Below are 55,665 nucleotides of genomic sequence, written 5' to 3' on the forward strand. Positions count from 1 at the left end.
ACCGCGGCGCCGGGCACGGGCCCGTAAATATACGGCCCCGGACCCCCCCCCCCGGGCCCCCCGCCCCCCCCCCCCCCCCCCCCCCACCACCGCCCCCCCCCCCCCCCCCCCCCCCCCCCCCCCCCCCGGGGCCCCCCCCCCCCGGGGGGGGGCGGGCCCCCCCCCCCCCCCCCCCCCCCCCCCCCGCCCCCCGCCCCCCCCCCCCCCCCCCCCCCCCCCCCCCCCCCCCCCCCCCCCCCCCCCCCCCCCCGGCCCCGCACGCACCCGGCAACGGCCCCCGGCCCCGCACGCGCCCCGCACCCCGTTCCGGGTCACCCGTACCCTGGTCGGGTGCAGGAACGACACGACGCCCCCCTCGCCCCCCTGACCACCTTCAGGCTCGGCGGCCCCGCCACCCGCCTGATCACGGCCGTCACCGACGCCGAGGTGATCGCCGCCGTCCGCGAGGCCGACGAGACCGCCACCCCGCTGCTGATCATCGGCGGCGGCAGCAACCTCGTCATCTCCGACAAGGGCTTCGACGGCACCGCCCTGCGCATCGCCACCAGCGGCTTCACCCTCGACGGCACCCGCCTCGAACTGGCCGCCGGCGAGAACTGGTCCGACGCCGTCGCCCGCACCGTCGATGCCGGCCTCGCCGGCATCGAGTGCCTCGCCGGCATCCCCGGCTCCGCCGGCGCCACCCCCATCCAGAACGTCGGCGCCTACGGCCAGGACGTCGCCCAGACGATCACCGAAGTGGTCGCCTACGACCGCCGCACCGGCGACACGGTGACCCTCACCAACGCCGACTGCGCCTTCTCCTACCGCCACAGCCGCTTCAAGCAGGACCCGGGCCGCTACGTCGTCCTCCGCGTCCGCTTCGAGCTGGAGGACGCGGACGGGCTCTCCGCCCCCATCCGCTACCCCGAGACCGCCCGCGCCCTCGGCGTCGAGGCCGGCGACCGCGTCCCCGCGGCCCGGGCCCGCGAGACGGTCCTCAAGCTGCGCGCGGGCAAGGGCATGGTGCTCGACCCCGAGGACCACGACACGTGGTCGGCGGGCTCGTTCTTCTGCAACCCGGTCCTGACCGAGGCCGAGCACGCGGCGTTCCTGGCCCGGGTGGCGGAGCGGCTCGGCCCGGACGTGGCGCCGCCCGCCTACCCGGCGGGGGACGGCCTCATGAAGACGTCCGCTGCCTGGCTGATCGACAAGGCGGGCTTCACGAAGGGCTACGGGGCGGGCCCGGCCCGCATCTCCACCAAGCACACGCTCGCCCTCACCAACCGCGGGGAGGCGACCACGGAGGACCTCCTGGCCCTGGCCCGCGAGGTCCGGGCCGGCGTCCACGCGGCGTTCGGCGTGACCCTGGTCAACGAGCCGGTCACCGTCGGGGTGGCGCTGTAGGGAGCCGTTGCCCGGCCCCGCCCGTCCCCGGAGCCGGGGACGGGGACGGGAGCCGGAGCCGCCTCAGGCGGCCAGCCAGGCGTCCACCCCGGCCAGCAGCCGCTCCCGCACCCCGGCCGGCGCCGCCGACCCCCGCACCGACTGCCGCGCCAGCTCGGCCAGCTCCTCGTCCGTGAAGCCGTGGTGCTCCCGCACCAGCTCGTACTGCGCGGCGAGCCGCGAGCCGAAGAGCAGCGGATCGTCCGCGCCGAGAGCTATCGGCACGCCGGCGTCCCACAGCGTCCGCAGCGGCACGTCGCCCGGCTTCTCGTAGACGCCCAGGGCGACGTTCGACGACGGGCAGACCTCGCACGTCACCCCCCGCTCCGCGAGCTTCCGCAGCAGGCGCGGGTCCTCCGCGGCCCGCACCCCGTGCCCGACGCGCGACGCGTGCAGGTCGTCCAGGCAGTCCCGGACGCTGCTGGGCCCGGCCAGCTCGCCGCCGTGCGGCGCGGCCAGCAGGCCGCCCTCCCGCGCGATCTCGAAGGCCCGGTCGAAGTCACGGGCGAGCCCGCGCCGCTCGTCGTTGGAGAGCCCGAACCCCACCACGCCCCGGTCGGCGTACCGCACGGCCAGCCGCGCCAGCGTCCGCGCGTCCAGCGGGTGCTTCATGCGGTTCGCGGCGACGAGCACCCGCATCCCCAGCCCGGTCTCCCGCGACGCGCTCTCGACCGCATCGAGGATGATCTCCAGCGCGGGGATCAGCCCGCCCAGCCGGGGCGCGTAGGACGTCGGGTCGACCTGAATCTCCAGCCACTGGCACCCGTCCCGGACGTCCTCCTCCGCGGCCTCCCGCACGAGCCGCTGAATGTCCTCCGGCGACCGGAGGCAGGACCGCGCGATGTCGTACAGCCGCTGGAACCGGAACCAGCCGCGCTCGTCCGTCGCCCGCAACTTCGGCGGCTCTCCGCTGCTCAGCGCTTCCGGGAGGTGCACCCCGTACTTGTCGGCGAGCTCCAGCAGGGTGGAAGGCCGCATCGACCCGGTGAAGTGCAGGTGCAGATGGGCCTTGGGCAGCAATCGGACGTTACGAACACTCTCCATTCGCAGATCCTGCCGCAACCACCGCACCAACCGGAAGGGACTTTCGCTCAAGGGACGCCAACGAGCGCCGCCCCGAAAACGAATACGGGCCCCCGGCACTCGGCCGGGAGCCCGTACGCGGCGCGCCGCGGGTGACTAGGCCTTCGCCTCACCCAGCAGCTTCTGCATCCGCGACACGCCCTCGACCAGGTCCTCGTCGCCCAGCGCGTAGGACAGCCGCAGGTACCCCGGAGTGCCGAAGGCCTCACCCGGCACCACCGCCACCTCGACCTCCTCGAGGATCAGCGCGGCGAGCTCGACGGACGTGGCCGGCCGCTTGCCGCGGATGTCCTTGCCCAGGAGCTCCTTGACCGACGGGTACACGTAGAACGCGCCCTCCGGCTCGGGGCAGAGGACGCCGTCGATCTCGTTGAGCATGCGCACGATCGTGCGGCGGCGCCGGTCGAAGGCGACCTTCATCTCGTCGACGGCGGTCAGGTCGCCGGAGACGGCGGCGAGGGCCGCCCGCTGTGCGACGTTGGACACATTCGACGTGGCGTGCGACTGCAGGTTGGTCGCGGCCTTGATGACGTCCTGCGGGGCGATGACCCACCCGACGCGCCAGCCGGTCATGGCGTACGTCTTGGCGACGCCGTTGACGACGATGCACTTGTCGCGCAGCTCCGGCACGACCACCGGCAGCGAGGAGAACTCGGCGTCGCCGTACACGAGGTGCTCGTAGATCTCGTCGGTCAGCACCCACAGCCCGTGCTCCGCGGCCCAGCGGCCGACGGCCTCGACCTGCTCGCGCGAGTAGACGGCACCGGTCGGGTTCGACGGCGAGACGAAGAGCAGCACCTTCGTGCGCTCCGTGCGGGCGGCCTCCAGCTGCTCGACCGACACCCGGTATCCGGTGGTCTCGTCGGCCACGACCTCGACCGGGACGCCGCCGGCCAGCCGGATGGACTCGGGGTAGGTGGTCCAGTACGGGGCCGGGACGATGACCTCGTCGCCCGGGTCGAGGATGGCGGCGAAGGCCTCGTAGATGGCCTGCTTGCCGCCGTTGGTGACGAGCACCTGCGAGGCCTCGACCTGGTAGCCGGAGTCGCGCAGGGTCTTGGCGGCGATCGCGGCCTTCAGCTCCGGGAGGCCGCCGGCGGGCGTGTAGCGGTGGTTCTTCGGGTCGCGGCAGGCCTCCACCGCGGCCTCGACGATGTAGCCGGGGGTGGGGAAGTCGGGCTCGCCGGCGCCGAAGCCGATCACCGGGCGCCCGGCGGCCTTGAGGGCCTTGGCCTTGGCGTCGACGGCGAGGGTCGCGGACTCGGAGATCGATCCGATCCGGGTCGACACCCGGCGCTCGGTGGGGGACTGGACGGGGGGCTCGGAAGGAGTCGCAGCGGTCATGGGGGCATCGTTGCAGACGGGGGACGAAGCGGGCACACCCGTTTCACGGACGGCTCACGGGACCTCCGGGGAAGCGCCGGCGAAGCCCTGACGAAGCCCCCCGAAGGCGACTTCCGGACCCGCCCCGGACCCGTCGCGACACAAGCTGTTCGACGCACGCCCCCGGACCACGTACACTCATCCACCGTTGGCCCTCACCGGCCGCGATCCGGCTCCGCACACACCGTGCGCACGCTCGGATGCGGTACGTTGGGGAACCACAAAGGGTCGTAGCTCAATTGGTAGAGCACTGGTCTCCAAAACCAGCGGTTGGGGGTTCAAGTCCCTTCGGCCCTGCTACACGCATCGTCACCAGGGTGCGTGCGTGCGTACGTAGAGAAATGCACCGCCGTGCGGCTCAACCGGGCGCGGCACGGCTCACGACCCGGATTCAGGTGAGGACGTAGTGACGGAAGCCCTTGGCTCCACCGCGACGCCTGAGAGCGGTCGTCCCGAGGACGAGGTGGCCGCCAGGAAGGGCCGCCGTGGCGGGAAGCGCGGGAAGAAGGGCCCCTTCGGCCGCCTCGCGCTCTTCTACCGACAGATCGTCGCAGAGCTCCGCAAGGTCGTCTGGCCCACCCGGGGCCAGCTGTCGACGTACACCACCGTGGTGATCGTCTTTGTCGTCATCGTCATTGGCCTGGTCACCGTGATTGACTATGGGTTCACCAACGCCGTCAAGTACGTCTTCGGCTGAATCCGCGGGTAGGGCGGCTGCCGTGAGGCGAGCCGCCCCTTTCGCACGTTCCACCCCTTGTAGCCAGGAAGAAGCAGCCACGTGTCTGACCCGAACCTGAACGACGCCGCCGAGAAGGCCGCTGAGGCGGCAGAGGCCGACGTGGATGCCACTGTCTCGGCCGAGGTCGAGGGCGACGACACCGCGCAGGAGATCGTCGAGGGCGCCGACGCCGCCGACGAGTTCGACGCCGAGGAAGCCGCCGCCGGCGAGCCCGCCGAGGAGGCCGCCCTCCGCGTCGAGTCCGACGAGGACGCCGCCGCCGAGGACGCCGCGCAGGAGTCCGGCGACGAGGCCGAGGAGGAGGCCGAGGAGGCCGCCGCCGAGGAGCCTGCCGTGGACCCGGTCGCCGCCCTCCGCGAGGAGCTCCGCGGCCTGCCCGGCGAGTGGTACGTCATCCACACCTACGCCGGTTACGAGAACCGCGTGAAGACCAACCTCGAGCAGCGCGCCGTCTCGCTCAACGTCGAGGACTACATCTTCCAGGCCGAGGTGCCGCAGGAGGAGGTCGTCCAGATCAAGAACGGCGACCGCCGCACCGTCCGCCAGAACAAGCTCCCGGGCTACGTCCTGGTGCGCATGGACCTGACGAACGAGTCCTGGGGCGTCGTCCGCAACACCCCGGGCGTCACCGGCTTCGTCGGCAACGCCTACGACCCGTACCCGCTGACGCTGGACGAGATCGTCAAGATGCTCGCCCCGGAGGCCGAGGAGAAGGCCGCCCGCGAGGCCGCCGAGGCCGAGGGCAAGCCGGCGCCGCAGCGCAAGGTCGAGGTCCAGGTGCTGGACTTCGAGGTCGGCGACTCGGTCACCGTCACCGACGGCCCGTTCGCGACCCTGCAGGCCACGATCAACGAGATCAACGCCGACTCGAAGAAGGTCAAGGGCCTCGTCGAGATCTTCGGTCGCGAGACCCCGGTCGAGCTCAGCTTCGACCAGATCCAGAAGAACTAACCCCTTCTGGCACATACGCCTCCGAACAGGTCAGACCGGCTCGTAGAGCTCGTCTGACCTGTCGGTTTTTGGCCCGGCCACGTTACCCGTTATCGTGGTGCGGTATGCCTGCGCGCAGTGTGCGCCGGCAAAAAAACTCTCACTAGGACCCGGAGAGAGCAATGCCTCCCAAGAAGAAGAAGGTCACGGGGCTTATCAAGCTCCAGATCCAGGCCGGTGCCGCGAACCCGGCTCCGCCGGTCGGCCCCGCGCTGGGTCAGCACGGCGTCAACATCATGGAGTTCTGCAAGGCCTACAACGCCGCGACCGAGTCGCAGCGTGGCATGGTCGTGCCGGTGGAGATCACGGTCTACGAGGACCGTTCCTTCACCTTCGTCACCAAGACTCCGCCGGCCGCGAAGCTGATCCTCAAGGCCGCGGGCGTGGACAAGGGCTCCGGCGAGCCGCACAAGACCAAGGTCGCCAAGATCACCGAGGCGCAGGTCCGCGAGATCGCCACCACCAAGATGCCCGACCTGAACGCCAACGACCTGGACGCCGCCGCGAAGATCATCGCCGGCACCGCCCGCTCCATGGGCATCACGGTCGAGGGCTGATTCAGCCGCCCCTGGCAGTACCCCGTGGAAGGACCAGCGCTGGTCCGCACCACGACTCCAATCCTGAGGAGAAGCAGTGAAGCGCAGCAAGACTCTTCGCAACGTGGACGCGAAGATCGACCGGGAGCGTCTGTACGCCCCGCTCGAGGCCGTCCGCCTGGCGAAGGACACGTCCTCCGTGAAGTTCGACGCGACCGTCGAGGTTGCCATGCGTCTGGGTGTCGACCCGCGCAAGGCCGACCAGATGGTCCGCGGCACCGTGAACCTTCCGCACGGCACCGGTAAGACCGCCCGGGTCCTGGTCTTCGCGACCGGCGACCGTGCCGAGGCCGCGCGTGCCGCGGGTGCCGACATCGTCGGCGCCGACGAGCTCATCGACGAGGTCGCGAAGGGCCGTCTGGACTTCGACGCCGTCGTCGCCACCCCGGACCTCATGGGCAAGGTCGGCCGCCTCGGCCGCGTGCTCGGTCCCCGTGGTCTGATGCCGAACCCGAAGACCGGCACCGTCACCCCGGACACGGCCAAGGCCGTGACCGAGATCAAGGGCGGCAAGATCGAGTTCCGCGTCGACAAGCACTCGAACCTGCACTTCATCATCGGCAAGGTCTCCTTCGACGAGGCCAAGCTGGTGGAGAACTACGCCGCGGCGCTCGAGGAGATCACCCGCCTCAAGCCGTCCGCCGCGAAGGGCCGCTACATCAAGAAGGCGACCCTGACCACCACCATGGGCGCCGGCATCCCGCTGGACCCCAACCGCACCCGCAACCTCCTGGTGGAGGACGAGACCGTCTGATCCTGACCGGATCACGACGCCTCGGCGCGTAAGCGAACGAGCAGGCCCCGCACCTCCCGGACTTCCGGCGAGATGCGGGGCCTGTTCGCGTCCCGGGCGCCTGGCCGGTTCTTAACGGCACGTATACGCATCGACGCACCCTCTGCCCCCGTGGTGAACTAACGTTCACATTGATCGCTTTTGAGTAGAGGGGGAGCGGACATGCAGAAGTCCACCTGGAAGCGCCTGAGCGTATCGGTGACCGCCGTGGCCCTGCTGGCGGGCGTCGCGGCCTGCGGCGGTGACAAGAAGGACGACAAGGCCTCCTCGGGGGCCTCCGGCAAGGCGGGGGCGACGACGGCGGCCGGAGCGCCCACGGAGGCCCTCGACGCGGCGTTCAAGAAGACGCAGTCGGCGAAGTCGGCCAAGTTCCGGATGACCATGAAGGTGCCGGGGCTCGGCGATCAGCCGGTGACCCTGCAGTCCTCCGGCGTCGTCGGCTGGGACCCCGCCGTCGTGGACCAGCGCATGACCGGGCTGCCCGGCAAGGACGGCGCCTCCGCCGAGAGCCACGTCATCACGATCGGCACCGTGACGTACACGGACGTGGGCCCCGAGGGCGCCGCCAAGAACGACGGCAAGCGCTGGCTCAAGGTCGACCTCGGCGCCGCGGCCAAGGAGGCCGGCGGCGACTCCAAGGCCCTCCAGCAGCTCATGGGCGGCGGCCAGGGCCAGAACCAGGACCCGGCCAAGCAGATGGCCCTCCTGAAGTCGTCGCCGAACGTCAAGCTGGTCGGCGAGGAGACGGTCGACGGCAAGAAGACCCAGCACTACAAGGGCACGCTCACCGCGGACGAGGCGGTGAGGTCCAACAAGAGCCTCGAAGGGCTCGGCGAGCAGGACCGGCAGCAGCTGCTCGACACCATCAAGCAGGCCGGGATCACGCAGTACGACATGGACGTCTGGGTGGGCGCCGACGACCTCCCCGCGAAGCTCGTCGTGAACACGGACATGGCCGGCGGGCGGATGGAGCTCACCCAGACGCTCTCCGACTACGGCACCAAGGCCGACGTCCAGGCGCCGCCGGCGGACCAGACCACTGATCTGCTGGAGCGGCTCAAGGAGCTGAAGAAGACCGGCGGCACCCCGTCGCTGACCTCCTGACCTGCGGGGACGCATTCGCCCGGGGGTCGATTTGCTTCCGGGCGCCCCGTTCACGTACCTTCTTCCAGAAGCCAAAGACCGCTGGTCGTTGCTGTGCCTCCGCTCCGGAGGTGTGGTGGCCGAAGGATCCGCTAGCTGCGGGCGACCTGCGCAGGTGATTTGAGGAAGCACTCCCGCAACGACTTCGGGTCGAAGCGGTCGAGTTACGCCCCGAGCACCTGTGCCGGGGCGTTTCGTTTTGCCCAGGTCCCTTCGCGTAGCGGTCCGAATCACCCGGAAGGAGGCCGAGGCTCATGGCGACGTCCGCCAAGGCTGCTGCGGTTGCCGAGCTGACGGACAAGTTCCGTAGCTCGAATGCCGCTGTGCTGACTGAGTACCGCGGTCTCACCGTGGCGCAGCTCAAGACGCTGCGCCGTTCGCTCGGTGAGAACGCCCAGTACGCCGTGGTGAAGAACACGCTGACCCAGATCGCGGCTCGTGAGGCCGGGATCACGCTGGAGGACCAGCTCTTCGCTGGCCCGACGGCCGTTGCCTTCGTCACCGGTGACCCGGTGGCGTCGGCGAAGGGTCTTCGTGACTTCGCCAAGGAGAACCCCAACCTGATCATCAAGGGCGGTGTCCTTGATGGCAAGGCGCTGTCCGCCGATGAGATCAAGAAGCTTGCGGACCTCGAGTCCCGCGAGGTTCTGCTCAGCAAGCTGGCCGGTGCCATGAAGGGCAAGCAGTCCCAGGCTGCCTCGCTCTTCCAGGCGCTGCCGACGAAGCTCGTCCGCACTGCGGACGCGCTGCGCGCCAAGCTCGCCGAGCAGGGCGGTGCCGAGTAATTCGGCTCGCGCATTGACCGGCGCCACCCGGCACCGGTCGTAGCGGGCCGTACGCCCGCCGACATGTACATCCGGCACCTGCCGATTTAGTGGAAGGACCGCCATCATGGCGAAGCTCACCCAGGACGAGCTGCTCGCGCAGTTCGAGGAGATGACCCTCATCGAGCTCGCGGGCTTCGTGGCCGCGTTCGAGGAGAAGTTCGACGTCACCGCCGCCGCCGCCGCGCCGGTCATGGTCGCCGGTGCCGCCGGTGGCGCTGCCGCCGAGGCCGTCGAGGAGAAGGACGAGTTCGACGTCATCCTCACCGCCGCCGGTGACAAGAAGATCCAGGTCATCAAGGTCGTGCGTGAGCTGACCTCCCTGGGCCTGAAGGAGGCCAAGGACCTCGTCGACGGCACCCCGAAGCCGGTCCTCGAGAAGGTCGCCAAGGACGCCGCGGAGAAGGCCGCCGAGGCCCTCAAGGGCGCCGGCGCCTCCGTCGAGGTCAAGTGACCTCACGAGTCGTCTGACTCTCTTCGCCGGCGGTAGCCGGCCGCCAAGGGCGATCACCCATGCGGGTGGTCGCCCTTCGGCGTTTCCCGGGACGGCTGCGCGGAGGGGGTCCCGGGGGCGAGTATGGTGATCTTCGTTGCCCTCCCGGACGGGTCGTGGGCCTTGACGAACGCGACGGGGCGCGCAATTCTCAGGACGCGTCGCCACATCGGTCCACCGTCCGAGGCATGGATCGAAGGCGAACTGGGAAGTCTTGCGTCAGGCGATGCCGGCAGGCGTCATCGGCACCGGTGGGTGCAGGGCGTCCTGAAGCGCACGACAGCAGCACGGCAGTGGCGTCGCACAGCGAGGGACAACAGGATCCCGGAGGGAGAGATTGGTATCGCACCGGTCTCCGCACATCCGCTCTGGACATCAGTGGGCCAAGTGGCTACACTGACCCTTTGCGCTGCCTGTTAGCTGCTCCCTGCCCGTCACCAGGGGCATGCCCACTATCGAGCACTGCTGAGGGAAACCCGCTGACCTGGGCTTTCTCTCGTTTGCACGGAGTGGGGCCGGTACGCGCGTAGTGAGTCCGAGCCCTCGGAAGGACCCCCTCTTGGCCGCCTCGCGCAACGCCTCGACTGCCAATACGAACAACGGCGCCAGCACCGCCCCGCTGCGCATCTCTTTTGCGAAGATCAAGGAGCCCCTCGAGGTTCCGAACCTCCTTGCGCTGCAGACCGAGAGCTTCGACTGGCTGCTCGGCAATGCCGCCTGGAAGGCTCGCGTCGAGGCTGCGCTGGAGTCCGGTCAGGACGTCCCCACGAAGTCCGGTCTGGAGGAGATCTTCGAGGAGATCTCCCCGATCGAGGACTTCTCCGGGTCGATGTCGCTGACTTTCCGCGACCACCGTTTCGAGCCCCCGAAGAACTCGATCGACGAGTGCAAGGAGCGCGACTTCACGTACGCGGCCCCGCTCTTCGTCACGGCCGAGTTCACCAACAACGAGACCGGTGAGATCAAGTCTCAGACGGTCTTCATGGGCGACTTCCCGCTCATGACCAACAAGGGCACCTTCTGCATCAACGGCACCGAGCGTGTCGTCGTCTCGCAGCTGGTCCGCTCGCCCGGCGTCTACTTCGACTCCGCCATCGACAAGACGTCCGACAAGGACATCTTCACGGCCAAGATCATCCCGTCCCGGGGTGCCTGGCTGGAGATGGAGGTCGACAAGCGCGACATGGTCGGTGTCCGCATCGACCGCAAGCGCAAGCAGTCCGTCACCGTCCTCCTGAAGGCTCTCGGCTGGACCACCGAGCAGATCCTCGAGGAGTTCGGCGAGTACGAGTCCATGCGCGCCACCCTGGAGAAGGACCACACCCAGGGTCAGGACGACGCGCTGCTCGACATCTACCGCAAGCTGCGCCCGGGCGAGCCCCCGACGCGTGAGGCCGCGCAGACGCTGCTCGAGAACCTCTACTTCAACCCGAAGCGCTACGACCTCGCGAAGGTCGGCCGCTACAAGGTGAACAAGAAGCTCGGCGCGGAGGCCCCCCTCGACGCCGGTGTGCTGACCGTGGACGACGTCATCGCGACGATCAAGTACCTGGTCAAGCTGCACGCCGGTGAGCAGGAGACGGTCGGCGAGAACGGCACCTCGATCGTCGTCGAGACCGACGACATCGACCACTTCGGCAACCGTCGTCTGCGCAACGTCGGCGAGCTCATCCAGAACCAGGTCCGCACGGGTCTGGCTCGTATGGAGCGCGTCGTCCGCGAGCGGATGACCACCCAGGACGTCGAGGCGATCACGCCGCAGACCCTGATCAACATCCGGCCGGTCGTCGCCTCCATCAAGGAGTTCTTCGGCACCAGCCAGCTGTCCCAGTTCATGGACCAGACCAACCCGCTGTCGGGTCTGACCCACAAGCGCCGTCTGTCGGCGCTGGGTCCGGGCGGTCTCTCCCGTGAGCGGGCCGGCTTCGAGGTCCGTGACGTTCACCCGTCGCACTACGGCCGCATGTGCCCGATCGAGACGCCCGAAGGCCCGAACATCGGTCTGATCGGCTCGCTCGCCTCCTACGGCCGCGTCAACGCGTTCGGCTTCGTGGAGACCCCGTACCGCAAGGTCGTCGAGGGCCAGGTCACCGATGAGGTGCACTACCTGACTGCCGACGAGGAGGACCGCTTCGTCATCGCCCAGGCGAACGCCGCCCTGGCCGAGGACATGCGCTTCGCCGAGGCCCGTGTGCTGGTCCGCCGCCGTGGCGGCGAGATCGACTACATCGCGCCCGACGAGGTCGACTACATGGACGTCTCGCCGCGCCAGATGGTGTCGGTCGCGACCGCCATGATCCCGTTCCTCGAGCACGACGACGCCAACCGCGCGCTCATGGGATCGAACATGATGCGCCAGGCCGTTCCGCTGATCAAGGCCGAGGCGCCGCTGGTCGGCACCGGCATGGAGTACCGCTGTGCGGTCGACGCCGGTGACGTCATCAAGGCCGAGAAGGACGGTGTCGTCCAGGAGGTCTCCGCCGACTACGTGACGGTGGCCAACGACGACGGCACGTACAACACCTACCGGGTCGCGAAGTTCTCGCGCTCCAACCAGGGCACGTCCTTCAACCAGAAGGTCGTCGTCGACGAGGGCGCCCGCGTCGTCGCCGGCCAGGTGCTCGCCGACGGCCCGTCCACCGAGAACGGTGAGATGGCGCTCGGCAAGAACCTGCTCGTGGCGTTCATGCCGTGGGAGGGTCACAACTACGAGGACGCGATCATCCTGTCGCAGCGCCTCGTCCAGGACGACGTCCTCTCCTCGATCCACATCGAGGAGCACGAGGTCGACGCCCGTGACACCAAGCTCGGCCCGGAGGAGATCACCCGGGACATCCCGAACGTCTCCGAGGAGGTCCTCGCCGACCTCGACGAGCGCGGCATCATCCGCATCGGTGCCGAGGTCGTCGCCGGCGACATCCTGGTCGGCAAGGTCACCCCGAAGGGTGAGACCGAGCTGACCCCGGAGGAGCGCCTGCTCCGCGCGATCTTCGGTGAGAAGGCCCGTGAGGTCCGTGACACCTCGCTGAAGGTCCCGCACGGCGAGATCGGCAAGGTCATCGGCGTCCGCGTCTTCGACCGCGAGGAGGGCGACGAGCTTCCCCCGGGCGTGAACCAGCTGGTCCGCGTCTACGTCGCCCAGAAGCGCAAGATCACCGACGGTGACAAGCTCGCCGGCCGTCACGGCAACAAGGGTGTCATCTCCAAGATCCTTCCGGTCGAGGACATGCCGTTCCTCGAGGACGGCACCCCGGTCGACATCATCCTCAACCCGCTCGGTGTCCCGTCCCGAATGAACCCGGGACAGGTCCTCGAGATCCACCTCGGCTGGCTCGCCAGCCGCGGCTGGAAGGTCGAGGGCGACGAGGACTGGATGAAGCGCCTGCAGGCCATCGGCGCCGACGAGGTCGCCCCGGGCACCAACGTCGCGACCCCGGTCTTCGACGGCGCCCGCGAGGACGAGATCGCCGGTCTCTTCGAGTCCACGATCCCGAACCGCGACGGCGAGCGCATGGTGCTCCCCTCCGGCAAGGCCCGGATGTTCGACGGCCGCTCCGGCGAGCCGTTCCCGGACCCGATCTCCGTCGGGTACATGTACATCCTCAAGCTGCACCACCTGGTCGACGACAAGCTGCACGCGCGTTCGACCGGCCCGTACTCCATGATCACCCAGCAGCCGCTGGGTGGTAAGGCTCAGTTCGGTGGCCAGCGCTTCGGTGAGATGGAGGTGTGGGCGCTGGAGGCATACGGCGCCGCGTACGCCCTCCAGGAGCTGCTGACCATCAAGTCCGACGACGTCACCGGCCGCGTGAAGGTCTACGAGGCCATCGTCAAGGGCGAGAACATCCCCGAGCCCGGCATTCCCGAGTCCTTCAAGGTGCTCATCAAGGAAATGCAGTCCCTCTGCCTCAACGTGGAGGTGCTGTCCTCGGACGGCATGTCCATCGAGATGCGCGACACGGACGAGGACGTCTTCCGCGCTGCGGAAGAGCTCGGTATCGACCTGTCCCGGCGCGAGCCGAGCAGCGTCGAAGAGGTCTGAGGGGTCTGACCGGGGCCTCCTCGTGAGGCCCCGGTCGTCCCCGGACCCTTCAGACCACTGATGTAGAGCCCGATATCTCGCTGACGCGAGGGGCACGACCCTGAAAGAGGGATTGACGAACAGTGCTCGACGTCAACTTCTTCGACGAGCTGCGGATCGGCCTGGCGACCGCGGACGACATCCGAACCTGGTCCCACGGCGAGGTCAAGAAGCCGGAGACCATCAACTACCGCACCCTCAAGCCCGAAAAGGACGGACTCTTCTGCGAGAAGATCTTCGGTCCGACCCGGGACTGGGAGTGCTACTGCGGCAAGTACAAGCGTGTCCGCTTCAAGGGCATCATCTGTGAGCGCTGTGGCGTCGAGGTCACTCGCGCCAAGGTGCGCCGTGAGCGGATGGGCCACATCGAGCTGGCCGCTCCCGTCACCCACATCTGGTACTTCAAGGGCGTTCCGTCGCGGCTGGGCTACCTGCTCGACCTCGCCCCGAAGGACCTCGAGAAGGTCATCTACTTCGCCGCCTACATGATCACGTGGGTGGACGAGGAGCGCCGCACGCGCGACCTGCCCTCGCTGGAGGCCCACGTCTCCGTCGAGCGCCAGCAGATCGAGCAGCGCCGCGACGCCGACCTGGAGGCCCGCGCCAAGAAGCTCGAGGCCGACCTGGCCGAGCTGGAGGCCGAGGGTGCCAAGGCCGACGTGCGCCGCAAGGTGCGCGAGGGTGCCGAGCGTGAGATGAAGCAGCTGCGCGACCGTGCGCAGCGCGAGATCGACCGTCTCGACGAGGTCTGGAACCGCTTCAAGAACCTCAAGGTCCAGGACCTCGAGGGCGACGAGCTGCTCTACCGCGAGCTGCGCGACCGCTTCGGCACCTACTTCTCGGGTGCGATGGGCGCCGCCGCGCTGCAGAAGCGCCTGGAGTCCTTCGACCTCGACGAGGAGGCCGAGCGCCTCCGCGAGATCATCCGGACCGGCAAGGGCCAGAAGAAGACCCGTGCGCTCAAGCGCCTCAAGGTCGTCTCCGCCTTCCTGCAGACCCGCAACAGCCCCAGCGGCATGGTGCTGGACTGCATCCCCGTGATCCCGCCGGACCTGCGTCCGATGGTGCAGCTGGACGGTGGCCGCTTCGCGACCTCCGACCTGAACGACCTGTACCGCCGTGTGATCAACCGCAACAACCGCCTCAAGCGTCTCCTTGACCTCGGTGCCCCCGAGATCATCGTGAACAACGAGAAGCGGATGCTGCAGGAGGCCGTCGACGCCCTGTTCGACAACGGCCGCCGCGGTCGCCCGGTCACCGGTCCCGGTAACCGCCCGCTGAAGTCCCTCAGCGACATGCTGAAGGGCAAGCAGGGTCGTTTCCGTCAGAACCTGCTCGGTAAGCGAGTCGACTACTCGGCCCGTTCCGTCATCGTCGTCGGTCCGCAGCTGAAGCTGCACCAGTGCGGTCTGCCCAAGGCCATGGCGCTGGAGCTCTTCAAGCCGTTCGTGATGAAGCGCCTGGTCGACCTGAACCACGCGCAGAACATCAAGTCGGCCAAGCGCATGGTCGAGCGCGGCCGCACCGTGGTGTACGACGTCCTCGAAGAGGTCATCGCCGAGCACCCGGTGCTGCTGAACCGTGCGCCCACGCTGCACCGCCTCGGCATCCAGGCCTTCGAGCCGCAGCTGGTCGAGGGCAAGGCCATCCAGATCCACCCGCTCGTCTGCACCGCGTTCAACGCGGACTTCGACGGTGACCAGATGGCCGTCCACCTGCCGCTCTCCGCGGAGGCGCAGGCCGAGGCCCGCATCCTGATGCTGTCCTCGAACAACATCCTCAAGCCGGCCGACGGCCGTCCGGTCACCATGCCGACCCAGGACATGGTGCTCGGTCTGTTCTTCCTCACCACCGACGAGGAGGAGCGCAAGGTCATCGGCGAGGGCCGGTCCTTCGGCTCGGTCGCCGAGGCGATCATGGCGTTCGACGCCCGGGAGCTCTCGCTCCAGGCGAAGGTCGACATCCGCTTCCCGATCGGCACCGTTCCCCCGCGCGGCTGGGTTCCCCCGGTCGCCGAGGAGGGCGAGCCGGAGTGGCAGCAGGGCGACAGCTTCCGCCTGCGCACCACCCTGGGCCGCGCGCTCTTCAACGAGCTGCTGCCCGAGGACTACCCGTTCGTGGACTACTCGGTGGGCAAGAAGCAGCTCTCCGAGATCGTCAACGACCTGGCCGAGCGCTACCCCAAGGTCATCGTGGCGGCGACGCTCGACAACCTGAAGGCGGCCGGCTTCCACTGGGCCACCCGTTCCGGCGTCACCGTCGCCGTCTCCGACATCGTCGTGCCGGAGGCCAAGAAGGCGATCGTCAAGGGCTACGAGGCCCAGGACGAGAAGGTCCAGAAGCAGTACGAGCGCGGTCTGATCACCAAGGACGAGCGCACGCAGGAGCTCATCGCGATCTGGACCAAGGCGACCAACGAGGTTGCCGAGGCGATGAACGCGAACTTCCCCAAGACGAACCCCATCTTCATGATGGTTGACTCGGGTGCCCGAGGAAACATGATGCAGATGCGGCAGATCGCCGGTATGCGTGGTCTGGTGTCGAACGCGAAGAACGAGACCATCCCGCGACCCATCAAGGCGTCGTTCCGTGAGGGTCTCTCCGTGCTGGAGTACTTCATCTCCACCCACGGTGCCCGTAAGGGTCTCGCGGACACCGCCCTGCGTACCGCCGACTCGGGTTACCTGACCCGTCGTCTCGTGGACGTCTCGCAGGACGTGATCATCCGCGAGGAGGACTGCGGCACCGAGCGCGGCCTCAAGCTGCAGATCGCCTCCCGCGGCGCCGACGGCGTGCTGCGCAAGGCCGAGGACGTCGAGACCAGCGTCTACGCCCGCATGCTGGCCGAGGACGTCGTCATCGACGGCAAGGTCATCGCGCCGGCCAACGTCGACCTCGGTGACGTGCTCATCGACCAGCTCGTCGCCAACGGCGTCGAGACGGTCAAGACCCGTTCGGTCCTCACCTGTGAGTCCGCGGTCGGCACCTGTGCCTTCTGCTACGGCCGCTCGCTGGCGACCGGCAAGCTGGTGGACATCGGTGAGGCGGTCGGCATCATCGCCGCCCAGTCCATCGGTGAGCCCGGTACCCAGCTGACGATGCGTACCTTCCACACCGGTGGTGTGGCCGGTGACGACATCACCCAGGGTCTGCCCCGTGTCGTCGAGCTCTTCGAGGCCCGTACGCCCAAGGGTGTCGCCCCGATCTCCGAGGCCGCCGGCCGCGTGCGGATCGAGGAGACCGAGAAGACCAAGAAGATCGTCGTCACTCCGGACGACGGCTCCGAGGAGACCGCCTACGCGATCTCCAAGCGTGCCCGTCTGCTGGTCAGCGAGGGCGAGCACGTCGAGGTGGGCCAGAAGCTCACCGTGGGTGCCACCAACCCGCACGACGTGCTGCGCATCCTGGGTCAGCGCGCCGTCCAGGTCCACCTGGTCGGCGAGGTCCAGAAGGTCTACAACTCGCAGGGTGTGTCGATCCACGACAAGCACATCGAGATCATCATCCGGCAGATGCTGCGCCGCGTGACGATCATCGAGTCCGGCGACGCGGAGCTGCTGCCGGGCGAGCTCGTGGAGCGCACGCGCTTCGAGTCCGAGAACCGTCGTGTGGTCACCGAGGGCGGTCACCCCGCCTCCGGCCGTCCGCAGCTGATGGGTATCACCAAGGCCTCGCTGGCGACGGAGTCCTGGCTGTCGGCCGCCTCCTTCCAGGAGACGACCCGAGTGCTGACGGACGCGGCGATCAACGCCAAGTCCGACTCGCTCATCGGCCTCAAGGAGAACGTCATCATCGGTAAGCTCATCCCGGCCGGTACGGGCCTGTCCCGCTACCGCAACATCCGGGTGGAGCCCACCGAGGAGGCCAAGGCCGCGATGTACTCGGCCGTCGGCTACGACGACATCGACTACTCGCCCTTCGGCACCGGCTCCGGCCAGGCGGTCCCGCTGGAGGACTACGACTACGGTCCGTACAACCAGTAAGTCGCACGTCGCACGACCGCAGGGCGGTCACCCCACCGGGGTGGCCGCCCTGCGGCGTACCCGGGGCGGGGCCGGGCGGGGCGTGGGCAGCGTGATTTCACCCATACGCGCGATGCCGACCTCCCGCAGATCCGGGAAACCACCACATATGCAGCACATCGGGGTGTCCTCCGCGTGTGCATTTGTTTTGACCGCAGCCCATGCGCTAGGTAGGCTCTGACCTTGTGCCTGGGGTGTCCCTGGGCTCTCGTGTGTGCCCACAGTCCGCGCGAGAGACCGGGCCGCTCGGATCTTCTCGGTCCGAAGCGGTCGAAGACACCGAATTCTGCGCCCTTTCCAGCATCGGCAGGGGTCTGCAGCCTTCGACACGCCCGACCGCGTGGGTCGGCGGGTTTCAGGTTAGTTTTATCGAGATCACAGAAACCGGAGAAACGGTGCCTACGATCCAGCAGCTGGTCCGAAAGGGCCGGCAGGACAAGGTCGAGAAGAACAAGACGCCCGCGCTCGAGGGTTCGCCCCAGCGCCGTGGCGTCTGCACGCGTGTTTTCACCACCACCCCGAAGAAGCCGAACTCGGCGCTCCGTAAGGTCGCGCGTGTGCGTCTGACCTCCGGCATCGAGGTCACCGCTTACATTCCGGGTGAGGGCCACAACCTGCAGGAGCACTCCATCGTGCTCGTCCGCGGTGGCCGTGTGAAGGACCTGCCGGGTGTTCGCTACAAGATCATCCGCGGTTCCCTCGACACGCAGGGCGTCAAGAACCGTAAGCAGGCTCGCAGCCGCTACGGCGCCAAGAAGGAGAAGTAAGAATGCCTCGTAAGGGCCCCGCCCCGAAGCGCCCGGTCATCATCGACCCGGTTTACGGCTCCCCTCTGGTGACGTCGCTGATCAACAAGATCCTCCTGCACGGCAAGCGCTCCACCGCCGAGCGCATCGTGTACGGCGCCATGGAGGGTCTGCGCGAGAAGACCGGCAACGACCCGGTCATCACCCTCAAGCGCGCTCTCGAGAACGTGAAGCCGGCTCTCGAGGTCAAGTCCCGCCGTGTCGGTGGCGCCACCTACCAGGTGCCGGTCGAGGTCCGTCCGGGCCGCGCCTCCACCCTGGCGCTGCGCTGGCTGGTCGGTTACTCCCGCGCCCGTCGCGAGAAGACCATGACCGAGCGCCTCATGAACGAGCTGCTGGACGCCTCGAACGGTCTCGGCGCCTCGGTCAAGAAGCGTGAGGACACGCACAAGATGGCCGAGTCCAACAAGGCCTTCGCGCACTACCGCTGGTAGTCGCTACCCCCATCGAGAACCGAGAGAAGACTGAGCCATATGGCCACCACTTCGCTTGACCTGGCCAAGGTCCGCAACATCGGGATCATGGCCCACATCGACGCGGGCAAGACGACCACCACCGAGCGGATCCTGTTCTACACCGGCGTTTCGTACAAGATCGGTGAGGTCCACGACGGCGCTGCCACGATGGACTGGATGGAGCAGGAGCAGGAGCGCGGCATCACCATCACGTCTGCCGCGACGACCTGCCACTGGCCGCTGGACAACGTTGACCACACCATCAACATCATCGACACCCCGGGCCACGTCGACTTCACCGTCGAGGTGGAGCGTTCGCTGCGCGTGCTCGACGGTGCCGTGACGGTGTTCGACGGCGTCGCCGGTGTTGAGCCCCAGTCCGAGACCGTTTGGCGTCAGGCGGACCGCTACGGCGTGCCGCGCATCTGCTTCGTCAACAAGCTGGACCGTACGGGTGCCGAGTTCCACCGTTGCGTCGACATGATCGTCGACCGCCTGGGCGCGGTTCCGCTGGTCATGCAGCTGCCGATCGGCACCGAGGCCGACTTCAAGGGCGTGGTCGACCTCGTCCAGATGAAGGCGCTGGTCTGGTCCGCCGAGGCCGCCAAGGGCGAGATGTACGACGTCGTCGACATCCCGGACACCCACATCGAGGCTGCCGAGGAATGGCGCGGCAAGCTCCTCGAGGGCGTTGCCGAGAACGACGAAGAGATGATGGAGCTCTTCCTGGAGGGCCAGGAGCCCACCCAGGAGCAGCTGATGGCGGCCATCCGCCGCATCACGCTCGCGTCGAAGGGCGGCAGCGACTCGCCGACCGTCACCCCGGTGTTCTGTGGTACCGCGTTCAAGAACAAGGGCGTGCAGCCCCTGCTCGACGCCGTGGTCCGCTACCTGCCGTCGCCGCTGGACATCGAGGCCGTTGAGGGCCACGCGGTCAACAACGCCGACGAGGTCGTCAAGCGCAAGCCGTCCGACGACGAGCCGTTCGCCGGCCTTGCCTTCAAGATCATGAGCGACCCGCACCTCGGCAAGCTCACCTTCGTCCGGGTTTACTCGGGCCGCATGACGGCGGGCACCCAGGTGCAGAACTCCGTCAAGGGCAAGAAGGAGCGCATCGGCAAGATCTACCGGATGCACGCGAACAAGCGTGAGGAGATCGAGTCGGTGGGTGCCGGTGACATCGTCGCCGTCATGGGTCTGAAGCAGACCACCACCGGTGAGACCCTCTGCGACGCGGGCAACCCGGTGATCCTCGAGTCGATGGACTTCCCGGCTCCGGTCATCCAGGTCGCCATTGAGCCCAAGTCCAAGGGCGACCAGGAGAAGCTGGGTGTCGCCATCCAGCGCCTCGCCGAGGAGGACCCGTCCTTCCAGGTCCACACGGACGAGGAGACGGGCCAGACCATCATCGCGGGTATGGGCGAGCTGCACCTCGACGTGCTGGTCGACCGTATGCGCCGTGAGTTCAAGGTCGAGGCCAACGTCGGCAAGCCGCAGGTCGCGTACCGCGAGACGATCCGCAAGGCCGTCGAGCGTATCGACTACACGCACAAGAAGCAGACTGGTGGTTCCGGCCAGTTCGCCAAGGTGCAGATCGCGATCGAGCCCCTCGAGGGCGACGGTTACGAGTTCGAGAACAAGGTCACCGGTGGCCGCATCCCGCGGGAGTACATCCCGTCCGTGGACGCCGGCTGCCAGGAGGCCATGGAGTTCGGCGTGCTGGCCGGCTACCCGCTGACCGGCGTCAAGGTGACGCTGCTCGACGGTGCCTTCCACGACGTCGACTCCTCCGAGCTCGCGTTCAAGATCGCCGGTTCCATGGCGTTCAAGGAGGGTGCTCGCAAGGCGTCCCCGGCTCTGCTCGAGCCGATGATGTCCGTCGAGGTCACCACCCCCGAGGACTACATGGGTGATGTCATCGGTGACATCAACTCCCGCCGTGGCCAGATCCAGGCCATGGAGGACCGTCACGGCGCCAAGCTCGTCAAGGGCCTGGTCCCGCTGTCGGAGATGTTCGGCTACGTCGGAGACCTCCGCAGCAAGACTTCGGGTCGCGCAAGCTACTCGATGCAGTTCGACTCCTACGCCGAGGTTCCGCGGAACGTCGCCGAGGAGATCATCGCGAAGGCCAAGGGCGAGTAACGAGCTCCGTCTCCACAGACGAGGCTCACGCCTTAGGCTTGACACCGGCTGTCGGGGCATACCACCGCAAACCGTGATGGTGTGCCCCGGCGGGCGGCTCCCCAGCAAAGATCCCTGGCGCCGACCGAATCCAGGCGTACAGAACCACTCCCAGGAGGACCCCAGTGGCGAAGGCGAAGTTCGAGCGGACTAAGCCGCACGTCAACATCGGCACCATCGGTCACGTCGACCACGGTAAGACCACTCTTACCGCGGCGATCACCAAGGTGCTGCACGACGCGTACCCGGAGCTGAACCCCTTCACGCCGTTCGACGAGATCGACAAGGCGCCGGAAGAGCGTCAGCGCGGTATCACGATCTCGATCGCTCACGTTGAGTACCAGACCGAGTCGCGTCACTACGCCCACGTCGACTGCCCGGGTCACGCGGACTACATCAAGAACATGATCACCGGTGCCGCCCAGATGGACGGCGCGATCCTCGTGGTCGCCGCGACCGACGGTCCGATGCCGCAGACCAAGGAGCACGTGCTCCTGGCCCGCCAGTCCGGCGTTCCGTACATCGTCGTCGCCCTGAACAAGGCCGACATGGTGGACGACGAGGAGATCCTGGAGCTCGTCGAGCTCGAGGTTCGTGAGCTCCTCAACGAGTACGAGTTCAACGGCGACGACGCTCCGGTCGTCCGCGTCTCCGCGCTGAAGGCGCTGGAGGGCGACAAGGAGTGGGGCGAGAAGCTCCTCGGCCTGATGAAGGCCGTCGACGAGAACATCCCGCAGCCCGAGCGTGACGTCGACAAGCCGTTCCTGATGCCGATCGAGGACGTCTTCACGATCACCGGTCGTGGCACCGTCGTCACCGGTCGTATCGAGCGCGGTGTCCTGAAGGTCAACGAGACCGTCGACATCATCGGCATCAAGACCGAGAAGACCACCACCACGGTCACCGGTATCGAGATGTTCCGCAAGCTGCTCGACGAGGGCCAGGCCGGTGAGAACGTCGGTCTGCTCCTCCGTGGCATCAAGCGCGAGGACGTCGAGCGCGGCCAGTGCATCATCAAGCCGGGTTCGGTCACCCCGCACACCGAGTTCGAGGCCACGGCCTACATCCTGTCGAAGGACGAGGGTGGCCGTCACACCCCGTTCTTCAACAACTACCGTCCGCAGTTCTACTTCCGTACGACTGACGTGACCGGTGTTGTGACCCTCAAGGAGGGCACGGAGATGGTCATGCCCGGCGACAACGCCGAGATGTCCGTTTCCCTCATCCAGCCCGTCGCGATGGAGGAGGGCCTGCGCTTCACCATCCGTGAGGGTGGCCGCACCGTCGGCGCCGGCCAGGTCACCAAGATCAACAAGTAAGTCCCGGCTTGCTTGAAGGTCCGAAAGACCTGAGAAGGCCCGCACATCTTCGGATGTGCGGGCCTTCTCGCGTTCCCGGGGCTTCTCGCGTGGGTGAGCCTTCTCAGGTTTCACCCGGACGGGTGAAGGGCGTACGGGGGAGTACCTCAGGTGTGGGGGAGTTCCGGGCGCCAGATCCACGGCGTCGCGTCCGGGCCCATGCCGGTGACGCACAGCTGGTGGCCGGCGTCGGTGGTCATCGCGGAGGTGCCCACGGGCACGAGGCCGGCGTCGGACCGCACCGGCTCGGAGTCGCCGGAGGCGGCGGTGAGCTGCACTTCGCCGCTGATCGCCCGCCCGAGCACCAGCACGGTGTCCTTGCCGCCCCGGACGGCGAGGGTCTGCGCGGCGAGCGGCCCGTAGCCCGCGAAGTCCTGCAGGTCGGTGCTGTGGACGTCACCCAGGCCCTGGGCGTCCGGCGTGAAGGCGTGCACCGCCGGCTGGACGGCCGCGGGGGAGCGGTAGACGAGGGTCAGGGCGCCCTCCGGGTCGAGTGCCGCACCGGGGAGCCCGCCGGGCTGCGGCAGGCCCTTCAGGGCCGCGTAACGGACCGGCTTGCCGGGCTCCTCCTGCGTCCAGTGGTGGACGGTGTCGCGGCCGGTGCCGAAGACGTGGACGCGCTTGTCCTTGTCGAGGAGGGCGACCAGACCGTCCTGGATCTCCTGGCCGTGCAGGCTCTGCCACTTCCCCCACGTGCCGTCGGCCTCGCGCACCCGGCTGGAGACGCCCTTGCCCGCGTTGCGGACGAAGAGGTGGACGCGCCCGTCGGGGGCGGCGACCGCGGCGGGCATGCCGACGCGGCGGCCGCGGTCGGGCCGGTGCTCGGGGTTGCCGAGGCCCTGCCAGGCCTTGAAGGGGCCGCCGGGGGAGCGCTGCTCCAGGACGACGATCTCGCGGGTGTCGGGGCGGCCCTGGCCGGCGAGGGCGGAGAACCGCAGGGCGAACAGCAGCCGGCGGCCCTCGGAGTCCTGGACGGCCGCCAGGGCGGGCGCGAGCGGGCCGCCGCCGAGGTTCTGCGGGTCGCTCCAGCGGCCGCTGCCGGGCGTCGTCTCCTGCCAGCGCACGGCCTGGGTGCCCAGCACGCCGAAGGCCTCCAGGCGGCCGGACCGGTCGGTGCCGGGGGCCGCGGTGGGGCCCTCGTAGCGGTAGTGGGTGGAGCGGATCCAGCCCTTGCGGTTCTTCATCGGGCGGTCGCCGCCCTGGCCGTAGTCGCCGCAGCCGCCGGGGTTGCCGCAGTCCCAGGACGGGTCGCCGCCGTACGCCTCGACCAGCCGGTGCTTCTGCTCGATCACCTCGGGCGGCAGGTTGTGCGGCCAGCGCTGGTTGTAGTAGCCGCGGAAGGCCGTGGTCACGAAGCGCGGCGGGTGGCCGTCCCGCTTGGTGGTGTCGGCCACCCACTGCGAGAGCGCCTTCCAGGTGAAGAGCGCGGTCGGGGTGTGGTCGCGGTGGTCGGAGCAGGCCCCGTAGTCGTTGTCCTTGGGGTGGGTGGCGTCGTGGACCTGGTAGTCGGGGTCCGGGTCCATGGTGTGGATCACCGTGGGCCGGAACCGGTCCATGATCGTGGCGAGGGTGTCCACCAGCGTGCCGTGCCGGTAGGTGCTGGAGGTGGTGCACGGCGAGCCGGTGGCGACGAGCGACTGCATCTCGCCGTCCGGCCGCTCCCACAGCAGCGGCAGCCGCATGTCGCCGGCCGAGAGCATGGCGATGTTGAGGAAGATCAGCTGGGCCCTGCGGTTGCCGTTGGTGAGCTCGTTGGTCTCGGCCTTGACGCCGTTGCCCAGGTCCAGGACGGACTTCTGCCAGCCCGTGAACTTGTCCAGGCCGATCATCTCCGCGTACGCCTGGCGCAGGCCCTGATGGCGCGCCGAGGAGTAGCCGGGCTTGTCGGGCTTGGCCTTGGGCATGCCCTCGATCCAGTTCTGCCCCACGGCCTCGCCGGCCGTCACGTAGACGGACACGACGGGGACCCCGGCGCGCACGATGTGCTCGGCGTCCGGGTTCATGAAGTAGAGATCGTCGTCGGGGTGCGCCATGACCTGCAGGAGCAGGGATTTCCCGGCGCTGCCGAAGGGCTGCGTGGCGCTGGGGTCCACGGCTCTTATGGGGTGGGGAGAGGCCTTGGGCTTCTTCTTCCCGTCCTCCCCGCTGCACCCCGCCGCGAGGGCCGCGGTGGTGGCGGCCAGGCCGGCGAGGGCCGTCCGGCGGGATATCACCATGTGCTGTGAGATGTTCAACTACATGACTCCGTCCCGTTGTGCAGCACGCAGTTCCCTGCCCCTTGCTGCCCCAGCGTGATAGGGGACGATCGAGGGGGTGCGGCGGTTGCCCGGCGCCTCGGCAAGCCCCGGCAAAGCGCGGGTTTCCCGGCGCCCGGGCCGGTGGAGGCCCAGTGGCCGGGGGGACCGGAGCGGCGGCCGAGGTGTAAGAGCCATAGTGTCCCGTATGTCGGCGGGGTGGTTTGACAACTGAGCCGCCCGGGGTACGGTCTTAGGCTTCGATTGGCGTCCCCTCGGCCGCATATGGCACACTGTTCAGGTTGCTCGGTTGAGTGCCGATGCTGCGCGCCTCCCGCCGGGAGGACTGGAAGCGAGTCCCGCAGTACTCGTCGTCCCTTATGAGGGGCGGAAGTACGGGAATCTTCCGGGAAGTGTCAGCGGGGCCCCAGCCAGGCACTCGGTGGGTGTCTTTCCCCCACAACCCCCTTCACCAGGGATTTTCCTTCGGGAAAGCTGCTGGAAGGGGCGCGACACGCCCGACCGCGTGGGTCGGAGGTGGAGCGGGGAGAGACGGTGTTCGGAAGAAGTTGAAGCCTCTTCTGGGCGCAGCCGGCCGAGTCCCAGAGCGTTACGAGAGACAGGACTACTGAGTAGCCATGGCGGGACAGAAGATCCGCATCCGGCTCAAGGCCTACGACCACGAGGTCATCGACTCCTCGGCGAAGAAGATCGTCGAGACGGTGACCCGCACTGGTGCGTCGGTCGCGGGCCCGGTGCCGCTGCCCACTGAGAAGAACGTGTACTGCGTCATCAAGTCGCCGCACAAGTACAAGGACTCGCGCGAGCACTTCGAGATGCGCACGCACAAGCGCCTCATCGACATCCTCGACCCCACGCCGAAGACGGTTGACTCGCTCATGCGTCTCGACCTGCCGGCGGGCGTCGACATCGAGATCAAGCTCTGAGGTGACGCGCGAGATGGCTAAGAACATTAAGGGCGTCCTGGGCGAGAAGCTCGGCATGACCCAGGTCTGGGACGAGAACAACCGGGTTGTCCCGGTGACCGTCGTCAAGGCCGGGCCCTGCGTCGTCACCCAGGTCCGCACCAACGACAGCGACGGCTACGAGTCGGTCCAGATCGCCTTCGGCGAGATCGACCCGCGCAAGGTGAACAAGCCCCTCAAGGGTCACTTCGCCAAGGCCGACGTCACCCCGCGCCGCCACCTGGTGGAGCTGCGTACCGCTGACGCCAGCGAGTACACGCTCGGCCAGGAGATCACCGCTGCCGTGTTCGAGTCGGGCGTCAAGGTCGACGTCACCGGCAAGAGCAAGGGCAAGGGCTTCGCCGGTGTCATGAAGCGTCACAACTTCCGTGGCCTCGGCGCCGGGCACGGCACCCAGCGCAAGCACCGCTCCCCCGGTTCCATCGGTGGCTGCGCCACCCCGGGCCGTGTGTTCAAGGGCCTCCGCATGGCGGGCCGCATGGGCAACGAGCGGGTCACCACCCAGAACCTGACCGTCCACGCCGTTGACGCGGAGAAGGGCCTGCTCCTGATCAAGGGCGCGGTTCCTGGTCCGAACGGCGGCCTCGTCCTGGTCCGTACCGCGGCCAAGGGGGCCTGAGGTAACCGATGAGCACCATTGACATCCTTTCGCCGGCAGGCGACAAGGCCGGGACCGTCGAGCTCCCCGCGGAGATCTTCGACGCGAAGGTCAGCGTTCCGCTGATCCACCAGGTCGTCGTCGCACAGCTGGCCGCTGCCCGTCAGGGCACGCACAAGACCAAGACCCGTGGCGAGGTCCGCGGCGGTGGCAAGAAGCCGTACCGCCAGAAGGGCACCGGTCGCGCCCGTCAGGGCTCGACCCGCGCGCCGCAGTTCGCCGGTGGTGGCGTCGTGCACGGTCCCGTGCCGCGTGACTACTCCCAGCGGACCCCGAAGAAGATGAAGGCCGCCGCCCTGCGCGGTGCCCTCTCGGACCGCGCGCGTCACTCCCGCATCCACGTCGTCTCCGACGTGGTCGAGGGTGCGGCGTCCACGAAGGCCGCCAAGAGCCTGTTCGGCAAGATCAGCGAGCGGAAGAACCTGCTCCTGGTCGTCGAGCGCTCCAACGAGGCCGCGTGGCTCTCCGCCCGCAACCTGCCCCAGGTTCACATCCTGGAGCCGGGCCAGCTGAACACGTACGACGTGCTCGTCTCCGACGACGTGGTCTTCACCCAGGCCGCCTTCGAGTCCTTCGTGTCTGGCCCCAAGGCCGTTGAGACCGAAGGGAGCGAGGCCTGATGACTGAGGCCGTCGTCACCAGCAAGACGTTCTCGGACCCGCGTGACCTCCTGGTCAAGCCGGTTGTCTCCGAGAAGAGCTACGCGCTGCTGGACGAGAACAAGTACACGTTCATCGTCGACCCGCGCGCCAACAAGACCCAGATCAAGCAGGCCGTCGAGGCGGTCTTCTCGGTCAAGGTCACCGGGGTCAACACGATCAACCGTCAGGGTAAGCGCAAGCGCACCAAGACCGGTTTCGGCAAGCGCGCCAACACCAAGCGCGCCATCGTGACCCTCGCCGAGGGCGACCGTATCGACATCTTCGGCGGCCCGGTCTCCTAACGGAGTCCGAGTCGTCCGGAATCGGACGAGGACTGAGAAATGGGTATCCGCAAGTACAAGCCGACGACCCCGGGCCGTCGTGGCTCCAGCGTCGCCGACTTTGTCGAGATCACGCGGTCCACGCCGGAGAAGTCGCTGGTCCGCCCGCTGCACAGCAAGGGCGGCCGTAACAACGCCGGTCGTGTGACCGTCCGCCACCAGGGCGGTGGCCACAAGCGCGCCTACCGTGTGATCGACTTCCGTCGTCACGACAAGGACGGCGTGCCGGCCAAGGTCGCTCACATTGAGTACGACCCGAACCGCACTGCGCGCATCGCGCTGCTGCACTACGCAGACGGCGAGAAGCGCTACATCATCGCCCCGGCCAAGCTGAGCCAGGGCGACCGGATTGAGAACGGCCCTGGCGCCGACATCAAGCCGGGCAACAACCTCCCGCTCCGCAACATCCCGGTCGGTACCACGATCCACGCGATCGAGCTCCGTCCCGGTGGTGGCGCCAAGTTCGCCCGCTCTGCCGGTTCCTCCGTGCAGCTGCTGGCGAAGGAGGGCCAGTACGCCCACCTGCGTATGCCGTCCGGCGAGGTCCGCCTGGTCGACGTCCGCTGCCGCGCCACGGTCGGCGAGGTCGGCAACGCCGAGCAGTCGAACATCAACTGGGGCAAGGCCGGCCGCATGCGCTGGAAGGGCGTTCGCCCGACCGTCCGCGGTGTCGCGATGAACCCGGTTGACCACCCGCACGGTGGTGGTGAGGGCAAGACCTCCGGTGGTCGCCACCCGGTCTCCCCGTGGGGTCAGAAGGAGGGTCGTACTCGTTCTCCCAAGAAGGCGAGCAACAAGTACATCGTCCGCCGCCGCAAGACGAACAAGAAGCGCTAGGAGCGGGTTTAGATGCCGCGTAGTCTCAAGAAGGGACCCTTCGTCGACGGACACCTCATCAAGAAGGTGGACGCTCAGAACGAGGCTGGTACCAAGAACGTCATCAAGACCTGGTCCCGTCGCTCCATGATCGTGCCGGCCATGCTCGGCCACACGCTCGCGGTGCACAACGGCAAGACGCACGTCCCGGTGTTCGTCACCGAGTCGATGGTCGGCCACAAGCTCGGCGAGTTCTCGCCGACCCGCACCTTCCGCGGCCACGTCAAGGACGACCGCAAGTCGAAGCGCCGCTAAGGCGGGGTGTGAACGACTATGACTGACACCGAAGGGACAACCATGGAAGCCAGGGCCCAGGCGCGGTACATCCGCGTCACGCCCATGAAGGCCCGCCGCGTGGTGGACCTCATCCGTGGCATGGACGCCACGGAGGCTCAGGCGGTCCTGCGTTTCGCCCCGCAGGCCGCGAGCGTGCCGGTGGGCAAGGTGCTGGACAGCGCCATTGCCAACGCCGCGCACAACTACGACCACACGGACGCTTCGTCGCTGTACATCAGCGAGGCGTTCGTGGACGAGGGCCCGACCCTGAAGCGGTTCCGTCCGCGTGCCCAGGGCCGTGCCTACCGGATCCGCAAGCGGACCAGCCACATCACCGTGGTCGTCAGCAGCAAGGAAGGAACCCGGTAATGGGCCAGAAGGTTAACCCGCACGGGTTCCGGCTCGGCATCACCACGGACTTCAAGTCCCGCTGGTACGCCGACAAGCTGTACAAGGACTACGTCAAGGAAGACGTTGCCATTCGTCGCATGATGACGAAGGGCATGGAGCGCGCCGGTATCTCGAAGGTTGAGATCGAGCGCACCCGCGACCGCGTCCGCGTTGACATCCACACCGCCCGCCCGGGCATCGTCATCGGCCGCCGCGGCGCCGAGGCCGACCGCATCCGTGGCGAGCTGGAGAAGCTGACCGGCAAGCAGGTCCAGCTGAACATCCTCGAGGTCAAGAACCCCGAGGTCGACGCTCAGCTGGTGGCCCAGGCCGTCGCCGAGCAGCTGTCCTCCCGCGTCTCCTTCCGTCGCGCCATGCGCAAGAGCATGCAGTCGACGATGAAGGCCGGCGCCAAGGGCATCAAGATCCAGTGCGGTGGCCGTCTCGGCGGCGCCGAGATGTCCCGCTCGGAGTTCTACCGCGAGGGCCGTGTGCCCCTGCACACGCTCCGCGCGAACGTCGACTACGGCTTCTTCGAGGCCAAGACCACCTTCGGCCGCATCGGCGTGAAGGTCTGGATCTACAAGGGCGACGTCAAGAACATCGCCGAGGTCCGCGCCGAGAACGCTGCCGCTCGTGCGGGCAACCGCCCGTCGCGCGGCGCCGGCGACCGTCCGGCCCGTGGTGGCCGTGGCGGCGAGCGTGGCGGCCGCGGCCGCAAGCCGCAGCAGAACGCCGCTGCCGAGGCCCCCAAGGCCGAGGCCGCTGCCGCTGCTCCGGCTGAGTCCACCGGAACGGAGGCCTGACCGACATGCTGATCCCTCGCAGGGTCAAGCACCGCAAGCAGCACCACCCCAAGCGGAACGGCATGGCCAAGGGTGGCACCGAGCTCGCGTTCGGTGAGTACGGCATCCAGGCCCTGACCCCGGCCTACGTGACGAACCGTCAGATCGAGTCCGCTCGTATCGCCATGACGCGTCACATCAAGCGTGGCGGCAAGGTGTGGATCAACATCTACCCGGACCGTCCGCTGACCAAGAAGCCGGCCGAGACCCGCATGGGTTCCGGTAAGGGTTCCCCGGAGTGGTGGATCGCGAACGTCAAGCCCGGTCGGGTGATGTTCGAGCTGTCTTTCCCGAACGAAAAGGTTGCTCGTGAGGCGCTGACCCGCGCCGCTCACAAGCTTCCGATGAAGTGCCGCATTGTTCGGCGCGAGGCAGGTGAGTCGTGATGGCCGCTGGTATCAAGGCGACCGAGCTGCGTGAGCTGAACGACGAGGACCTCGTCGCGAAGCTCCGTGAGGCCAAGGAAGAGCTGTTCAACCTCCGCTTCCAGGCGGCGACCGGGCAGCTTGAGAACCACGGTCGGCTCAAGTCCGTCCGTAAGGACATCGCCCGGATCTACACCCTGATGCGCGAGCGCGAGCTGGGCATCGAGACGGTGGAGAGCGCCTGATGAGCGAGAAGAATGTGACTGAGACGAACGAGCGCGGTTTCCGCAAGACCCGTGAGGGTCTCGTCGTCAGCGACAAGATGGACAAGACCGTCGTCGTCGCCGTCGAGGACCGTGTCAAGCACGCGCTGTACGGCAAGGTCATCCGCCGTACGAACAAGCTCAAGGCGCACGACGAGCAGAACGCTGCCGGTGTCGGCGACCGCGTCCTCCTGATGGAGACCCGGCCGCTGTCCGCCACCAAGCGCTGGCGCGTCGTCGAGATCCTCGAGAAGGCCAAGTAGGTAATTCCCGCAAGGGAATTCCAAATGCAATCTGTCCGAGGGGTTTCCCTCGGATAAGTTCCGCCAGGCTCGGCGGGGGCTCTTCGGAGCCCCCGCCGGGAACCGGCAGACGATCAGGAGATAGACGTGATCCAGCAGGAGTCGCGACTTCGGGTCGCCGACAACACTGGTGCCAAGGAGATCCTTTGCATCCGTGTTCTCGGTGGCTCGGGTCGCCGCTACGCGGGCATCGGTGACGTCATCGTCGCCACCGTCAAGGACGCGATCCCCGGTGGCAACGTGAAGAAGGGTGACGTCGTCAAGGCCGTCATCGTTCGCACCGTCAAGGAGCGCCGCCGTCCGGACGGCTCGTACATCCGTTTCGACGAGAACGCCGCTGTCGTTCTCAAGAACGACGGTGACCCCCGCGGCACCCGTATCTTCGGCCCCGTGGGCCGAGAGCTGCGCGAGAAGAAGTTCATGAAGATCGTCTCGCTCGCGCCGGAGGTGCTGTAACCGATGAAGATCAAGAAGGGCGACCTGGTCCAGGTCATCACCGGTAAGGACAAGGGCAAGCAGGGCAAGGTCATCCAGGCCTTCCCGGCTGAGGACCGTGTTCTCGTCGAGGGTGTCAACCGGGTCAAGAAGCACACCAAGGCCGGCCAGACCGCCCGCGGTTCCAAGACCGGTGGCATCGTCACGACCGAGGCCCCGATCCACGTGAGCAACGTTCAGCTCATCGTGGAGAAGGACGGCAAGAAGGTCGTCACCCGCGTCGGTTACCGCTTCGACGACAACGGCAACAAGATCCGCGTTGCCAAGCGCACCGGTGAGGACATCTGATGACTGCCACCACCAACGCGCCGCGTCTCAAGCTGCGCTACCGCGAAGAGATCGTCGGCAAGCTGCGTGAGGAGTTCTCGTACGAGAACGTCATGCAGGTTCCCGGCCTCACCAAGATCGTGGTCAACATGGGTGTGGGCGACGCCGCCCGCGACTCCAAGCTGATCGAGGGCGCCATCCGCGACCTCACCACGATCACGGGCCAGAAGCCCGCCGTCACCAAGGCTCGCAAGTCCATCGCGCAGTTCAAGCTGCGTGAGGGCCAGCCGATCGGCGCCCACGTCACCCTCCGTGGTGACCGCATGTGGGAGTTCCTGGACCGCACCCTGTCGCTCGCGCTGCCGCGCATCCGCGACTTCCGTGGTCTGTCCCCGAAGCAGTTCGACGGTCGGGGCAACTACACCTTCGGTCTCACGGAGCAGGTCATGTTCCACGAGATCGACCAGGACAAGATCGACCGCGTCCGGGGTATGGACATCACCGTGGTGACCACGGCGACCAACGACGACGAGGGCCGCGCCCTCCTTCGTCACCTCGGCTTCCCGTTCAAGGAGGCGTAAGCGAGATGGCGAAGAAGTCTCTTATTGCCAAGGCTGCTCGCAAGCCCAAGTTCGGTGTGCGCGCGTACACCCGCTGCCAGCGCTGCGGCCGCCCGCACTCCGTGTACCGCAAGTTCGGCCTCTGCCGCGTGTGCCTTCGTGAGATGGCTCACCGTGGCGAGCTGCCGGGCGTGACCAAGAGCTCCTGGTAACAACCCACTTGGGTTGACCAGGGCTCTCGGTAAGCATCAAGGACGGCGGTCGCCCGACCTGATCACCTCCGGCGAGCTTCGCGCTCGCGTAGAGTTGAAGGGTTGGGTGCCCGCCGCCCATGACCGTCTTACTACGCCGTAGGTCCCCGCGCCGCACCCGCCCCGACCCAGTTCGGGGAGAGGGATGGCGCACATAGGAAACCCCGGCGAGAGAGGCCGAAGGCCAAACATGACCATGACCGATCCGATCGCAGACATGCTGACCCGTCTGCGGAACGCGAACTCGGCTTACCACGACTCCGTGGCCATGCCCCACAGCAAGATCAAGGCGCACATCGCCGAGATCCTGCAGCAGGAGGGCTACATCGCCGGCTGGAAGGTCGAGGACGCCGAGGTTGGCAAGAGCCTCGTCATCGACCTGAAGTTCGGTCCGAACCGCGAGCGCTCCATCGCCGGGATCAAGCGGATCTCGAAGCCGGGCCTGCGGGTCTACGCAAAGTCCACCAACCTGCCGAAGGTCCTCGGCGGCCTGGGCGTGGCGATCATCTCCACGTCCCACGGTCTCCTGACCGGCCAGCAGGCCAGCAAGAAGGGCGTGGGTGGGGAAGTCCTCGCCTACGTCTGGTAACCAGGGAACGGAGGAATAGCCAATGTCGCGTATTGGACGGCTGCCCATCCAGGTTCCCGCTGGTGTGGACGTCACCATCGATGGCCGTACGGTGCACGTGAAGGGCCCCAAGGGTTCCCTCACGCACGCCGTTGCCGCGCCCATCGAGATCGCTAAGGCCGAGGACGGCACCCTTGTCGTCTCGCGTCCGAACGACGAGCGTCAGAACAAGGCCCTGCACGGCCTGTCCCGCACGCTGGTGGCGAACATGATCACCGGCGTGACCGCGGGCTACAGCAAGGCTCTCGAGATCAGTGGTGTCGGTTACCGCGTCCAGGCGAAGGGCTCCAACCTGGAGTTCTCCCTGGGCTACAGCCACCCGATCCTGATCGAGGCCCCCGAGGGCATCACCTTCAAGGTCGAGTCCCCCACCAAGCTCAGCGTCGAGGGCATCGACAAGCAGAAGGTCGGCGAGGTCGCCGCCAACATCCGCAAGCTTCGCAAGCCCGACCCCTACAAGGCCAAGGGCGTGAAGTATGCGGGTGAGGTCATCCGCCGCAAGGTCGGAAAGGCTGGTAAGTAAGCCATGGCATACGGTGTGAAGATCGCCAAGGGCGATGCTTACAAGCGCGCCGCCAAGCAGCGCCGCCACATCCGCATCCGCAAGAACATGTCGGGTACGGCCGAGCGCCCGCGTCTCGTCGTGACGCGCTCGAACCGCGGCATCACCGCTCAGGTCATCGACGACCTCAAGGGCCACACCCTTGCGTCGGCGTCGCACCTGGACGCGTCGATCCGCGGTGGCGAGGGCGACAAGAGCGCCCAGGCCAAGAAGGTCGGTGCCCTGGTGGCCGAGCGTGCCAAGGCCGCCGGCGTCGAGGCTGTCGTGTTCGACCGCGGTGGCAACCAGTACGCCGGGCGCATTGCCGCTCTGGCTGACGCCGCCCGCGAAGCCGGGCTGAAGTTCTAAGCCCCGGTTCCGGAGCTAGCGGACGTAACAGAGAGAGGTAAATCCAATGGCTGGACCCCAGCGCCGCGGAAGCGGTGCCGGTGGCGGCGAGCGGCGGGACCGGAAGGGTCGCGACGGTGGCGCTGCCGCCGAGAAGACCGCGTACGTTGAGCGCGTAGTCGCGATCAACCGCGTCGCCAAGGTTGTCAAGGGTGGTCGTCGCTTCAGCTTCACCGCGCTCGTCGTGGTGGGTGACGGTGACGGCACCGTGGGTGTCGGTTACGGCAAGGCCAAGGAAGTTCCGGCTGCCATCGCCAAGGGCGTGGAAGAGGCCAAGAAGAACTTCTTCAAGGTCCCCCGTATCCAGGGCACCATCCCGCACCCGATCCAGGGCGAGAAGGCCGCGGGCGTCGTCCTGCTCAAGCCTGCTTCCCCCGGTACCGGTGTTATCGCCGGTGGCCCGGTGCGTGCGGTGCTCGAGTGCGCCGGCGTCCACGACATCCTGTCGAAGTCGCTCGGTTCGTCGAACCCGATCAACATCGTGCACGCCACGGTGACGGCCCTCCAGGGACTCTCCCGTCCCGAGGAGATCGCCGCCCGTCGTGGCCTGCCGCTGGAGGACGTGGCTCCCGCCGCTCTGCTGCGGGCGCGTGCAGGGGTGGGTGCGTAATGGCTCGCCTCAAGGTCACGCAGGTCAAGTCCTACATCGGCAGCAAGCAGAACCACCGCGACACCCTTCGTTCGCTTGGTCTCAAGCGCATGAACGATGTGGTTGTCAAGGAGGACCGCCCCGAGATCCGCGGCATGGTGCAGACCGTCCGCCACCTCGTGACGGTCGAGGAGGTCGACTGACATGGCGGAGCAGAACCCGCTGAAGGTCCACAACCTCCGTCCCGCCCCGGGCGCCAAGACCGCCAAGACCCGTGTGGGTCGTGGTGAGGCGTCGAAGGGTAAGACGGCCGGTCGTGGTACCAAGGGCACGAAGGCCCGTTACCAGGTTCCGCAGCGCTTCGAGGGTGGGCAGATGCCCCTCCACATGCGCCTGCCGAAGCTCAAGGGCTTCAAGAACCCGTTCCGCACCGAGTTCCAGGTCGTGAACCTGGACAAGCTGGCCGCGCTCTACCCGCAGGGTGGCGAGGTCACGGTGGCCGACCTGGTCGCCAAGGGTGCGGTTCGCAAGAACCAGCTCGTCAAGGTCCTGGGCCAGGGCGAGATCTCCGTGGCGCTGCAGGTGACGGTCGACGCCGTCTCCGGCTCCGCCAAGGAGAAGATTGCCGCTGCCGGCGGCACCGTCACCGAGCTCGTCTGAGCTCGTTGAACTGACAACCGGGGATGTCCCAAAAGGGGCATCCCCGGTTGGTCGTTCCAAGGGGGGCACGGTCGCCGGTAAGGTGGCGTGCACTGTTAACCTCCGCGCGGCCTGTGCCCGCGCGGATTTTGACTGACAAGTATTCGTCGATCCTCAAGACCGTCACCTCTCGCGTGGCAACGTGAGAGGCGCAGGAGGCACCGTGCTCACCGCGTTCGCCCGGGCGTTCAAGACGCCCGACCTGCGCAAGAAGCTGCTGTTCACGCTGGGCATCATGGTGCTCTTCCGGCTGGGTGCTCATGTACCGGTGCCGGGAGTCGACTACCGCAATGTCCAGATGTGCATGGACCAGACCAAGAGCGGTCAGGGCCTCTTCGGCCTCGTGAACATGTTCAGTGGTGGCGCGCTGCTGCAGATCACGATCTTTGCGCTCGGGATCATGCCGTACATCACGGCGAGCATCATCCTGCAGCTCCTGACCGTCGTCATTCCGCGGCTGGAAGCCCTCAAGAAGGAGGGGCAGTCGGGTCAGGGAAAGATCACGCAGTACACGCGCTATCTGACCGTGGCTCTTGCGATCCTTCAGGGCACCGGCCTGGTCGCCACGGCCCGCAGCGGTGCCTTGTTCGGGGGCTGCACCGTCGGGAACCAGATCGTTCCCAACCAGTCGATCTTCACCACCGTCGTCATGGTCATCACCATGACCGCCGGCACCTCGCTGATCATGTGGCTCGGTGAGCTCATCACCGACCGCGGCATCGGCAACGGCATGTCGATCCTGATGTTCACCTCCATCGCCGCCGGCTTCCCGAGCGCCCTCTGGGCGATCAAGCTGCAGGGCACGCTGATGGGCGGCTGGCTGGAGTTCTCGCTGGTCATCCTCTGCGGCCTGGCCATGGTCGCGCTCGTCGTCTTCGTCGAGCAGGCCCAGCGCCGGATCCCCGTGCAGTACGCCAAGCGCATGATCGGCCGTCGTTCCTACGGCGGCACGTCCACCTACATCCCGCTCAAGGTGAACCAGGCGGGTGTGATTCCCGTCATCTTCGCCTCGTCGCTGCTCTACATTCCGGCGCTGCTCGTGCAGTTCACCGGATCGAAGGCGGACTGGGCGGAATGGATCCAGCGCAACCTGGTCAAGGGTGACCATCCCGTCTACATGGTCACCTACTTCCTGCTGATCGTTTTCTTCGCCTTCTTCTACGTCGCCATCTCCTTCAACCCCGAAGAAGTTGCCGACAACATGAAGAAGTATGGTGGGTTCATCCCGGGCATCCGGGCCGGTCGTCCCACCGCGGAGTACCTGAGCTACGTGCTGAACCGCATCACGTGGCCGGGCTCTCTCTACCTGGGCCTGATCGCCCTGGTGCCCACGGTGGCACTGGTCACACTCAACGCGAACCAGAACTTCCCGTTCGGGGGAACCAGCATCCTGATCATCGTGGGTGTCGGTCTGGAGACTGTGAAGCAGATCGAGAGCCAGCTTCAGCAGCGCAACTACGAAGGGTTCCTCCGCTGATGCGAATCGTCCTCGTCGGGCCGCCCGGCGCCGGCAAGGGTACGCAGGCCGCGTACCTCGCCAAGAACCTCGCGATCCCGCACATCTCGACGGGCGACCTCTTCCGGGCGAACATCAGCCAGGGCACGCCCCTGGGCCAGAAGGCCCAGGAGTACATGCGGGCCGGCCAGCTCGTGCCGGACGAGGTCACCATCGGGATGGCCAAGGACCGCATGCAGCAGGAGGACGCCGCGGACGGCTTCCTGCTGGACGGCTTCCCGCGGAACCTCGCCCAGGCCGAGGCGCTGGACGAGATCCTCAAGGCCGACGGCCTCAAGCTGGACGCCGTCCTGGACCTGGAGGTCCCGGAGGACGAGGTCGTCAAGCGGATCGCCGGTCGCCGGATGTGCCGCAAGGACAGCTCGCACATCTTCCACGAGATCTACAACCCGCCGGCCGCGAAGGGTGTCTGCGACACCTGCGGCGGCGAGCTGTACCAGCGTGAGGACGACAGCGAGGAGACCGTCCGCCGCCGGCTGGAGGTCTACCACAGCGAGACCGAGCCGATCATCGATTACTACAAGGCCCAGGGCCTCGTGGTGACGATCTCGGCGCTCGGCAAGGTCGCCGAGGTGACGGAGCGGGCGATGACCGCTCTGGACCGCGACGCCGCCTGAGCTTCTTCTGCTACGGCCGCGGGGCCCCTCGGGGCACCGCGGCCGTAGTGTTTGTTTGAGCACCGAGCTTGTTTGAGCAACCGGACGCAAGACGTAAGACGCAGGAAAGGCAACCCATGGTCGAGATCAAGACCGCCGAGCAGATCGCGAAGATGCGCGAGGCGGGGCTGGTCGTCGCCGCCATCCACGCGGCCACCCGGGAGGCGGCCGTGCCGGGTGCCACGACCAAGGACCTGGACCAGGTCGCCCGCAAGGTGATCGCCGAGCACGGTGCGAAGTCGAACTTCCTCGGGTACGGCGGCTTCCCCGCCACCATCTGCACCTCGGTGAACGAGGTCGTCGTCCACGGCATCCCGGACGAGAAGACGGTCCTCAAGGACGGCGACATCATCTCGATCGACGCCGGCGCGATCGTGGACGGCTGGCACGGCGACGCGGCCTTCACGGCCTTCGTGGGCACCGGTCACGCTCCGGAGCTGCTGGAGCTCTCCCGGGTGACCGAGGAGTCCATGTGGGCCGGCATCGCCGCCGTGAAGAACGGCAACCGCCTGGTGGACATCTCCAAGGCCATCGAGGGCTACATCCGCCGCCAGCCCCGCCCGGCCTCCGGCAAGTACGGGATCATCGAGGACTACGGCGGCCACGGCATCGGCTCCGAGATGCACATGGACCCGCACCTGCTGAACTACGTCTCCCGCAAGCGCGGCAAGGGCCCCAAGCTCGTCCCGGGCTTCTGCATCGCCATCGAGCCCATGGTGAGCCTCGGCACGGCCCGTACGCACGTCCTGGAGGACGACTGGACGGTCCTCACGGACGACATGTCCTGGTCCTCCCACTGGGAGCACTCCGTCGCCCTGACGGAGGAAGGACCGCTGGTCCTGACGGCGGTCGACGGCGGCAAGGCGAAGCTGGCGGAGTACGGGATCGCTGCCGCTCCGGATCCGCTGGCCTGAGCCCCGGGCCCTGGCCTCGGCCACCGATCCGCCGGACGGAGTCCGGCGCAGCCGGCCGAAGCTTGTGAGGCGCCCCGGCGCCGAGCCCGCGAGGGCGGCGTCGGGAGGAGCAGCCCGCTGGCTTGAGCGCCGCTTAAGGATCACTGCGGCGGGGCAGTCACCCCTGGATTAGTCTTTCGGGTTGCCCTGACGTAGACTGACGCGTCGGCTCTCGTGTATCCGCATGCCTTCGTACCGATGGCACGCACATACGAGAGTTGATCAAGGTAGCCGATTCGAAAGGCGAAGCGTGGCCAAGAAGCAAGGTGCCATCGAGATCGAGGGCACCGTGATCGAGTCTCTGCCGAACGCAATGTTCAAGGTGGAGCTCCAGAACGGTCACAAGGTCCTCGCGCACATCAGCGGCAAGATGCGGATGCACTACATCCGCATCCTTCCGGATGACCGGGTCGTCGTGGAGCTCTCTCCCTACGACCTGACGCGTGGCCGGATCGTCTACCGGTACAAGTAGATCTTGTCGACGCCCCGCGCTCGTGGGGTGGCGGCACTGACCCGGAGAACCTCACACCCATGAAGGTCAAGCCGAGCGTCAAGAAGATCTGCGACAAGTGCAAGGTGATCCGCCGCCACGGCCGGGTCATGGTCATCTGCGACAACCTGCGCCACAAGCAGCGCCAGGGCTGACGCAGAACCTGCACTCCGCAGTTTCTTCGCGCGACGCGAGCAAAAACGTACATACGCAGAGCCCGTCCAGCGATCGCTGGCGACACCTCCGGCGGGGGCCGGGGACCCGGGACGTACCTAGTACGGCGACCGGGAGCGGCTCTGTGTCAGACCCCCGAGAACATCTGGAGCCATTGAATGGCACGCGTTTCCGGTGTTGACATCCCGCGCGAAAAGCGTGTGGAGATCGCACTCACCTACGTCTTCGGTATCGGCCGTACCCAGTCGCAGACGATTCTCGCCGCGACCGGTGTGAACCCGAACACCCGCGTTCGTGACCTGGTCGAGGAGGACCTGGTCAAGATCCGCGAGTACGTGGACGCCAACCTCAAGACCGAGGGTGACCTCCGTCGCGAGATCCAGGCCGACATCCGCCGCAAGGTCGAGATCGGCTGCTACCAGGGTCTGCGTCACCGCCGTGGCCTGCCCGTGCACGGTCAGCGCACCAGCACGAACGCTCGTACCCGCAAGGGCCCGCGTCGCGCCATCGCCGGCAAGAAGAAGCCGGGCAAGAAGTAGTCCGCAGCGGACACTGCGGTTCTCCGGGGGGCGACTCCCGGGACCCCCGCATTCCAGCGGTCTTCGCTGTAGGACCGACCACCTCCCTCCATCAGGAGTAAGACATGCCCCCCAAGGGTCGTCAGGGCGCTGCCAAGAAGGTGCGCCGCAAGGAAAAGAAGAACGTCGCTCACGGCCACGCGCACATCAAGAGCACGTTCAACAACACCATCGTTTCGATCACCGACCCCACGGGCAACGTGATCTCCTGGGCCTCCGCCGGCCACGTCGGCTTCAAGGGCTCGCGCAAGTCCACCCCGTTCGCCGCGCAGATGGCCGCCGAGTCGGCCGCCCGCCGCGCGCAGGAGCACGGCATGCGCAAGGTTGACGTCTTCGTCAAGGGCCCGGGTTCCGGTCGTGAGACCGCCATCCGTTCGCTCCAGGCGACGGGTCTCGAGGTCGGCTCCATCCAGGACGTCACCCCGACCCCGCACAACGGCTGCCGCCCCCCGAAGCGCCGCCGCGTCTGACGCTCGGCTGCTGCCTTGAGAGTGTGGGCGGTACGGCTTCCCTTCACGGGGGCCGTGCCGCCCGTACCCTTGTAGTACCTCAGGACATCAAATAGTGGGTGTCCATGACTGAAGGATTCATCGCATGCTGATCGCTCAGCGCCCCTCGCTGACCGAAGAGGTCGTCGACGAGTTCCGCTCGCGGTTCGTGATCGAGCCGCTCGAGCCGGGCTTCGGCTACACCCTCGGCAACTCCCTGCGTCGTACGCTCCTCTCCTCGATCCCGGGTGCGGCGGTCACGTCCATCCGCATCGACGGTGTCCTGCACGAGTTCACCACCGTGCCGGGCGTCAAGGAGGACGTCACCGACCTCATCCTGAACATCAAGCAGCTGGTCGTCTCCTCGGAGCACGACGAGCCGGTCGTGATGTACCTGCGCAAGCAGGGTCCGGGTCTGGTCACCGCCGCCGACATCGCCCCGCCGGCCGGCGTCGAGGTGCACAACCCCGACCTGGTCCTGGCGACCCTGAACGCCAAGGGCAAGCTGGAGATGGAGCTGACCGTCGAGCGCGGTCGCGGCTACGTCTCCGCCGTCCAGAACAAGCAGGTGGGCCAGGAGATCGGCCGCATCCCGGTCGACTCCATCTACTCGCCGGTCCTCAAGGTCACCTACAAGGTCGAGGCGACCCGAGTCGAGCAGCGCACCGACTTCGACAAGCTGATCGTCGACGTCGAGACCAAGCAGGCCATGCGCCCGCGCGACGCCATGGCGTCCGCCGGTAAGACCCTGGTCGAGCTGTTCGGTCTGGCCCGCGAGCTCAACATCGACGCCGAGGGCATCGACATGGGCCCGTCCCCGACGGACGCCGCCCTGGCCGCCGACCTGGCGCTGCCGATCGAGGAGCTCGAGCTCACGGTCCGCTCGTACAACTGCCTCAAGCGCGAGGGCATCCACTCCGTGGGTGAGCTCGTCGCCCGCTCCGAGGCCGACCTGCTCGACATCCGCAACTTCGGTGCGAAGTCGATCGACGAGGTCAAGGCGAAGCTGGCCGGCATGGGCCTGGCCCTCAAGGACAGCCCGCCCGGATTCGACCCGACCGCCGCCGCCGACGCGTTCGGCGCGGACGACGACGCCGATGCCGGCTTCGTCGAGACCGAGCAGTACTAAGAGCCGTCCGGCAGGATTGTTCTTGGCTGCGGATCCGCTTCGGCTGGTCGCGCAGTTCCCCGCGCCCCTTCGGGGGCGCGGCCCTTCCGGGGCGCGCCCCCGGATCTCCGACGGGCGACCGCCCGCTCGGATACTGACCTCGGTACCTCATACGGCCGGGGCAGACACCTAGGAGAAACACCATGCCGCGTCCCACCAAGGGTGCCCGTCTGGGCGGCGGTGCCGCGCACGAGAAGCTGATGCTGGCGAACCTCGCCAAGTCGCTCTTCGAGCACGGCCGCATCACGACGACCGAGGCCAAGGCCCGCCGCCTGCGTCCGGTCGCCGAGCGCCTGATCACCAAGGCGAAGAAGGGCGACATCCACAACCGTCGCCAGGTGCTGCAGACGATCACGGACAAGGGCATCGTGCACGTGCTCTTCACCGAGATCGCTCCGCGCTTCGCCGAGCGTCCGGGTGGCTACACCCGTATCACCAAGATCGGCAACCGTCGTGGCGACAACGCCCCGATGGCTGTGATCGAGCTGGTCGAGGGTGAGATCGCCAAGAAGGCGACCGTCGCCGAGGCCGAGGCCGCCACCAAGCGTGCGGTCAAGGAGTCCGAGGCTGCTGCCGAGGCTCCGGCCGAGGAGTCGAAGGACGCCTGACGCGTCTGACGTGTCAGGACGGGCCCGCCCCTTTCCGGGGGCGGGCCCGTCCCGCATTTCTGAGAGGAACCTCCGGTGAGTGACGAGGTGGAGCCCGGTTTCGTCCGGGTGCGGCTGGACCTGTCGTACGACGGCAAGGACTTCTCCGGCTGGGCCAAGCAGCGCGAGGGCCAGCGCACGGTGCAGGGTGAGCTGGAGGACGCGATCCGGACCGTGACGCGGTCCAAGCAGACGTACGAGCTGACGGTCGCGGGCCGTACCGACGCCGGGGTGCACGCGCGGGGCCAGGTCGCGCACGTCGATCTGCCGGCCGAGGTGTGGGCCGAGCACGAGGAGAAGCTGCTGCGGCGGCTCGCCGGCCGGCTGCCCCACGACGTACGGGTGTGGAAGATCGCCGAGGCGCCGTCCGGGTTCAACGCGCGCTTCTCCGCGATCTGGCGGCGCTACGCCTACCGGGTGACCGACCACCACGGCGGTGTCGACCCGCTGCTGCGGGGCCATGTGCTGTGGCACGACTGGCCGTTGGACGTGGCGGCCATGAACGCGGCGTCGCAGCCGCTGCTCGGCGAGCACGACTTCGCCGCGTACTGCAAGCGGCGCGAGGGCGCGACGACCATCCGTACGCTGCAGCAGCTGAGCTGGGAGCGGGACGCGTCCGGCGTCATCACGGCGACCGTGCGGGCGGATGCGTTCTGCCACAACATGGTGCGCTCGCTGGTGGGCGCGCTGCTGTTCGTCGGGGACGGGCACCGGCCGGTGGAGTGGCCGGGGAAGGTGCTGGCCGCGGGCGTGCGGGATTCCGCCGTGCATGTGGTGCGTCCGCACGGGTTGACCTTGGAGGAGGTCGGGTACCCCGCTGACTCCGAGCTTGCCGCGCGGAACCTGGCGGCGCGTAACAAGAGGTCGCTGCCCGGCGCGGGTTGCTGCTGAAGCACATGAAGGGGCCCGGCTGAAGCCGGGCCCCTTCACCATGTGCGGGAGTTACCCGGGGCAGCTGACCGCCAGGTCGCTGTTGACCGTGAAGTACGGCTTGATGCCGTCGATCTTCGGGTACAGGTCCGTCTTGTTGCGGTCCACGATGTCGCCGATGAGGCGGGCCACCTTGACCGGCTCGCCGTCCGGGGTCAGGCGCAGGGTCAGGTCCCAGATGGTGTTCTCCTCGCCGGTGCCGCGGGCGTGCCGCAGGTCGGCGTAGGGGACGGTCACGCGGTAGGTCGTGCTGTCGATGACGGTGACGTCGGCGGTGACCCGGTCCGCGGTGTCCACGCGCGGGGTGGCGACGAGGACCGGCGTGGTGCCGTCGGTGAAGGCGGCGCCGTGGAGGGTGCCTTCGACGGTGAGGGCCGTCTCGTCCTGGCGGACGGTGCGGGCCTCGGCGTGGACGGGGCGGTTCCAGGCGCGCAGGGCGAGGAAGCCGTCGACGGTCGGGTAGGGCACCCACCAGGTGAAGGGGGCGCCGGGCAGCGGCTCCAGCTCGACGAGGCCGCGGCCTTCGGCGAGGTGGGAGACGACGCGGCGGCGGGCGCCGTCGTCGCCGCGGACGACGTGCAGGTCCCAGCGGCCCTCGCCCAGGCGCAGCTGCGTGCGGTCGAGGACGGCGGTGTAGGGGGCCTGGGGGCCGGCCGGGGCCTTGAGGGGCACGCTGACGGGCTTGCCCTCCTTGCGGCGGGTGACCGTGAGGGAGAGCTTCTCGCCGGAGAGGCCCTTGCGGTCGACCGAGACGAGGATGTTGCCGTCGGCGTCGATGCGGCAGGAGGCGGTGCAGCGCAGCGGCTTGCGGACGATCTCCTTGAGCGCCGCCTTGACCGGCGGGGTGGCCGGCTTGGCGACGCCGCGGCGCAGCGGGCGCAGCAGCTTGCCGGCGGTGCGGCGCAGCACCTTGGAGAGCGGGACGGGCGCGGGCTTGCGCTCGGCGGTGCCGGTGGCCGCGGGGGCCGCCGCCGGGGCGGAACCGTCGCGCGCGCCGCCGAGGCTCTCGATGAGCTCCTCGTAGCGGCGGGCGATGGCGTCGGGGTGGTAGCGCTCGGCGGAGACGAGGGCGTTCTTGCCCATGGTCTTCCGCAGCTCGTCGTCCTCGATGAGCTTGAGGAGGCCCTTGGCGATGGCGTCGCTGTCGAGGTTGGTGACGAGGAGGCCGTCGTGGCCGTCCTTGATGATCTCGCCGGGGCCGTGCGGGCAGTCCGTGGCGACGACGGGGACGCCGCAGTTCATGGCCTCCACGATCGTCATGCCGAAGGACTCCTCGCGGGAGGTCACGGCGGCGATGGAGCCCTTGGCCCACTCGGTCTCGATGGGGGAGTGGGCGCCCATGAGGGTGATGTGCTCGGTGAGGCCGAGCTGGTCGATCTGCTCGCGCAGCTTCGGCTGCTGGGGGCCGCGGCCGTAGATGCGCAGCTTCCAGTCGGGGCGGGCGGCGGCGACGGTGGCCCAGGCCTTGACGAGGAGGTCGTAGCGCTTGACGGGGATGAGGCGGCCGGCGGCGACGACGAGCTTGGCGGTGCCGTCGGAGGGCTCGACCTCGGAGGCGGGGACGCCGTTGGGCAGCGCGATCAGCTTCGTCCTGATGCCGGGGAAGTGCTCGCGGTGGGTCGCGGCGTCGGCGTCGGAGACGGCGGTGTGGGCGTCCAGGTGCGGGATGGCGCGGTCCTGGGCGGCGCGGATGTTCGGCTCGTGGGTGCCGTAGATCCGGTGCTCCTGGCCGATGCGCAGGTAGCGGTCCTGCCCGAACTCGGCCAGGTACATGACCAGGCCGGGGCGGGTGGCGATGACGACGTCGGCGTCGGTGCGGGCGAGGTGCTCGGCGACGCGCTTGTCGGTCAGGGCGCTGAAGTGGGCGCCCTTGGCCTCGACGGGCGGGATGTGGGCGCTGTCCTGCTCCAGCAGGGGGTTGTCCCGGTCGGCGCCGGTGTCGGCGCGGGTGTCGATGAGGTGGACCAGCTTCACCTTGCGGTGCAGGGGGAGCTTGGGCGTGCCGCCGGTCCGGTGGATCGACACGATCTCCACGTCGTGCCGCGCGGCGAGCGCGCCGGCGACGTTGAAGGTGGAGCGGATCGTGCCGCCGATGCCGTAGGCGTTCTGCAAAAGGAAAGAGATCTTCATGGCGGTGTGTGCGCGGCGTTACGGGCGGCGCGTCCGTCCTTCCCCCTGGCCTGGGTGTGGGTCTCCCCTGTCGGCCGGACGCCTCGCCGGCCCGGTCCGATCCGTCGGTTAAGACCGTTGGGAGGGATTTCGGTTGCCTGTGCAGGCTACATTGTGGCTTGAGTCACGTCGCTTACGTCAAGGGTGAGATCGTTCTCCGGGTCGAAGACGGGGCGCACGGCGACGGTGCCGCGCACGGGGTGTTCCAGCGTGCGCGCCGGATGGACGTCGGTGCGTTTGCGGTCGACGCCGTCGCCTGTGAGACGCCCGAGCGGAATGTGCGGTTCCGAGGGTGCCGGGCGCAGGGCGAGCCGCCAGGTGTCGCGGGCGGTGCCGCGACGGGCGAACAGCAGCTCGTAGGGGACGGTGGCGTGCAGCTGCCGGTCGCCGTGGGCGGTCAGCGGCACGTCCACGTCGTAGGAGCTGTCCGCGGGTGAGACGAGGACGAGGCGCGCCGCGGGGGTGAGGGGCGGTGCGTCGCCGTGGACGGTGGCGGTCACGGTGAGGGAGTCCTCGCCGACCGCGATGCGGTCCAGCTCGGCGTGGGCGCGGCGGCGCCAGGTGCGCAGGGTCAGGGAGCCGGCGGCGGTGGCGTAGGGCACCCAGGCGGTGACGTGGCCGCCGCTGTCGCGGCCGAGCGGCAGGGTCAGCAGGCGGGCTTGTTCGACGAGGTCGGCGGCGACGCGGGCGCGCTTGCCGTCGTCGGCGCGCTCCACGAAGAAGTCCCAGCGGCCCTCGGCGAGCGGGGTGCCGGCCCGGTCGAGGACGGCGGTGAGCGGGCCCTTGCCGGTCGCGGGGCGGGTGAGGGGGACGGCGAGGTGCTCGCCGTCGCCGGTGCCGTCGGTGCCGCGCAGGCGGGCCGTGAGCGTCAGCCGTTCGCCCGTGACGCCCGCGCGGGGCAGCCGGACGGACAGTCCGCCGTCGGCGGTGGCGCGGGCGGAGGCGCGGGGGCGCAGCGGCTTGAGGGGTGCGGGCTCTTCCGGTGCGGCTGCGGCCGGGGTGCGGGCCGGCCGGAGGGCTTCGGCGGCCTCGGCGGCCTTGCGGCGCAGCGGCCGTACGAGGCGGGCCGCGGTACGGCGCAGGGCGGCGGGGGCGGCCGTGGGGCGTGCGGCGGGTGCCGCGGGGGCCTGGGGCAGGAGCTCCGGCCTTACCGCGCGCACGATCTGCTCGAAGCGCTCGGCGATCTGCGCGGGGGCGTAGCGCCGGGCGGAGGCGCGGGCGGCGCTGCCCATGGAGCGGCGCAGCTCCTCGTCGCCGATGAGCTTGAGGAGGCCCTCGGCGACGGCGTCCGCGTCGCCGGGGCGGACGAGCAGGCCGTCCACGCCGTCCTCGATGATCTCGCGCGGGCCCTGCGGGCAGTCGGTGGCGACGACCGGCACGCCGCAGTGCATGGCCTCGACGATGGTCATCCCGAAGGACTCGAAGTCGGAGGTCACGGCGGCGACGGAGCCCTTGGCCCACTCGGTCTCGATGGGCGAGTGCGGGCCCATGAGGGCGATGTTCTCGTTGAGGCCGAGCGCGTCGATGCGGGCGCGCAGGGCGGTCCGCTCGGGGCCGCGGCCGTAGATGCGCAGCTGCCAGTCGGGGCGTTCGGCGACGACCTTGGCGAAGGCGTCGACCAGCAGCCCGTAGCGCTTGACGGGGATGAGGCGGCCGGCGGCGACGACGAGCTTGGCGGTGCCGTCGGAGGGCTCGACGCCGGCGGCGGAGACGCCGTTGGGCAGCGCCGCGATGTGCGTACGGGCCTCCGGCAGCATCTCGCGGTGGGTGGCGGCGTCGGCCTCGGAGACGGTGGTGAGGGCGTCCAGGAGCGGGATCGCGGCGTCCTGGGCGGCGCGGACCTCCGGGTGGTGGCCGTCGTAGATGAGGTGTTCCTGGCCGATGCGCACGTAGGTGCGCTCGGTGGCCAGGCGGGTGAGGTGGACGAGGAGGCCGGGGCGGGTGGCGACGACGACGTCGGCGTCCGTGGCCTCCAGGTACTGGGCGACGCGCAGGTCGGCGAGGCGGGTGAAGGCCTTCACGTCGCGCTCGCGGGCCGGGAGGAGCGCGCTGGGCTGCTGCTGCAGCTCGTTGTCCGTCTCGGAGCCGGGGGCGTCCTTGCGGACGTCGATCAGCGAGGTGACGCGGACGCGGCGGCTGACGGGCAGCTTGGGGGTGTCCGCGCTGCGGTAGACGGAGACGAGCTCGACGTCGTGGCGGGCGGCGAGGGCGCTCGCGAGGTTGCCGGTCGCGCGGATGGTGCCGCCGATGCCGTAGGCGTTGTGGATGAGGAACGCGATCTTCATGGGCGTGCGGGCGGTCCTCCCTCCGGGGCCTGGTGCGTCCGTTTGTTCGGGCGAGCGAACTGTAGGGGTAGCCGCGAAGCCTCTGTCAAGGCGGGGCGTCGAACGACAGTCCAGAGGGTAACCGGGTGGCCGGGCGTGGCGCGGGGACGGACCCCGCGGGCGCTGGGAGGCTGGGCCCGTGAAGGCGATGGTGGCGGTCTCCGCGGTCGTGGCCCTCGGGCTGACGGCCGGATGCGGCGGCAGTGGCGGTGACGGCGGATCCGGTGCGAGCGGTGGTCCCGGCGGCGGAGCGGGGCGCGGCGGCGGCCGGGGCGAGGCGAAGGGCGCGGGCACCGCCGTGCGGATACTCAGCCCCGCGCAGCTGCGGCACGTGGAGCTCGGGGCCCGCGAGGTCCCCGGCTTCCAGATCGAACACGCGGGAAGCGGTGCGGCGGGCGGCGGCCGGCCCCGTACGGACGACGCCGCCTGCCGGCCCCTGGTCGACGCCCTCGGCTCCCGGCCGCGGCCCGAGCCGGCGGCGACCGTCGTCAACACCTTCGCCAAGTCCGGCGAGGACCTCGGCTTCCAGGGGCTCCTGGGCATGATCCGCGTCTCCGCGTACCGCGGCGACGGCGCGGCGGCGACGCTGCGCGGGCTGCGGTCCGCGGCGGACGACTGCGCGGGCGGCTTCCGGATGCGCACGGGCGAGGGCGAGCAGCAGGAGTTCCGCGCCGTACGGACGCTGGCGGCGCCGCGGCTGGGTGACGAGGCCGTCGCGTACCGCCTGGAGAACGCGGCGGAACGCGCCCCGAGCCTGATCACGGTCGTCCGCTCCGGCACGACGCTCGCCATGTTCTTCGCGACGAGCCTGTCCGACCCGGAGGACGTGGCCATCCCGCCCGAGCTGGTGGAAGCCCAGGTGAAAAAGCTCGAACGAGCCGAACGAAAGGCCCCCACGGCGCCCCCGCCGTCGTCCCCGGTGGCAGCCGGGGACGAGGGGGAGGCGGGGGACGGCGGCGACTCGGGGTGACGGGGGTTACGCCTGTTTCTTGGGGGCCGGGGACGGCGTGGCTACTGACGCTGCCGCTTGTTCGTTGGCGCGGGCCATGATGCGGCGGAAGGTGTAGCCCGCCACGTCGCGGCCCGCCTGGAGGGCCTGCTTGTCGTCGTCGGGGACGGCCTTGCCGTTCGTGTAGCCCGCGACGGTGAAGTACGCGTAGCGCCCCTCCGCATTGGCGGTCAGACGGCAGGCGGTGGCCCGGCAGAAGGACGGGCCGTCGCCCGCGAGGGACTCGATGTTCCCCGTGGACTGGTCCTTGGCCTTGTCCGCCGCGGCCTTCGTATCGAAGACGGCGACGCCGACCGTCACCGCCACCCCGTCCCGCACGTACGTCGCCCGCAGCACCTTGCGGCACCCGTTGTCGGTGAGGACGGAGCCGAGGCCGCCCTGGGTCGCGGACGCGCAGTCCTCGGTGGTGCCCGTGGCGGTGCGCTCGTACTTGCGCTTGTCGAGGGAGGGCTTGCTGTGCGGGAAGAGCGTCTTCGTGCTCAGCGGGGCCTTGTCCTTGTCGGCGCTGGCTATGAAGTCCCGCGGGTTCGGCGGGGGCGGGGGCGCGACCTGCGAGAACGACGGCTCGGGCGAGCCCGGGGAGCTCGGGAGCTTCTGCGGCGAGGGCAGGCCGGAGGCGCCGCCGCTCTTGTGCGAGCCGACGACGAGGGCCGCCACGGTGCCGGCGACGGCGACCGTGGCCAGCGCGCCGCCGCCGATCAGCAGCCACTTGCGGCGGCGGCCGCGGGCGGCGGAGCTGTCGGCGAGGGCGTCCCAGTCGGGGGTCTGCGCGGGCCGGCCCGGCCCCTGGCCCGCTCCGGGGCCCCACGGGGACGCCGGCTGGGGCACGGGCTGAGGCACGGGCTGGGGCACCGGCTGCGCCTGCGGAGGCGGCCCCGGTTGCGGCCCCGGCTGCGGTCCCGCCGACAGGTCCGGCGGCGGCCCGAACTGCCCCGCCGGCGGCACGGGCGGCGGCACCGGCGCGACCCCCGGCGGCGGACCCGGCTGCTGGTGCGGCTGCTGCGGATCCCCCGGGGCCCCGTGCGGCCCTCCCTGCCCAAAGCTCATGGCGTGCATCGTAAACCGCGGAAACTCGTTGGTCGCCTCCCTGTGGACCAGGGAGAATCCCGCCCATGGGACATGTCGAAGCGGGCCATCTGGAGTACTACCTCCCGGACGGGAGGGTGCTCCTCGGCGATGTCTCCTTCCGCGTCGGGGAGGGGGCCGCGGTGGCCCTCGTCGGTGCCAACGGCGCGGGCAAGACCACGCTGCTGCGCCTGATCGCCGGCGAGGTGCAGCCGCACGGCGGCACGGTCTCGGTCAGCGGCGGCCTCGGCGTGATGCCGCAGTTCGTCGGCTCCGTACGGGACGACCGTACGGTCCGTGACCTGCTGGTCTCCGTCGCCCAGCCCCGCCTGCGCGCGGCGGCGAAGGCCGTCGACGAGGCCGAGCACGCGATCATGACGGTGGACGACGAGGCCGCGCAGATGGCGTACGCCCAGGCCCTCAGCGACTGGGCCGAGGCGCACGGCTACGAGGCCGAGACGACCTGGGACATGTGCACCATGGCCGCCCTCGGCGTCCCCTACGAGCAGGCCCAGTGGCGCCAGGTCCGCACGCTCTCCGGCGGCGAGCAGAAGCGCCTGGTCCTGGAGTCCCTGCTGCGCGGCACCGACGAGGTCCTGCTCCTGGACGAGCCGGACAACTACCTGGACGTCCCCGGCAAGCGCTGGCTGGAGGAGCGGCTGCGCGAGACGAAGAAGACCGTCCTCTTCGTCTCCCACGACCGCGAGCTGCTGGCCCGCGCCGCCGACAAGATCATCAGCGTGGAGCCGGGCCCGGCGGGCAGCGACGTCTGGGTGCACGGCGGCGGCTTCGCCACCTACCACGAGGCGCGCCGCGAGCGCTTCGCCCGCTTCGAGGAGCTGCGCCGCCGCTGGGACGAGAAGCACGCCCAGCTGAAGAAGCTGGTGATCACGCTGAGGCAGGCCGCGGCCGTCAGCCACGAGATGGCCTCCCGCTACGCCGCCGCCCAGACCCGGCTGCGGAAGTTCGAGGAGGCGGGTCCGCCGCCGGAGCCGCCGCGCGAGCAGGACATCCGTATGCGGCTGCGCGGCGGGCGCACCGGCGTCAGGGCCGTGACCTGCGAGAAGCTGGAGCTCACGGGTCTGATGAAGCCCTTCGACCTGGAGGTCTTCTACGGGGAGCGGGTCGCCGTCCTGGGGTCGAACGGCTCGGGCAAGTCCCACTTCCTGCGGCTCCTGGCCGGGGACACCGAGCATCCCGTGGCGCACACGGGCTCCTGGAAGCTGGGCGCCCGCGTCGTCCCGGGGCACTTCGCGCAGACGCACGCCCACCCCGAGCTGCTGGGGCGCACGCTCGTCGACATCCTGTGGACGGAGCACGCCAAGGACCGCGGCGGCGCGATGTCCGCGCTGCGCCGCTACGAGCTGGAGAAGCAGGGCGACCAGCCCTTCGAGAAGCTGTCGGGCGGCCAGCAGGCCCGCTTCCAGATTCTTCTCCTGGAGCTGGCGGGCACGACGGCCCTGCTGCTGGACGAGCCCACGGACAACCTGGACCTGGAGAGCGCGGAGGCGCTGCAGGAGGGGCTGGAGGCGTACGAGGGGACGGTGCTCTGCGTCACGCACGACCGCTGGTTCGCGCGTTCGTTCGACCGCTTCCTGGTCTTCGGGGCCGACGGGCGCGTTCGCGAGGTGTCCGAGCCCGTCTGGGACGAGGGCCGCGTGGCGCGGGAGCGCTGATCCGGGGCCGGCCGCCGGGCCGCTCCGGCGTGTGGTGCGACCATCTGTTTTGACCCCGCCGGGCGACGGCGGGTACTCTACGAGTTCGTTATGCGTATTGGCTTGGTCGTTCTCACGCGAGGGGCCCTTACGCTTGCTCACCGGGCCGATGGCCGCCGGCGTGCGTTCGGGTTGCGTCCCCGGATCGCCGCTCGTGCTGGTTGACCGCCCGGAGAGACGTGTCAGGACCCACACTCACTGAAGAAGCGAAGGCTACGACCGTGCGTACGTTCAGCCCCAAGCCCGGCGATGTCCAGCGCCAGTGGCACATCATCGACGCGCAGGACGTCGTCCTGGGCCGTCTGGCCTCTCAGGCCGCCTCCCTGCTGCGCGGCAAGCACAAGCCCGTGTACGCCCCGCACATGGACATGGGTGACTTCGTCGTCATCATCAACGCCGACAAGGTTCACCTGTCCGGCAACAAGAAGACCCAGAAGATGGCGTACCGCCACTCTGGCTTCCCGGGTGGTCTGCGCTCCGTCCGTTACGACGAGCTGCTCGACAAGAACCCCGAGAAGGCCGTCGAGAAGGCGATCAAGGGCATGCTGCCCAAGAACTCCCTCGGCCGTCAGATGCTCTCGAAGCTGAAGGTCTACTCGGGCTCCGAGCACCCGCACGCCGCCCAGCAGCCGCAGCCGTTCGAGATCACCCAGGTCAAGCAGGGCTAAGTCCCGGCCACCGCCGAACCAGAAAGTCTGAGGAGAATCGTGGCTGAGACCACTGCCGAGATGCCGGTCGAGGGCGTCGAGGAGTACACCACCGAGACCGAGGTCGTTGAGTCGGAGTACACCTCCGAGTCCCTCGCGTCCCGTTTCGGCGACCCGCAGCCGGCCGCCGGCCTGGGCCGTCGCAAGAACGCCATTGCCCGTGTCCGGATCGTTCCGGGCTCCGGCAAGTGGAAGATCAACGGTCGCACCCTTGAGGACTACTTCCCCAACAAGGTGCACCAGCAGGAAGTCAACGAGCCCTTCAAGGTGCTCGAGCTCGACGACCGCTACGACGTCATCGCCCGCATCTCGGGTGGCGGCGTTTCCGGCCAGGCCGGCGCCCTGCGCCTCGGCGTGGCCCGCGCGCTGAACGAGGCGGACGTGGACAACAACCGCGGCCCGCTGAAGAAGGCCGGCTTCCTGAGCCGCGACGACCGTGCGGTCGAGCGCAAGAAGGCCGGTCTGAAGAAGGCCCGCAAGGCCCCGCAGTACAGCAAGCGCTAATCACGCGGTTCGCTGCTTCTGCTCGAACGCCCCGGCGGCACGCTCCGTGCCCGCCGGGGCGTTTCGGCTATCGGTCACCCGGGACGTATCGGCGTATACCTGAAGTCAACGTTCCGGTTCCGGACCCGACACTTTTGTTTGCGGGGCCCGTTCACAGACAGCCCCGTATCCGCGCGTTTTTCGGAGGACACCAGTGGGACGACTCTTCGGTACGGACGGTGTGCGCGGCGTCGCCAACGCCGATCTGACGGCGGAGCTCGCGCTCGGCCTGTCGGTCGCTGCGGCGCACGTGCTCGCCGAGGCGGGGACGTTCGAGGGCCACCGCCCGGTGGCCGTCGTGGGCCGTGACCCGCGCGCGTCCGGGGAGTTCCTGGAGGCCGCCGTCGTGGCCGGCCTGGCCAGCGCCGGCGTCGACGTGCTGCGGGTGGGCGTGCTGCCCACGCCCGCCGTCGCCTACCTCACCGGCGCGCTCGGCGCCGACCTCGGCGTGATGCTCTCCGCGAGCCACAACGCCATGCCCGACAACGGCATCAAGTTCTTCGCCCGCGGCGGCCACAAGCTCGCCGACGAGCTTGAGGACCGCATCGAGCAGACCTACCGGGCGCACGCCTCCGGCGAGCCCTGGGACCGGCCCACCGGTGCCGGCGTCGGCCGCGTCCGCGAGTACGACCAGGGCTTCGACAACTACGTCGCCCACCTCATCGGTGTCCTCCCCAACCGCATGGACGGCCTGAAGGTCGTCATCGACGGCGCCCACGGCGCCGCGGCCCGCGTCTCCCCGGAGGCCTTCGCCCGCGCCGGCGCCGAGGTCATCACCATCGGCACCGAGCCCGACGGCCTCAACATCAACCACGAGTGCGGCTCCACCCACCTGGACAAGCTGCGGGCCGCCGTCGTCGAGCACGGCGCCGACCTCGGCGTGGCGCACGACGGCGACGCCGACCGCTGCCTGGCCGTGGACCACAAGGGCAACGAGGTCGACGGCGACCAGATCCTCGCCGTCCTCGCCCTCGCGATGCGCGAGGCGGGCTCGCTGCGCAAGAACACCGTCGTCGCGACCGTCATGTCCAACCTGGGCTTCAAGCTGGCCATGGAGCGCGAGGGCGTCGAGCTCGTCCAGACCGCCGTCGGCGACCGCTACGTCCTGGAGGAGATGAAGGCGCACGGCTTTGCCCTCGGCGGCGAGCAGTCCGGGCACGTCATCGTCCTCGACCACGCCACGACGGGCGACGGCACGCTGACCGGTCTGATGCTGGCCGCCCGCGTCGCCGCGACCGGCCGTTCCCTGGCCGACCTCGCCGGCGTCATGGAGCGCCTGCCGCAGATCCTCATCAACGTCCGCGACGTCGACAAGACCCGCGTGAACTCCTCGGAGGAGCTCGCCGCGGCCGTCGTCGACGCGGAGCGCCAGCTGGGCTCCACGGGCCGCGTGCTGCTCCGCTCGTCCGGCACGGAGCCGCTCGTCCGCGTGATGGTGGAGGCCGCCGACATCGAGCAGGCGCGGGCGGTCGCGCAGCGCCTCGCCGACGTGGTGAAGTCGGCGCTGGGATAGCTCCTGTCCGCCGGGCCCCGGCCGCGACGGCCGGGGCCCGGCGGGGGCCCGCTTCCCTCAGCGTTTCGGGATGTCGCTCGCCTCGGCGGGGCGTCCCCGCCGGCGGGACCAGAACCACCTCTGAGCGAGCAGCGTGAGCGTCCCCGCCACCACGATCCCCAGCAGGTTCAGCGCCAGCTGCACCGCCGAGCCGCGGGTCTCCGACCAGTCCCCGTAGGACAGGGCGACCGCCGCGTTCGCCGCCGCCGGCACCGTCGTCACCGAGATCGCCACACCGATCAGCGCGCCCGACTTCGCCGACGTGAGGGACAGGATCCCCGCGATGCCGGCGAGGAACGCCACCACGAAGGAGAACGCGTCCGGCTGCCAGATGAAGGACGTCTGGGGCCGCGGCGCGAGGAACTTCGCCTCGTGGAAGAGCCCGAGCGCGTCCATGAGGAGGCTGAAGCCGCCGGTCAGCGCCATCGCCACGGGGAAGCCCACGAGCAGCGCGGCCATCGACCGCCAGACCAGCCGCGGCGCCCGCCGCACGATGCCCGTGCACAGCCCGGCCAGCGGGCCGAACTCCGGGCCCACCGCCATCGCGCCCACGATCAGGATCGCACTGTCCATGATCACGCCGCAGGCGGCCAGCATCGTCGCCACGGTGAGGAACGCGAGGAAGGTGACGTTGAGCGTCGACTCCTCGTGCGTCTCCTCGACCAGCGACTCCCACACGATCGCGTCCGCGCCGTCGCCCGGCGCCGCGAGCTCGGCGTGTTCCGCGCGCCGGGAGAGCACCAGGCCGACGTCCTCGACCGAGACCGCCCCGACCTCCGGCAGCCCGCTCGCGCGGAGCGCGCCCAGCAGTTCGTCGGCCGCCTCGCGGGCCACGTCGCACAGCACGATGTCGCCGTGCGGGTTGCGGGCCGCCCCGGGGATGACGGCCAGGTGGGTGGCGCCCACGGTGCGCTCGACGAGGGCCACGACGTCGTCGGTACGGGCGGGCGGGCTGATCATCCTCAGGTGGAGCATGGGCGTCCTGGTGGTCAGAAGCTGTGGTCAGAGCTTGCGCAGCGACAGCCGCTGCACCTTGTGGTCCGGGCCCTTGCGCAGGATCAGGTTCGACCGGCCGCGCGTGGGAGCCACATTCTCCAGCAGATTGGGCTTGTTGATGGTGCGCCAGTTGCGGCGCGCGTAGTCCAGGGCCTCCTCCTCGGAGACCTGGGTGTAGCGGCGGAAGTAGGAGTCGGGGTCGGTGAAGGCCGTGGCGCGGAGCTTCTTGAAGCGCTCGTAGTACCAGCGCTCGATGTCCTCGGCGCGCGCGTCCACGTACACGCTGAAGTCGAAGAAGTCGGCGAGCCCGACGCGCGTGCGGCCGTCCTTGCCGGGCAGGGCCGGCTGGAGGACGTTGAGGCCTTCGATGATGAGGATGTCGGGGCGGTGCACGGTCAGCCGCTCGCCGGGCACGATGTCGTAGATCAGGTGGGAGTAGACGGGGGCCGAGACCTCGTCCTTGCCGGCCTTCACGTCGGCGACGAAGCGGGTCAGGGCGCGCCGGTCGTACGACTCGGGGAAACCTTTCCGCGACATCAGGCCGCGGGCGTGCAGCTCGGCGTTGGGCAGCAGGAAGCCGTCCGTGGTGACCAGCTCGACGCGCGGGTGCTCGGGCCAGCGGGCGAGCAGCGCCTGCAGCAGGCGGGCGGTGGTCGACTTGCCGACCGCCACGCTGCCCGCGACGCCTATGACGAAGGGCGTGCCGGGCTGGGAGCCGTGGCCGTCGCCCACGTCGCCCAGGAAGGTGTTGAGCGTGGCCCGCAGCTGACTGGTGGCCTCCACGTAGAGGTGCAGCAGCCGGGACAGCGGCAGGTAGACCTCGCGGACCTCGTCCAGGTCGACGACGTCCCCCAGGCCGCGCAGCCGCTCGACCTCCTCGGCGGTCAGCGGCAGCGGGGTGTCCTCGCGCAGGGCGCTCCACTCGGCGCGGGTCAGGTCCACATAGGGGGACGAGTCGGCGCGGCGGCGCTGCTGCTCTGTGGTGGTCGGCACGGGCC

The 55,665-nt window shown here is 68.9% G+C and carries 58 protein-coding genes and 1 tRNA gene; 51 read left to right on the top strand and 8 right to left on the bottom strand.

The features are described 5' to 3' along the window. Positions 1-330 precede the first annotated feature (330 nt). The gene (locus ACFZCD_RS28220) at positions 331-1,386 is read left to right on the top strand and encodes a UDP-N-acetylmuramate dehydrogenase (protein ID WP_391835678.1); all 1,056 of its coding nucleotides are present in this window, start codon (positions 331-333) and stop codon (positions 1,384-1,386) included. Positions 1,387-1,449: 63 nt separating this feature from the next. Here the strand turns inward: ACFZCD_RS28220 and ACFZCD_RS28225 are convergent, their stop codons facing one another. Further along, complete coding sequence (locus tag ACFZCD_RS28225; protein WP_391835680.1) at positions 1,450-2,469, bottom strand: adenosine deaminase; 1,020 nt, start codon at positions 2,467-2,469, stop codon at positions 1,450-1,452. Positions 2,470-2,604: 135 nt separating this feature from the next. Beyond that, on the bottom strand, positions 2,605-3,852 hold the full coding sequence (locus ACFZCD_RS28230; protein WP_391835682.1) for a pyridoxal phosphate-dependent aminotransferase: 1,248 nt from the start codon (positions 3,850-3,852) through the stop codon (positions 2,605-2,607). Between the two features lie 263 nt (positions 3,853-4,115). On the opposite strand from ACFZCD_RS28230, the gene ACFZCD_RS28235 reads away from it, so the two are divergent. From ACFZCD_RS28235 to tuf, 14 genes are all read left to right on the top strand, one after another. Beyond that, positions 4,116-4,188 (top strand) — tRNA-Trp (locus ACFZCD_RS28235). Positions 4,189-4,297: 109 nt separating this feature from the next. Continuing rightward, positions 4,298-4,588 carry a preprotein translocase subunit SecE gene (gene secE / locus ACFZCD_RS28240; RefSeq protein ID WP_106677933.1) on the top strand — a complete coding sequence of 97 codons (291 nt, stop codon included), beginning with the start codon at positions 4,298-4,300 and terminating at the stop codon, positions 4,586-4,588. An 81-nt stretch (positions 4,589-4,669) separates the two neighbouring features. Beyond that, on the top strand, positions 4,670-5,581 hold the full coding sequence (gene nusG / locus ACFZCD_RS28245; protein WP_391835685.1) for a transcription termination/antitermination protein NusG: 912 nt from the start codon (positions 4,670-4,672) through the stop codon (positions 5,579-5,581). A 161-nt stretch (positions 5,582-5,742) separates the two neighbouring features. Further along, positions 5,743-6,177 carry a 50S ribosomal protein L11 gene (gene rplK / locus ACFZCD_RS28250; RefSeq protein WP_171167547.1) on the top strand — a complete coding sequence of 145 codons (435 nt, stop codon included), beginning with the start codon at positions 5,743-5,745 and terminating at the stop codon, positions 6,175-6,177. A gap of 76 nt (positions 6,178-6,253) precedes the next feature. Beyond that, entirely contained in the window at positions 6,254-6,970 is a 717-nt protein-coding gene (gene rplA, locus ACFZCD_RS28255) for a 50S ribosomal protein L1 (protein ID WP_391835687.1), read from the top strand. 201 nt (positions 6,971-7,171) lie between these two features. Next, a complete protein-coding gene (locus tag ACFZCD_RS28260; RefSeq protein WP_391835689.1) occupies positions 7,172-8,113 on the top strand; it encodes a hypothetical protein in 942 nt (313 codons plus the stop codon). A gap of 293 nt (positions 8,114-8,406) precedes the next feature. After that, positions 8,407-8,937 (top strand): 50S ribosomal protein L10, encoded by a 531-nt coding sequence (rplJ, locus tag ACFZCD_RS28265; protein ID WP_030368424.1) that lies wholly within the window; start codon positions 8,407-8,409, stop codon positions 8,935-8,937. A 106-nt stretch (positions 8,938-9,043) separates the two neighbouring features. Further along, positions 9,044-9,430, top strand: a complete 387-nt coding sequence (rplL, locus tag ACFZCD_RS28270; protein ID WP_391835691.1) for a 50S ribosomal protein L7/L12 — start codon at positions 9,044-9,046, stop codon at positions 9,428-9,430. A gap of 598 nt (positions 9,431-10,028) precedes the next feature. Further along, entirely contained in the window at positions 10,029-13,511 is a 3,483-nt protein-coding gene (gene rpoB / locus ACFZCD_RS28275) for a DNA-directed RNA polymerase subunit beta (RefSeq protein ID WP_391835693.1), read from the top strand. A 122-nt stretch (positions 13,512-13,633) separates the two neighbouring features. Further along, positions 13,634-17,533, top strand: coding sequence for a DNA-directed RNA polymerase subunit beta' (locus ACFZCD_RS28280; RefSeq protein ID WP_391835695.1), 3,900 nt, complete (start codon positions 13,634-13,636; stop codon positions 17,531-17,533). 434 nt (positions 17,534-17,967) lie between these two features. Continuing rightward, on the top strand, positions 17,968-18,339 hold the full coding sequence (gene rpsL, locus ACFZCD_RS28285; protein ID WP_003948652.1) for a 30S ribosomal protein S12: 372 nt from the start codon (positions 17,968-17,970) through the stop codon (positions 18,337-18,339). 2 nt (positions 18,340-18,341) lie between these two features. Beyond that, positions 18,342-18,812, top strand: coding sequence for a 30S ribosomal protein S7 (rpsG, locus tag ACFZCD_RS28290; RefSeq protein WP_004950419.1), 471 nt, complete (start codon positions 18,342-18,344; stop codon positions 18,810-18,812). A gap of 39 nt (positions 18,813-18,851) precedes the next feature. Further along, positions 18,852-20,975 (top strand): elongation factor G, encoded by a 2,124-nt coding sequence (fusA, locus tag ACFZCD_RS28295; RefSeq protein WP_391835698.1) that lies wholly within the window; start codon positions 18,852-18,854, stop codon positions 20,973-20,975. 164 nt (positions 20,976-21,139) lie between these two features. Continuing rightward, the gene (tuf, locus tag ACFZCD_RS28300; protein WP_106677946.1) at positions 21,140-22,333 is read left to right on the top strand and encodes an elongation factor Tu; all 1,194 of its coding nucleotides are present in this window, start codon (positions 21,140-21,142) and stop codon (positions 22,331-22,333) included. A 146-nt stretch (positions 22,334-22,479) separates the two neighbouring features. Here the strand turns inward: tuf and ACFZCD_RS28305 are convergent, their stop codons facing one another. Then, positions 22,480-24,606, bottom strand: a complete 2,127-nt coding sequence (locus tag ACFZCD_RS28305) for a PIG-L family deacetylase (protein ID WP_391835700.1) — start codon at positions 24,604-24,606, stop codon at positions 22,480-22,482. A gap of 638 nt (positions 24,607-25,244) precedes the next feature. Between ACFZCD_RS28305 and rpsJ the strand changes: the two genes are divergently transcribed. The 31 genes from rpsJ to truA all read left to right on the top strand — a co-directional run bounded on the left by rpsJ (position 25,245) and on the right by truA (position 42,548). Next, positions 25,245-25,553: a 30S ribosomal protein S10 gene (gene rpsJ, locus ACFZCD_RS28310; RefSeq protein ID WP_003948644.1), complete on the top strand. Its 309-nt coding sequence runs from the start codon at positions 25,245-25,247 to the stop codon at positions 25,551-25,553. Positions 25,554-25,566: 13 nt separating this feature from the next. After that, positions 25,567-26,211, top strand: coding sequence for a 50S ribosomal protein L3 (gene rplC / locus ACFZCD_RS28315; protein WP_030368416.1), 645 nt, complete (start codon positions 25,567-25,569; stop codon positions 26,209-26,211). Between the two features lie 8 nt (positions 26,212-26,219). Further along, the gene (gene rplD, locus ACFZCD_RS28320) at positions 26,220-26,870 is read left to right on the top strand and encodes a 50S ribosomal protein L4 (RefSeq protein ID WP_058046828.1); all 651 of its coding nucleotides are present in this window, start codon (positions 26,220-26,222) and stop codon (positions 26,868-26,870) included. Beyond that, complete coding sequence (gene rplW / locus ACFZCD_RS28325) at positions 26,870-27,193, top strand: 50S ribosomal protein L23 (protein WP_058046827.1); 324 nt, start codon at positions 26,870-26,872, stop codon at positions 27,191-27,193. Before rplD ends, rplW begins: the two co-directional genes overlap by 1 nt. A gap of 39 nt (positions 27,194-27,232) precedes the next feature. Next, positions 27,233-28,069, top strand: a complete 837-nt coding sequence (gene rplB, locus ACFZCD_RS28330) for a 50S ribosomal protein L2 (RefSeq protein WP_058046826.1) — start codon at positions 27,233-27,235, stop codon at positions 28,067-28,069. A 12-nt stretch (positions 28,070-28,081) separates the two neighbouring features. Beyond that, positions 28,082-28,363, top strand: coding sequence for a 30S ribosomal protein S19 (rpsS, locus tag ACFZCD_RS28335; RefSeq protein WP_004950443.1), 282 nt, complete (start codon positions 28,082-28,084; stop codon positions 28,361-28,363). Between the two features lie 42 nt (positions 28,364-28,405). After that, a complete protein-coding gene (rplV, locus tag ACFZCD_RS28340) occupies positions 28,406-28,753 on the top strand; it encodes a 50S ribosomal protein L22 (protein WP_031012097.1) in 348 nt (115 codons plus the stop codon). Further along, positions 28,753-29,580 carry a 30S ribosomal protein S3 gene (gene rpsC / locus ACFZCD_RS28345; protein WP_199892309.1) on the top strand — a complete coding sequence of 276 codons (828 nt, stop codon included), beginning with the start codon at positions 28,753-28,755 and terminating at the stop codon, positions 29,578-29,580. The genes rplV and rpsC overlap by 1 nt, the downstream gene beginning before the upstream one ends. A 5-nt stretch (positions 29,581-29,585) precedes the next feature. After that, entirely contained in the window at positions 29,586-30,005 is a 420-nt protein-coding gene (gene rplP / locus ACFZCD_RS28350) for a 50S ribosomal protein L16 (RefSeq protein ID WP_106677952.1), read from the top strand. Then, positions 30,005-30,229: a 50S ribosomal protein L29 gene (gene rpmC, locus ACFZCD_RS28355; protein ID WP_030368408.1), complete on the top strand. Its 225-nt coding sequence runs from the start codon at positions 30,005-30,007 to the stop codon at positions 30,227-30,229. The genes rplP and rpmC overlap by 1 nt, the downstream gene beginning before the upstream one ends. Further along, positions 30,229-30,510 (top strand): 30S ribosomal protein S17, encoded by a 282-nt coding sequence (gene rpsQ / locus ACFZCD_RS28360; RefSeq protein ID WP_019888756.1) that lies wholly within the window; start codon positions 30,229-30,231, stop codon positions 30,508-30,510. The genes rpmC and rpsQ overlap by 1 nt, the downstream gene beginning before the upstream one ends. A gap of 126 nt (positions 30,511-30,636) precedes the next feature. Further along, positions 30,637-31,005 (top strand): 50S ribosomal protein L14, encoded by a 369-nt coding sequence (gene rplN, locus ACFZCD_RS28365; RefSeq protein ID WP_099199421.1) that lies wholly within the window; start codon positions 30,637-30,639, stop codon positions 31,003-31,005. A 3-nt stretch (positions 31,006-31,008) separates the two neighbouring features. After that, entirely contained in the window at positions 31,009-31,332 is a 324-nt protein-coding gene (gene rplX, locus ACFZCD_RS28370) for a 50S ribosomal protein L24 (RefSeq protein WP_058046823.1), read from the top strand. Next, positions 31,332-31,892: a 50S ribosomal protein L5 gene (gene rplE, locus ACFZCD_RS28375; protein ID WP_030368404.1), complete on the top strand. Its 561-nt coding sequence runs from the start codon at positions 31,332-31,334 to the stop codon at positions 31,890-31,892. Before rplX ends, rplE begins: the two co-directional genes overlap by 1 nt. 5 nt (positions 31,893-31,897) lie before the next feature. After that, positions 31,898-32,083 carry a type Z 30S ribosomal protein S14 gene (locus tag ACFZCD_RS28380; protein WP_030368403.1) on the top strand — a complete coding sequence of 62 codons (186 nt, stop codon included), beginning with the start codon at positions 31,898-31,900 and terminating at the stop codon, positions 32,081-32,083. 229 nt (positions 32,084-32,312) lie between these two features. Further along, positions 32,313-32,711 carry a 30S ribosomal protein S8 gene (gene rpsH, locus ACFZCD_RS28385; protein WP_058046822.1) on the top strand — a complete coding sequence of 133 codons (399 nt, stop codon included), beginning with the start codon at positions 32,313-32,315 and terminating at the stop codon, positions 32,709-32,711. A 22-nt stretch (positions 32,712-32,733) separates the two neighbouring features. Beyond that, positions 32,734-33,273 (top strand): 50S ribosomal protein L6, encoded by a 540-nt coding sequence (gene rplF / locus ACFZCD_RS28390; RefSeq protein WP_030368401.1) that lies wholly within the window; start codon positions 32,734-32,736, stop codon positions 33,271-33,273. Positions 33,274-33,276: 3 nt separating this feature from the next. Beyond that, the gene (rplR, locus tag ACFZCD_RS28395) at positions 33,277-33,660 is read left to right on the top strand and encodes a 50S ribosomal protein L18 (protein ID WP_179081375.1); all 384 of its coding nucleotides are present in this window, start codon (positions 33,277-33,279) and stop codon (positions 33,658-33,660) included. Positions 33,661-33,706: 46 nt separating this feature from the next. Then, complete coding sequence (rpsE, locus tag ACFZCD_RS28400) at positions 33,707-34,309, top strand: 30S ribosomal protein S5 (protein WP_106677957.1); 603 nt, start codon at positions 33,707-33,709, stop codon at positions 34,307-34,309. Then, positions 34,309-34,491, top strand: a complete 183-nt coding sequence (rpmD, locus tag ACFZCD_RS28405; RefSeq protein ID WP_030368398.1) for a 50S ribosomal protein L30 — start codon at positions 34,309-34,311, stop codon at positions 34,489-34,491. The genes rpsE and rpmD overlap by 1 nt, the downstream gene beginning before the upstream one ends. Before the next feature lies 1 nt (position 34,492). Further along, positions 34,493-34,948, top strand: a complete 456-nt coding sequence (gene rplO / locus ACFZCD_RS28410; RefSeq protein WP_030368397.1) for a 50S ribosomal protein L15 — start codon at positions 34,493-34,495, stop codon at positions 34,946-34,948. A 202-nt stretch (positions 34,949-35,150) separates the two neighbouring features. Then, positions 35,151-36,464: a preprotein translocase subunit SecY gene (secY, locus tag ACFZCD_RS28415; protein WP_391835708.1), complete on the top strand. Its 1,314-nt coding sequence runs from the start codon at positions 35,151-35,153 to the stop codon at positions 36,462-36,464. Beyond that, positions 36,464-37,120, top strand: a complete 657-nt coding sequence (locus tag ACFZCD_RS28420; RefSeq protein WP_391835710.1) for an adenylate kinase — start codon at positions 36,464-36,466, stop codon at positions 37,118-37,120. Before secY ends, ACFZCD_RS28420 begins: the two co-directional genes overlap by 1 nt. Positions 37,121-37,236: 116 nt before the next feature. Further along, positions 37,237-38,073: a type I methionyl aminopeptidase gene (gene map / locus ACFZCD_RS28425; RefSeq protein ID WP_391835712.1), complete on the top strand. Its 837-nt coding sequence runs from the start codon at positions 37,237-37,239 to the stop codon at positions 38,071-38,073. Between the two features lie 289 nt (positions 38,074-38,362). Continuing rightward, positions 38,363-38,584 (top strand): translation initiation factor IF-1, encoded by a 222-nt coding sequence (gene infA / locus ACFZCD_RS28430; RefSeq protein ID WP_003956442.1) that lies wholly within the window; start codon positions 38,363-38,365, stop codon positions 38,582-38,584. Between the two features lie 59 nt (positions 38,585-38,643). Beyond that, entirely contained in the window at positions 38,644-38,757 is a 114-nt protein-coding gene (rpmJ, locus tag ACFZCD_RS28435) for a 50S ribosomal protein L36 (RefSeq protein ID WP_003956441.1), read from the top strand. 177 nt (positions 38,758-38,934) lie between these two features. Beyond that, positions 38,935-39,315, top strand: a complete 381-nt coding sequence (rpsM, locus tag ACFZCD_RS28440) for a 30S ribosomal protein S13 (RefSeq protein ID WP_106677964.1) — start codon at positions 38,935-38,937, stop codon at positions 39,313-39,315. Between the two features lie 104 nt (positions 39,316-39,419). Further along, on the top strand, positions 39,420-39,824 hold the full coding sequence (gene rpsK / locus ACFZCD_RS28445) for a 30S ribosomal protein S11 (protein WP_003948617.1): 405 nt from the start codon (positions 39,420-39,422) through the stop codon (positions 39,822-39,824). A gap of 124 nt (positions 39,825-39,948) precedes the next feature. Next, on the top strand, positions 39,949-40,971 hold the full coding sequence (locus ACFZCD_RS28450; RefSeq protein WP_004946635.1) for a DNA-directed RNA polymerase subunit alpha: 1,023 nt from the start codon (positions 39,949-39,951) through the stop codon (positions 40,969-40,971). A gap of 182 nt (positions 40,972-41,153) precedes the next feature. Beyond that, on the top strand, positions 41,154-41,618 hold the full coding sequence (rplQ, locus tag ACFZCD_RS28455) for a 50S ribosomal protein L17 (RefSeq protein WP_030368392.1): 465 nt from the start codon (positions 41,154-41,156) through the stop codon (positions 41,616-41,618). 75 nt (positions 41,619-41,693) lie between these two features. Further along, positions 41,694-42,548: a tRNA pseudouridine(38-40) synthase TruA gene (gene truA, locus ACFZCD_RS28460; protein ID WP_391835715.1), complete on the top strand. Its 855-nt coding sequence runs from the start codon at positions 41,694-41,696 to the stop codon at positions 42,546-42,548. Between the two features lie 51 nt (positions 42,549-42,599). Here the strand turns inward: truA and ACFZCD_RS28465 are convergent, their stop codons facing one another. Next, entirely contained in the window at positions 42,600-44,717 is a 2,118-nt protein-coding gene (locus tag ACFZCD_RS28465; RefSeq protein WP_391835717.1) for a glycosyltransferase family 4 protein, read from the bottom strand. 146 nt (positions 44,718-44,863) lie between these two features. Then, positions 44,864-47,041 (bottom strand): glycosyltransferase, encoded by a 2,178-nt coding sequence (locus ACFZCD_RS28470; protein ID WP_391835719.1) that lies wholly within the window; start codon positions 47,039-47,041, stop codon positions 44,864-44,866. 178 nt (positions 47,042-47,219) lie between these two features. On the opposite strand from ACFZCD_RS28470, the gene ACFZCD_RS28475 reads away from it, so the two are divergent. After that, on the top strand, positions 47,220-48,050 hold the full coding sequence (locus ACFZCD_RS28475; protein WP_391835721.1) for a hypothetical protein: 831 nt from the start codon (positions 47,220-47,222) through the stop codon (positions 48,048-48,050). A 6-nt stretch (positions 48,051-48,056) separates the two neighbouring features. Here ACFZCD_RS28475 and ACFZCD_RS28480 read toward each other — a convergent pair whose 3' ends face one another. Beyond that, positions 48,057-49,136, bottom strand: coding sequence for a hypothetical protein (locus ACFZCD_RS28480; protein ID WP_391835722.1), 1,080 nt, complete (start codon positions 49,134-49,136; stop codon positions 48,057-48,059). A gap of 65 nt (positions 49,137-49,201) precedes the next feature. On the opposite strand from ACFZCD_RS28480, the gene ACFZCD_RS28485 reads away from it, so the two are divergent. The 4 genes from ACFZCD_RS28485 (at position 49,202) to glmM (ending at position 53,632) form a co-directional block, all read left to right on the top strand. After that, entirely contained in the window at positions 49,202-50,830 is a 1,629-nt protein-coding gene (locus ACFZCD_RS28485) for an ABC-F family ATP-binding cassette domain-containing protein (RefSeq protein ID WP_391835724.1), read from the top strand. Positions 50,831-51,090: 260 nt separating this feature from the next. Next, a complete protein-coding gene (gene rplM, locus ACFZCD_RS28490) occupies positions 51,091-51,537 on the top strand; it encodes a 50S ribosomal protein L13 (RefSeq protein ID WP_391835726.1) in 447 nt (148 codons plus the stop codon). A gap of 39 nt (positions 51,538-51,576) precedes the next feature. After that, positions 51,577-52,080, top strand: a complete 504-nt coding sequence (rpsI, locus tag ACFZCD_RS28495) for a 30S ribosomal protein S9 (protein ID WP_106681042.1) — start codon at positions 51,577-51,579, stop codon at positions 52,078-52,080. Between the two features lie 193 nt (positions 52,081-52,273). Continuing rightward, entirely contained in the window at positions 52,274-53,632 is a 1,359-nt protein-coding gene (glmM, locus tag ACFZCD_RS28500) for a phosphoglucosamine mutase (RefSeq protein ID WP_391835728.1), read from the top strand. 57 nt (positions 53,633-53,689) lie between these two features. Here glmM and ACFZCD_RS28505 read toward each other — a convergent pair whose 3' ends face one another. Beyond that, on the bottom strand, positions 53,690-54,646 hold the full coding sequence (locus tag ACFZCD_RS28505; RefSeq protein WP_391835730.1) for a DUF389 domain-containing protein: 957 nt from the start codon (positions 54,644-54,646) through the stop codon (positions 53,690-53,692). A 27-nt stretch (positions 54,647-54,673) separates the two neighbouring features. Continuing rightward, a complete protein-coding gene (gene coaA, locus ACFZCD_RS28510) occupies positions 54,674-55,660 on the bottom strand; it encodes a type I pantothenate kinase (RefSeq protein ID WP_391835732.1) in 987 nt (328 codons plus the stop codon). Between the last annotated feature and the right edge of the window lie 5 nt (positions 55,661-55,665).

Origin of the sequence: Streptomyces sp. NPDC008001 (genome assembly GCF_042958085.1) — a bacterium.
GTDB lineage: Bacteria > Actinomycetota > Actinomycetes > Streptomycetales > Streptomycetaceae > Streptomyces.

Coding starts and splice junctions, on each gene's coding strand:
- ACFZCD_RS28225 (WP_391835680.1), bottom strand. CDS start 2,469: ATGGAGAGTGTTCGTAACGTCCGATTGCTGCCCAAGGCCCATCTGCAC.
- ACFZCD_RS28230 (WP_391835682.1), bottom strand. CDS start 3,852: ATGACCGCTGCGACTCCTTCCGAGCCCCCCGTCCAGTCCCCCACCGAG.
- rplK (WP_171167547.1), top strand. CDS start 5,743: ATGCCTCCCAAGAAGAAGAAGGTCACGGGGCTTATCAAGCTCCAGATC.
- ACFZCD_RS28260 (WP_391835689.1), top strand. CDS start 7,172: ATGCAGAAGTCCACCTGGAAGCGCCTGAGCGTATCGGTGACCGCCGTG.
- rplJ (WP_030368424.1), top strand. CDS start 8,407: ATGGCGACGTCCGCCAAGGCTGCTGCGGTTGCCGAGCTGACGGACAAG.
- rplL (WP_391835691.1), top strand. CDS start 9,044: ATGGCGAAGCTCACCCAGGACGAGCTGCTCGCGCAGTTCGAGGAGATG.
- rpsG (WP_004950419.1), top strand. CDS start 18,342: ATGCCTCGTAAGGGCCCCGCCCCGAAGCGCCCGGTCATCATCGACCCG.
- fusA (WP_391835698.1), top strand. CDS start 18,852: ATGGCCACCACTTCGCTTGACCTGGCCAAGGTCCGCAACATCGGGATC.
- rpsJ (WP_003948644.1), top strand. CDS start 25,245: ATGGCGGGACAGAAGATCCGCATCCGGCTCAAGGCCTACGACCACGAG.
- rplC (WP_030368416.1), top strand. CDS start 25,567: ATGGCTAAGAACATTAAGGGCGTCCTGGGCGAGAAGCTCGGCATGACC.
- rplD (WP_058046828.1), top strand. CDS start 26,220: ATGAGCACCATTGACATCCTTTCGCCGGCAGGCGACAAGGCCGGGACC.
- rplW (WP_058046827.1), top strand. CDS start 26,870: ATGACTGAGGCCGTCGTCACCAGCAAGACGTTCTCGGACCCGCGTGAC.
- rplB (WP_058046826.1), top strand. CDS start 27,233: ATGGGTATCCGCAAGTACAAGCCGACGACCCCGGGCCGTCGTGGCTCC.
- rpsS (WP_004950443.1), top strand. CDS start 28,082: ATGCCGCGTAGTCTCAAGAAGGGACCCTTCGTCGACGGACACCTCATC.
- rplV (WP_031012097.1), top strand. CDS start 28,406: ATGGAAGCCAGGGCCCAGGCGCGGTACATCCGCGTCACGCCCATGAAG.
- rpsC (WP_199892309.1), top strand. CDS start 28,753: ATGGGCCAGAAGGTTAACCCGCACGGGTTCCGGCTCGGCATCACCACG.
- rplP (WP_106677952.1), top strand. CDS start 29,586: ATGCTGATCCCTCGCAGGGTCAAGCACCGCAAGCAGCACCACCCCAAG.
- rpmC (WP_030368408.1), top strand. CDS start 30,005: ATGGCCGCTGGTATCAAGGCGACCGAGCTGCGTGAGCTGAACGACGAG.
- rpsQ (WP_019888756.1), top strand. CDS start 30,229: ATGAGCGAGAAGAATGTGACTGAGACGAACGAGCGCGGTTTCCGCAAG.
- rplX (WP_058046823.1), top strand. CDS start 31,009: ATGAAGATCAAGAAGGGCGACCTGGTCCAGGTCATCACCGGTAAGGAC.
- rplE (WP_030368404.1), top strand. CDS start 31,332: ATGACTGCCACCACCAACGCGCCGCGTCTCAAGCTGCGCTACCGCGAA.
- ACFZCD_RS28380 (WP_030368403.1), top strand. CDS start 31,898: ATGGCGAAGAAGTCTCTTATTGCCAAGGCTGCTCGCAAGCCCAAGTTC.
- rpsH (WP_058046822.1), top strand. CDS start 32,313: ATGACCATGACCGATCCGATCGCAGACATGCTGACCCGTCTGCGGAAC.
- rplF (WP_030368401.1), top strand. CDS start 32,734: ATGTCGCGTATTGGACGGCTGCCCATCCAGGTTCCCGCTGGTGTGGAC.
- rplR (WP_179081375.1), top strand. CDS start 33,277: ATGGCATACGGTGTGAAGATCGCCAAGGGCGATGCTTACAAGCGCGCC.
- rpsE (WP_106677957.1), top strand. CDS start 33,707: ATGGCTGGACCCCAGCGCCGCGGAAGCGGTGCCGGTGGCGGCGAGCGG.
- rpmD (WP_030368398.1), top strand. CDS start 34,309: ATGGCTCGCCTCAAGGTCACGCAGGTCAAGTCCTACATCGGCAGCAAG.
- rplO (WP_030368397.1), top strand. CDS start 34,493: ATGGCGGAGCAGAACCCGCTGAAGGTCCACAACCTCCGTCCCGCCCCG.
- ACFZCD_RS28420 (WP_391835710.1), top strand. CDS start 36,464: ATGCGAATCGTCCTCGTCGGGCCGCCCGGCGCCGGCAAGGGTACGCAG.
- map (WP_391835712.1), top strand. CDS start 37,237: ATGGTCGAGATCAAGACCGCCGAGCAGATCGCGAAGATGCGCGAGGCG.
- rpmJ (WP_003956441.1), top strand. CDS start 38,644: ATGAAGGTCAAGCCGAGCGTCAAGAAGATCTGCGACAAGTGCAAGGTG.
- rpsM (WP_106677964.1), top strand. CDS start 38,935: ATGGCACGCGTTTCCGGTGTTGACATCCCGCGCGAAAAGCGTGTGGAG.
- rpsK (WP_003948617.1), top strand. CDS start 39,420: ATGCCCCCCAAGGGTCGTCAGGGCGCTGCCAAGAAGGTGCGCCGCAAG.
- ACFZCD_RS28450 (WP_004946635.1), top strand. CDS start 39,949: ATGCTGATCGCTCAGCGCCCCTCGCTGACCGAAGAGGTCGTCGACGAG.
- rplQ (WP_030368392.1), top strand. CDS start 41,154: ATGCCGCGTCCCACCAAGGGTGCCCGTCTGGGCGGCGGTGCCGCGCAC.
- ACFZCD_RS28465 (WP_391835717.1), bottom strand. CDS start 44,717: ATGAAGATCTCTTTCCTTTTGCAGAACGCCTACGGCATCGGCGGCACG.
- ACFZCD_RS28470 (WP_391835719.1), bottom strand. CDS start 47,041: ATGAAGATCGCGTTCCTCATCCACAACGCCTACGGCATCGGCGGCACC.
- ACFZCD_RS28480 (WP_391835722.1), bottom strand. CDS start 49,136: ATGAGCTTTGGGCAGGGAGGGCCGCACGGGGCCCCGGGGGATCCGCAG.
- ACFZCD_RS28485 (WP_391835724.1), top strand. CDS start 49,202: ATGGGACATGTCGAAGCGGGCCATCTGGAGTACTACCTCCCGGACGGG.
- ACFZCD_RS28505 (WP_391835730.1), bottom strand. CDS start 54,646: ATGCTCCACCTGAGGATGATCAGCCCGCCCGCCCGTACCGACGACGTC.